The sequence below is a fragment of the Reichenbachiella carrageenanivorans genome, from assembly GCF_025639805.1.
Taxonomy (GTDB): Bacteria; Bacteroidota; Bacteroidia; order Cytophagales; family Cyclobacteriaceae; genus Reichenbachiella; species Reichenbachiella carrageenanivorans.
On sequence record NZ_CP106735.1, the window covers coordinates 1,908,089 to 1,965,759 of the forward strand.

The 57,671-nt window shown below is 43.2% G+C and carries 36 protein-coding genes and 1 pseudogene (2 of these 37 running past the window's edge); 22 read left to right on the top strand and 15 right to left on the bottom strand.

The features are described 5' to 3' along the window. From N7E81_RS07715 to N7E81_RS07735, 5 genes are all read left to right on the top strand, one after another. Positions 1-224 carry the final stretch of an alpha-galactosidase gene (locus N7E81_RS07715; protein WP_263052713.1) on the top strand. 1,366 nt of this gene lie to the left of the window's left edge, so only the last 224 of its 1,590 coding nucleotides appear in the window; its start codon lies off the left edge, out of view; it ends in the stop codon at positions 222-224. Continuing rightward, positions 224-3,157, top strand: a complete 2,934-nt coding sequence (locus N7E81_RS07720) for a DUF4838 domain-containing protein (protein WP_263052714.1) — start codon at positions 224-226, stop codon at positions 3,155-3,157. The genes N7E81_RS07715 and N7E81_RS07720 overlap by 1 nt, the downstream gene beginning before the upstream one ends. An 11-nt stretch (positions 3,158-3,168) precedes the next feature. After that, positions 3,169-4,389, top strand: a complete 1,221-nt coding sequence (locus N7E81_RS07725) for a glycoside hydrolase family 27 protein (protein WP_263052715.1) — start codon at positions 3,169-3,171, stop codon at positions 4,387-4,389. 19 nt (positions 4,390-4,408) lie between these two features. Further along, positions 4,409-4,867 carry a sugar-binding protein gene (locus N7E81_RS07730; protein ID WP_263052716.1) on the top strand — a complete coding sequence of 153 codons (459 nt, stop codon included), beginning with the start codon at positions 4,409-4,411 and terminating at the stop codon, positions 4,865-4,867. 95 nt (positions 4,868-4,962) lie between these two features. After that, the gene (locus N7E81_RS07735) at positions 4,963-5,112 is read left to right on the top strand and encodes a hypothetical protein (protein ID WP_263052717.1); all 150 of its coding nucleotides are present in this window, start codon (positions 4,963-4,965) and stop codon (positions 5,110-5,112) included. Between the two features lie 180 nt (positions 5,113-5,292). On the opposite strand, the gene N7E81_RS07740 is transcribed toward N7E81_RS07735, so the two are convergent. Together N7E81_RS07740 and N7E81_RS07745 are read right to left on the bottom strand one after the other, a co-directional pair. Then, positions 5,293-6,153 carry a sialate O-acetylesterase gene (locus N7E81_RS07740; protein ID WP_263052718.1) on the bottom strand — a complete coding sequence of 287 codons (861 nt, stop codon included), beginning with the start codon at positions 6,151-6,153 and terminating at the stop codon, positions 5,293-5,295. Positions 6,154-6,271: 118 nt separating this feature from the next. Beyond that, complete coding sequence (locus tag N7E81_RS07745) at positions 6,272-7,045, bottom strand: response regulator transcription factor (RefSeq protein ID WP_263052719.1); 774 nt, start codon at positions 7,043-7,045, stop codon at positions 6,272-6,274. 269 nt (positions 7,046-7,314) lie between these two features. Here N7E81_RS07745 and N7E81_RS07750 point away from each other — a divergent pair, with 269 nt between their 5' ends. Both N7E81_RS07750 and N7E81_RS07755 read left to right on the top strand, forming a co-directional pair. Next, entirely contained in the window at positions 7,315-9,693 is a 2,379-nt protein-coding gene (locus N7E81_RS07750) for an RICIN domain-containing protein (RefSeq protein ID WP_263052720.1), read from the top strand. A 247-nt stretch (positions 9,694-9,940) separates the two neighbouring features. Further along, positions 9,941-12,343, top strand: a complete 2,403-nt coding sequence (locus tag N7E81_RS07755; RefSeq protein ID WP_263052721.1) for a right-handed parallel beta-helix repeat-containing protein — start codon at positions 9,941-9,943, stop codon at positions 12,341-12,343. Positions 12,344-12,606: 263 nt separating this feature from the next. Here N7E81_RS07755 and N7E81_RS07760 read toward each other — a convergent pair whose 3' ends face one another. From N7E81_RS07760 to N7E81_RS07770, 3 genes are all read right to left on the bottom strand, one after another. Beyond that, the gene (locus tag N7E81_RS07760) at positions 12,607-15,783 is read right to left on the bottom strand and encodes a T9SS type A sorting domain-containing protein (RefSeq protein ID WP_263052722.1); all 3,177 of its coding nucleotides are present in this window, start codon (positions 15,781-15,783) and stop codon (positions 12,607-12,609) included. A 336-nt stretch (positions 15,784-16,119) separates the two neighbouring features. After that, positions 16,120-18,357, bottom strand: a complete 2,238-nt coding sequence (locus tag N7E81_RS07765) for a fatty acid desaturase (RefSeq protein ID WP_263052723.1) — start codon at positions 18,355-18,357, stop codon at positions 16,120-16,122. Then, on the bottom strand, positions 18,354-19,175 hold the full coding sequence (locus tag N7E81_RS07770) for a sugar phosphate isomerase/epimerase family protein (RefSeq protein ID WP_263052724.1): 822 nt from the start codon (positions 19,173-19,175) through the stop codon (positions 18,354-18,356). Before N7E81_RS07770 ends, N7E81_RS07765 begins: the two co-directional genes overlap by 4 nt. A gap of 143 nt (positions 19,176-19,318) precedes the next feature. Between N7E81_RS07770 and N7E81_RS07775 the strand changes: the two genes are divergently transcribed. Then, positions 19,319-21,643 carry a GH92 family glycosyl hydrolase gene (locus N7E81_RS07775; protein WP_263052725.1) on the top strand — a complete coding sequence of 775 codons (2,325 nt, stop codon included), beginning with the start codon at positions 19,319-19,321 and terminating at the stop codon, positions 21,641-21,643. Positions 21,644-21,717: 74 nt separating this feature from the next. On the opposite strand, the gene N7E81_RS07780 is transcribed toward N7E81_RS07775, so the two are convergent. Both N7E81_RS07780 and N7E81_RS07785 read right to left on the bottom strand, forming a co-directional pair. After that, positions 21,718-23,178 (bottom strand): sulfatase, encoded by a 1,461-nt coding sequence (locus N7E81_RS07780; protein WP_263052726.1) that lies wholly within the window; start codon positions 23,176-23,178, stop codon positions 21,718-21,720. A gap of 2 nt (positions 23,179-23,180) precedes the next feature. Continuing rightward, positions 23,181-26,066 (bottom strand): choice-of-anchor D domain-containing protein, encoded by a 2,886-nt coding sequence (locus tag N7E81_RS07785; protein ID WP_263052727.1) that lies wholly within the window; start codon positions 26,064-26,066, stop codon positions 23,181-23,183. 642 nt (positions 26,067-26,708) lie between these two features. Here N7E81_RS07785 and N7E81_RS07790 point away from each other — a divergent pair. The 4 genes from N7E81_RS07790 (at position 26,709) to N7E81_RS07805 (ending at position 36,930) form a co-directional block, all read left to right on the top strand. After that, positions 26,709-29,900 carry a SusC/RagA family TonB-linked outer membrane protein gene (locus tag N7E81_RS07790; RefSeq protein WP_263052728.1) on the top strand — a complete coding sequence of 1,064 codons (3,192 nt, stop codon included), beginning with the start codon at positions 26,709-26,711 and terminating at the stop codon, positions 29,898-29,900. Between the two features lie 12 nt (positions 29,901-29,912). Next, the gene (locus tag N7E81_RS07795) at positions 29,913-31,490 is read left to right on the top strand and encodes a RagB/SusD family nutrient uptake outer membrane protein (RefSeq protein ID WP_263052729.1); all 1,578 of its coding nucleotides are present in this window, start codon (positions 29,913-29,915) and stop codon (positions 31,488-31,490) included. Positions 31,491-31,539: 49 nt separating this feature from the next. Beyond that, positions 31,540-33,591, top strand: a complete 2,052-nt coding sequence (locus N7E81_RS07800; RefSeq protein WP_263052730.1) for an IPT/TIG domain-containing protein — start codon at positions 31,540-31,542, stop codon at positions 33,589-33,591. A 231-nt stretch (positions 33,592-33,822) separates the two neighbouring features. Then, on the top strand, positions 33,823-36,930 hold the full coding sequence (locus tag N7E81_RS07805; protein WP_263052731.1) for a VPS10 domain-containing protein: 3,108 nt from the start codon (positions 33,823-33,825) through the stop codon (positions 36,928-36,930). 213 nt (positions 36,931-37,143) lie between these two features. On the opposite strand, the gene N7E81_RS07810 is transcribed toward N7E81_RS07805, so the two are convergent. Both N7E81_RS07810 and N7E81_RS07815 read right to left on the bottom strand, forming a co-directional pair. After that, positions 37,144-37,365, bottom strand: a complete 222-nt coding sequence (locus N7E81_RS07810; RefSeq protein WP_263052732.1) for a hypothetical protein — start codon at positions 37,363-37,365, stop codon at positions 37,144-37,146. A 43-nt stretch (positions 37,366-37,408) separates the two neighbouring features. Next, on the bottom strand, positions 37,409-39,580 hold the full coding sequence (locus N7E81_RS07815; RefSeq protein ID WP_263052733.1) for an Ig-like domain-containing protein: 2,172 nt from the start codon (positions 39,578-39,580) through the stop codon (positions 37,409-37,411). Positions 39,581-39,981: 401 nt separating this feature from the next. On the opposite strand from N7E81_RS07815, the gene N7E81_RS07820 reads away from it, so the two are divergent. From N7E81_RS07820 to N7E81_RS07840, 5 genes are all read left to right on the top strand, one after another. Then, the gene (locus N7E81_RS07820) at positions 39,982-41,553 is read left to right on the top strand and encodes an arylsulfatase (protein ID WP_263052734.1); all 1,572 of its coding nucleotides are present in this window, start codon (positions 39,982-39,984) and stop codon (positions 41,551-41,553) included. A gap of 39 nt (positions 41,554-41,592) precedes the next feature. Continuing rightward, on the top strand, positions 41,593-43,716 hold the full coding sequence (locus N7E81_RS07825; protein ID WP_263052735.1) for a bifunctional aldolase/short-chain dehydrogenase: 2,124 nt from the start codon (positions 41,593-41,595) through the stop codon (positions 43,714-43,716). A gap of 149 nt (positions 43,717-43,865) precedes the next feature. After that, complete coding sequence (locus N7E81_RS07830) at positions 43,866-45,143, top strand: sugar isomerase (protein WP_263052736.1); 1,278 nt, start codon at positions 43,866-43,868, stop codon at positions 45,141-45,143. Continuing rightward, positions 45,144-46,541 carry an FGGY family carbohydrate kinase gene (locus tag N7E81_RS07835; protein ID WP_263052737.1) on the top strand — a complete coding sequence of 466 codons (1,398 nt, stop codon included), beginning with the start codon at positions 45,144-45,146 and terminating at the stop codon, positions 46,539-46,541. Positions 46,542-46,582: 41 nt separating this feature from the next. Further along, positions 46,583-47,731 (top strand): alpha-hydroxy acid oxidase, encoded by a 1,149-nt coding sequence (locus tag N7E81_RS07840; protein ID WP_263052738.1) that lies wholly within the window; start codon positions 46,583-46,585, stop codon positions 47,729-47,731. Between the two features lie 46 nt (positions 47,732-47,777). On the opposite strand, the gene N7E81_RS07845 is transcribed toward N7E81_RS07840, so the two are convergent. From N7E81_RS07845 to N7E81_RS07860, 3 genes and pseudogenes are all read right to left on the bottom strand, one after another. Further along, entirely contained in the window at positions 47,778-48,803 is a 1,026-nt protein-coding gene (locus tag N7E81_RS07845) for an L-rhamnose/proton symporter RhaT (protein WP_263052739.1), read from the bottom strand. Between the two features lie 3 nt (positions 48,804-48,806). Then, a pseudogene (locus N7E81_RS19495) lies at positions 48,807-49,615 on the bottom strand (phytanoyl-CoA dioxygenase family protein). A 2-nt stretch (positions 49,616-49,617) separates the two neighbouring features. Next, the gene (locus N7E81_RS07860; protein WP_263052741.1) at positions 49,618-50,436 is read right to left on the bottom strand and encodes a hypothetical protein; all 819 of its coding nucleotides are present in this window, start codon (positions 50,434-50,436) and stop codon (positions 49,618-49,620) included. Between the two features lie 112 nt (positions 50,437-50,548). Between N7E81_RS07860 and N7E81_RS07865 the strand changes: the two genes are divergently transcribed. Continuing rightward, on the top strand, positions 50,549-51,421 hold the full coding sequence (locus N7E81_RS07865) for an AraC family transcriptional regulator (RefSeq protein ID WP_263052742.1): 873 nt from the start codon (positions 50,549-50,551) through the stop codon (positions 51,419-51,421). Between the two features lie 4 nt (positions 51,422-51,425). Here N7E81_RS07865 and lpcA read toward each other — a convergent pair whose 3' ends face one another. From lpcA to N7E81_RS07880, 3 genes are read right to left on the bottom strand one after another with little or no spacing between them, the layout of a single operon-like run. After that, positions 51,426-52,016, bottom strand: coding sequence for a D-sedoheptulose 7-phosphate isomerase (gene lpcA, locus N7E81_RS07870; RefSeq protein ID WP_263052743.1), 591 nt, complete (start codon positions 52,014-52,016; stop codon positions 51,426-51,428). Between the two features lie 6 nt (positions 52,017-52,022). Beyond that, a complete protein-coding gene (locus N7E81_RS07875; protein ID WP_263052744.1) occupies positions 52,023-52,946 on the bottom strand; it encodes an ROK family protein in 924 nt (307 codons plus the stop codon). A gap of 4 nt (positions 52,947-52,950) precedes the next feature. Then, positions 52,951-53,907 carry a glycoside hydrolase family 43 protein gene (locus N7E81_RS07880; RefSeq protein ID WP_263052745.1) on the bottom strand — a complete coding sequence of 319 codons (957 nt, stop codon included), beginning with the start codon at positions 53,905-53,907 and terminating at the stop codon, positions 52,951-52,953. Positions 53,908-54,067: 160 nt separating this feature from the next. Between N7E81_RS07880 and N7E81_RS07885 the strand changes: the two genes are divergently transcribed. The 4 genes from N7E81_RS07885 to N7E81_RS07900 all read left to right on the top strand — a co-directional run. Further along, complete coding sequence (locus N7E81_RS07885) at positions 54,068-54,985, top strand: carboxylesterase family protein (protein ID WP_263052746.1); 918 nt, start codon at positions 54,068-54,070, stop codon at positions 54,983-54,985. Positions 54,986-55,077: 92 nt separating this feature from the next. After that, positions 55,078-56,586, top strand: a complete 1,509-nt coding sequence (locus N7E81_RS07890; RefSeq protein WP_263052747.1) for a sulfatase family protein — start codon at positions 55,078-55,080, stop codon at positions 56,584-56,586. Between the two features lie 4 nt (positions 56,587-56,590). Further along, on the top strand, positions 56,591-57,538 hold the full coding sequence (locus N7E81_RS07895) for a nucleoside hydrolase (protein WP_263052748.1): 948 nt from the start codon (positions 56,591-56,593) through the stop codon (positions 57,536-57,538). A 109-nt stretch (positions 57,539-57,647) separates the two neighbouring features. Then, on the top strand, positions 57,648-57,671 hold the 5' portion of the coding sequence (locus N7E81_RS07900) for a helix-turn-helix domain-containing protein (protein ID WP_263052749.1). 1,059 nt of this gene lie beyond the right edge of the window; 24 of the gene's 1,083 nt are visible here — the first part of the coding sequence; its start codon is at positions 57,648-57,650; its stop codon lies off the right edge, out of view.

Sequence of the window (57,671 nt, forward strand, 5' to 3'; positions counted from 1 at the left end):
TGCCCAATGACGGTAACTACATGGTAGAATTGGAGCTGATAGGTCAAGTAGAGGTGGCTATCGAGGTTGTAGTTAATGAAGGTGATGCACAAATATTAAAAACAAAAAAGCCTCCTGCTATGCAGGTCTACTTGAAGAAAGGTTACAATAAAATTAGGATCAATAACAAAGAGGAGGTATTGCCTCCAATAGATAAGATTAACATTTTAAAACAACAGGTTTAATGAAACGAATATTACTTTTTATCCATTTATGTACGCTGGGCTTAGCGTCTTGTTATGCTTCAGATTCATTGACTGTCGTGTCTGATGCTGCATCGGCCTATGCTATTTTGATAGATAGCAATGACCCAGAGTCTGTATCTGAGGCAGCCAAAGAGCTTCAGCGACTTGTCGAAAAATCGTCTGGAGTGTTGCTGCCAATTACAAACGAACCAACAGAAGGGAAGATGATCATTATAGGCAGTGCTGCACAAGCCTATGGAGTGGATGCTTCAGGGTTGGCACACGATAACTTTTATATGAAAGTCACGGAGGAGCATATCATCCTGTCAGGAAAAGATGGGGATATCACCAATGGTTATCGTAAGATTCCAGCCAACTCACACTATCAATTTTATAACCTAGAAAAATTTAGAGAGTCTCTCAGTGCAGGTAGTTATTATGCAACCATAGAATTTTTACGTGAGTATATAGGAGTTAGATGGTACATGCCAACTGAACTTGGTGAAGAGGTGCCACAGCTGGCTACAATAAAATGCCCAGCAGAACTAGATACATTGATTAAACCATTCTTTAAACAACGTAGAATGGATTTTACAGAATGGAATAACAATGATGTAAAAAAAGCGATAAGTGGTCATGCCTATAATAAAATTGAGAATATTGATGCCAGCCTAAAGTGGGGGCGTCATCTGCGACATACACATCCAGTCGTAATGGAAAATGGGCATGGCTGGCGACATTGGATCCCAGCCAATGTAATATCCAACGCAACAATTGCCAAGGATGCTGAAATCCCTAGCGGAGGATATGGACCGCTATATCCAGAATACTTTGCTCTGGTCAGTGAAAATCGACAAACCGAGTATCGAAGTGCTGCCCAGCATGGCGGACAATTGAGTGTGGCTTATGAGCCAATGATAGAGCAGTATGCCAACAATATCATTAAGTATCGAGAAAAAAATGCCAATGTATGGCAATACAGTTTGGCACAGAATGACGGCGGCACACATTGCGAATGTGAGCTATGTACAGCTTGGGATCCCATACCACAAGACATGAAAAAACCAACAGACGAACTGTTTCTGACGGATCGGTTTTTGAAATTTCAAAAGCAAGTGTCGGACCTTGTAACGGCTAAGTATCCCGATACACATTTTATGATGACGGCCTATCACGAAACTGGCCGTGCGCCTATCAGAGAATCCGTGCCTGATAACTTCTTTGTACAGGGCTTCTACAATTATTTTCCCAATAGGTATTATTTGGACAACAAAAAACAAGCATTTCAAGAAGCTGTAGAAGGCTGGGGCGCACTTACAGAGAACTATCGTTTTAGCAGTTTTTATTTTGCTTATGGTAATCACTCTTTGCCTTGGTCTACTAAAGAGGCTCAAATTTGGTTGATTAAAACGTTGGCTGACAATGGGGTTCAATACTTCGAAAATATATACGGTAGTCAATTTCCTATGATTGGTCAGTTGGGCCCTGATCAATGGCTAGTGAGTCAGCTGGTTTGGAATCCCGAACAAGACCCTGAGCTACTACTCCAGGACTGGTATGAAGGGGGGTTTACGCCTGAAATTGGCGCATTGATTCGTGACTATTATGAAACCATCGAGGAAGAGATGGCTATAGAATCTAAAAAATACACGGATTTTTGGAATGGACGAACTAAGAATCAACTCAAGATCGACGTCGATGTATTGACCCGTGTCCGTAGTAAGTGTGACCTGTTGATCAAGCAAGCAAAGGAATTGGCGAAAGCCCAGCCCGAACGTATTCAATGGCGAGTAAAACAGGTAAGCGATACTTGGGATTTTACTGTACTGACATTGGACGCCCAGAATGCCTCTAAATTGGCTCGGTCAAATCCTACGGATCAAAACTACAGTATTGCTTATACCTTAGGGCTACAGCGAGACGCCATGATTTATGACCCATCCAAGAGTTTTTCTATATCTCCGCAGGCTGTAGAGGTATCTGAGTCGAAGGCTAGCGTTGGGATCATAATAGAAGAGGTAGATTTTGAACAAAAAACGTTAAGCCTCCCCTTGGTAGAAACTATACCAGATTGGGATGCAGGGTCACTGGGTGCATGGATGAGTCAAGGTGCGTCTATTGGTGCAGGAGATCATCAATTCAAGGATAATAAGAGCACGGAACCGATAGAGCCTGCGGTGAGTACGACTGGTAGTGTTTTTTATGATGAGGATGGGATATATGTGATCATATCAGCCAAAGAACCCAATATGGCAGACCTAGTAGTATCGGCTGATCCATCCAAGCCTTGGCAAGGAGACGATATCGAAGTGTTTTTTACTCCGTCTGGTGGTACGGATGAATATTTCCAATTTGTCGTTGGACCAGAGAATGATGGTGTGGCTATTTCGCTCTTAGGAGACACAGGGCATGATGAAACGTATGCACCAGAATGGAAACATAAAACGTATAAAGACGATCAGTCATGGGCTGCTCAGCTATACATACCTTGGAAAGATCTCGGAGGAAAACCTGATAAAGGAGATCAGTGGAAGGCTAATTTTTATAGAACTAGACAAACAGGAGGTGGTACTCCGTCTTATATGGCGTGGTCGCCCACAGGTAGTGGATTTGCCAACCCATCAATGTTTGGCAACATTACATTTTCGGGAAGTTCTGTCACCTTAGATATTGCCTCAAGAGATACGGTTTCTGTTACGGTATATCCTAATCCCTCCCGAAAAATAATCAAGTTCGAGGGGAGCGACTATTTCGAATCGAAGCTAGATTCTGTGTCAATATTTGCAGGGGATGGAGCGGTTATGTTTTCTGCTAAAATCAAAGAAATGAGACGAATAGATGTTTCAGAATTGAAGACTGGAATATATGTAGTTGTTTTCGAACTATCCGATGGACAACGAATTAACAGGAAGGTATTAATTGAAAATAATTAACAAAATATTTTATGAATAGGATTATCATATTAGCAATCACTTTATTGGGGTTGAACCCAATATATGCGCAGCAAGAAAAAATATTGGCACCGACCCCTCCAATGGGTTTCATTTCTTGGAATTTATTCGAAGGCAATATTAGTGAGGATATAGTAAAGTCTCTGGCTGATGCGATGGTTGAAAATGGGTTGAAAGATGCAGGGTATGAATACATCATATTGGATGACCTGTGGCATGGCGAACGTGATGAGAATGGAAACATCCAGCCAGACCCAAAAAAATTTCCGAATGGGATCAAAGTAGTTGCAGACTATGTGCATTCCAAAGGATTGAAGTTTGGTATATATACTGATATAGCGGAGAAAACGTGTGCAGGTATGGAAGGCAGTTTAGGGTTTGAAACACAAGATGCCCAAACGTATGCTGCATGGGGTGTAGATTATATCAAATGTGATTATTGCTACGCACCAAAGGATGTGTGGACGGCAGTGGAGAGATACACGAAATTTATCGAAGCCGTGAGAGCCACAGATAGAGACATTGTATTTGCTCTATGCGAATGGGGACAGCGGTCGCCATGGTTGTGGGGTGAGCGTGTAGGTGCGCAGTTGTGGCGTACGACTTGGGACCTGAGGGATACATGGGAGCATGGTCGATACGGCCAAGGGTATAATGGTATCATGGAAGCACTCGATCGTCAAGTTGGTTTGGAGCAATACGCAGGTCCAGGGCATTGGAATGATCCTGACATGTTGGTGATTGGACTAAAGGGCACGGGGTCTTCATCGTCTGCGAGAGGAGCTGCTGGATGTACATCAGTCGAATACGAAGCGCAGATGGGATTGTGGTCTTTGCTAGCGGCACCGCTATTGATGACGTGTGATATTCGAGATATGGATGCAGATACTAAACGCATATTGACGAATAAGGAAGTGATCGCAATTAATCAGGATGTTTTGGGTAAGCAAGCTTCTCGTGTACTGAAGAATGAACAAAAGGAGATCTTTGTTAAACCTTTGGCCGATGGGTCATGGGCGGTGGGGCTGCTCAATCGTAATGGTAACAAGACCACCGAAATCACTTTGGATCTCAGTAAGCAACTGAAAATAAATGGGGAAAAAGTGCGTGTCCGAGACTTATGGTTGCACAAGGATCTTGGAGAGTTTGATGGTACAGTAGCCTTAGACGTAGCACCTCATCAATGTCGTATGTTGAGAATAGAGGTGTTGTGATGCGATGAGTCGGTCATCTTTGAAAAAATTATCTATTGGGCTGATAGTGATGGTAGTACATGCCATCACTATCAAAGCTCAAAATATCGGATCCAACATGGATGCATTGGCGAATAAGGCTTATATGGTTAGGTGTGCTGGCGATTCGGTGAAGCTAGCTCGCGCGGAAATATTGGACGACTTTAATTTTCCATGGAGAGAAGAAACTCCTCCTCCTACGAGGTTTAGAGCGGTATATGATGAGATTTATTTTTATTTTCAATATGACGTAGTTGACCCCAAAATATGTCTTTCTCGTACCTTGGGGGATGAAAGAGACGTTATCAAATCGGATCGTGTAGAAATCTTTTTCATTGCCAACAATGACATGTATCCTTATTATTGCCTCGAGTTGGATGCTGGTGGTTTGTTGCTCGATTATGAGGTGTCCTTCCCAAACTATATAAGAACGAATGGCAATGGCCTAGAGAAGGGCTGACGTATGAGGTATACAGTACCAACGAGGGGTATCAGGTCGATGGTCGCATACTATTGACTACGCTCCGCGAATTGGGGATTTTAGAGGGTGGTCAGATGCTAGTAGGCCTTTATCGTGCTGAAATCTTAGCCATCGTAGAAGACCGTCCTGAGTATCGTTGGATATCATGGGTCGACCCCAAATCGCCAACCATAGATTTTCATGTACCGACCACTTTTGGGAAGTTCATATTTGCCCCCAATTAATGGAGACTAAAAGTAGCAAGAAGAGATTGATTATTTTTCTCTGTTAATCAAAGTAGGATTAAATAATGGATTTGCGTTTAATGACCCCTAATTTCTTAGGTGTTGATGTCTTTTTGCATTTAACACCCTAATGGCTCTGCTTCATAGTATTTCATTTATGGAACTTGGATAGGTATCCTTTTATTGGGCATACCTTTTAAGGTAATACTCAGCAAACTGTGTACCGATGCGCTTCATAGAGGAAGTGTTGTAGTGCCCGCGTGGGGGGGCATATTTGGGGTAAAAATCAGGAGATGTGGCATCGGTGCTCTGTGGGATCAAACTAACGTTTGAGACGTTTTTGGCTACACGGTACATACCATCGACCACTTTTCCTTTTCCCACCTGAAACATGATGAATGGTAGATCAGGACGATTGGTTTTCCTTCTAAAAGCATGGATCAAATTCGTTAAATTTTCTTCATACGCTGCGGGAGGGACTTCTCCTATTTTATCGACGTTGCTATCGGCTTCTCCTTGTACCCAAAGAACCCCTTCAATTTGATAATTTGAATATTCAGGCATGGTGAGGATTTTATCCAAATAAGCTTCTGTATCCCAATAGAGTTTTGGTCTATTCTGTTCATTCATTACTATTGCTTTTTCCTTTGTCCAGTTGGGGTTCCAGCAGCCATACAATGATGTGCCGCCGACCGACCGTTTGATAAAAAGAAATTGCTCGTTTGGTCTAGCTTCAGCCAAATTGATTCCAAAGAAAAGTTCAGGGCCAAAGTAATGCTGAAGTTTAAATTTCTTCAGGATAAAGTCAGAAGATTTGGCTGCATATAGCGGGGCTATGGAATCATGATTATAGGCTAGCATAATTTGCGACTGGGCTTTTAGCCAGCGCAAGCTGTCTTCTGAAGTTAGTTCAGCTGGGTTTCCACGTCCGTCCATGTTTGATTGACCTGCTAAGATGAAAACTTTGATAGGTAGAGCCGTTTGGCACAGACTTATCATACAGATGAGTGAAAGGGAAAGTGTGAAAATGAATCTAATCATAAAATTAATATGTTTCTACAAAGCTATGAAAGAGCTCTTGTCTCTCTTGGCTGAAATTAGATAATTATAGTCACTCAAATGGTTCAATGTAGCCCATTGCTAGACCAAATAATGCCACCTATGAAACAAAACGGGATTGACTTGGAGGGTGTCCAAACCGGTTTCTAAAGCAAGTACCGAAGTAATTTGGCGAGTTGAACCCAACGGCATAAGCTACCTGCGCGACTGTCGGTTTTTTATCTGAATTCAACATTTCTTTGGCCTTTTTCATACGATATTCTTGGATTAGTTCTTTGGCTGGTTGATGAAAATACGCCCTGACTTTTCGATACAACTGTGTCTGACTACAGCCCATTTGTGTTGCCATTGATTTGACGGAAAATTCGGGATCATGGAAGTTTGATGTTATGCACTGCATGATTCTAGTTTCAAATTCATCTGTAGTGCTCTTGCCAGTTTGGGGCATCGTGTCAAGTGTAGGCTTTATTAATCGTGATTGGTTTTGAATTAACCCTTTGAGTCGGATTTTAATTAAGTCTATATCAAATGGTTTTTTGATATACACATTAGCACCATTTTTTATCGCTTGATATTCACTTTCTCGATCAGACTTTACAGTCAATATCATGACGGGTATATGGGCTAGCTCCTGCTCCCCCCTTATTTTTTTGCATAGCTCAATACCATCCATGTGGGGCATGAGCAAGTCACTGATGACCACATTTGGTTTATGTTTAATTATTTGTTGATATCCGTTAATCCCATTTGACGCCTCTAGTATTTGATAGTCATTTTCTAATTGCCATTTGATAAATTGTCTGATTTCCAAATGATCATCAATGATCAATACAGAATGCCGTTGATGAGATAAGTTTCGTTTGCTTGGTTTCATTTTAGGCGGATGGCTTTGAATACTTCTGTTTTTAATCGCTTAAAACCCTTAATAGCACATTTAGGTCATACTAATATGAATCGAATTTCAGCTAATGAGGCGTTAATAATTGTCCAAATATGAGATGAAATATGTTCTAAGGTTTCAATGATCTATTTCAATAACAACTATGGTGGATAATTAGAGACGATTTTATTTCATGGTGAATAGCTTAGTTATAACTGTACGAATAAGTAAGCGTACGGAATTTTTTAACTAAAATTTTTATTATGAACAAAACAATTACACTTGACGGTAAGATGAATTTTCAATTTTATTTGTCTTTTATGGCTATAAGCCTATTTGTACTGATAAGTACTAGCGTATTTGCTAGTACAGTCACAGTACAGTGGGACGCAAACGATGCGTCTGTTAATATTAAAAATGCCATCGCAGCGGCTGGAGTTGGCGGAAAGGTGATCGTACCTTATACAGGTTCTATCTGGTATGTCACCCCTGAGACATCAGGTACACAAAATGTAGCGATTTCTTTGGATGTCCAGGGGATCGAATTTGTGCTGGAAGAAGGTGTCATCATCAAGGCCAAGCATGGAGGCAATCATTTTCTGAATGTACAATCCAAATTAATTCAAATTTCGGCAGATGGTGTGACTATTCGAGGAGAAGGCAATGGTGCCACACTTGAAATGCGTAGAGAAGATTATCAAGTGTCACCTTATGTGATTTCACAGTTTAGACATGCGATCAAAATTAAATCTGTACAAAACATAACCATCAAAAACATCACGATCAAAAAATCTGGAGGTGATGGGATTGCTTGTGGGAAGCCAAAAATAGATGCTGGAGTTCCTGAAAACATATTGGTTGAAGACGTACATGTGATCGACCCTACGAGATTGGGCATGTCCATTACCAGTGGAGATGGTGTAACGGTTAGAAATAGCATATTCGAAGGGGCCGAAGGAGAAAATCCAGAGGCAGGAATAGATATAGAGCCGAATCACCATGATCCTGATCAAAAATTAAAGAATATTTTGATTGAAGGAGTCACTGTTAAAAATAATGCTGGAAATGGCTTTCAATTGGGACTGTTCAATTTCTTTGATGAATTAGGAAAGACGGTAGAAGATGTGAGCATCACGATCCGAAATAGTCATTCGTTGAATAACGGAACGCATGGGTTTCATACATCAGGGGTCAAACCACAAGAAGCTGGGAACGGTGTAGGTGGAACCGTTAAATTTCAGAATGTCATATTTGAGGGCAGCGAAGAGCATGGCATCCGTGTATCTGGATATAAAGTAGGAGATGCACCCACCATCAGTTTCGAAGGTATAACCATTAAAGATTGCGCGACCAAAGGAGTCAACTTTTCACCTATTTATTTTAAAGGACAAATGGCGGATAAAAAATTGGGAGGAATTACATTCAAATCCTATAACAATCAGCCTTGTAAGTTGATAGATAAGAATTATAACCGCCCTAATGTCAATGCAGAATCTGGAGCCAAAACAGCGAATAAAGGCTTCAAAGATATCACAGGTACAATTCACGTAGACTCTAATTCTTCCACATTCTTGGATTTGGGTGATCCTTCCATTTGGGAAAATGTAACGGTCAACCGTGTAAATTTTGACTCAGGCTCTGGTGGTTGTTCAGTATTGCCAGATACAACTGTCTTGACAGCAAGCGTAACGTCTTGTAATACCGTGAGTTTGTCGTGGGATGTAGCCACTTGTGCTGATGATTATGTGGTCAGGCGTTGGACCGACCCAGCAGTGAAAGTGACTTTGGCTACAGTTACAGGCACATCATTTGTCGACAATACTGCAGTAGAAAACACCGCATATACTTATCTGGTGAGAGCTTCTAATAGTATTGGACAGACAAACTCTAATACCCCTGTGGTGTCGACTGGATCATGCTCCTCTGGCGGAGGATATGAAGGGACATATTATCACCTTAAAAATGTCGTTACAGGTCAACATGTGAAAGTTCCTAATTGTAGTCCAGATTTTAGCGGTACGCAAGTGATCAATACTGCACCAAATACAAATGTGAGTGATTGTGCTACTTTCTATTTTCAAGATGCTGGGTTGGGATACTATTATATGATCAACGAAAGTACAAGTGGCAGATTTAAACCTGAAAATAATAGCACCTTAGCAGATGCTAATATTGTTCAGGTCGGTAGTGGTACTACTAGCACTTTGGTGCAATGGGAAATAGTGGATGCTGGAAGCGGTGAGGTGAGAATCAAGAACAGAAGCACAGGTATGTACCTGAAACCTGATGGGTGTGATACTACCTCTGGAACCATCATAACTCAAGTGTCTGACATCTCAGGTAACTGTACCAAGTGGGAGCTTGTAGATGCAGGCAGCAGCAGTAGGAGAGCAAACTCATCTAAGGCACTTGTTGCTCAGGATCAAATCAGGATATATCCAAACCCAACCACCAACATCCTCAATGTGAAACTGGGGGATAGAAATGTAAGTCAAATGGCTATAATGGATGTCACAGGCAAAACCATCGCTTTGTTTGGAACCCAGCAGCAAATAGACGTTTCATCACTTCAAAGAGGTCTTTATACACTTCGCGTGTCTGATCAGGAAGGAGAGTCTATCATTAGATTTATCAAGCACTAAGGCGTGTAAAACGTTTAAAAACCAAAGAATAAAAAAGCCATGATTTTACTCATGGCTTTTTTATTACCCATTTAATTGAATGGACGAAAATTGAAGATACTTTAGTCTCATGTGAAGAAAAAATGGAAGATTATTAGGTCATGTTTTGACAAAAATAGCTCCTTGATTATCAGTCTTTTAAGGCTTATTTGTTGGAAATAATGTGAGTAAAATTGTTCGCTAATCAAAATTTTAAAACAAGTAAAACATGAGAAAAACAACTACACGATCGAAATTCACTCAATTTTTCACCTGTATGTGCCTGATTTGGTGTTTGGCAGCCCACCAGTCTAGGGCAGATACAATCACTGTGTCATGGACGGATGATATCGATGCGACGCAGGAAATACAAGATGCCATCATCGCCGCAGGAGAAAATGGCACAGTGATTATTCCATATATAGGAAAAGATTATCTAGTGTCAGATATAGGCACTAGTAAAGCGGCTTCGAATAAATCAGCACTGGTTTTGGATAAGGCGGGTTTGACACTGAAATTAGAACAAGGAGTCGTATTACGCGCCAAGCATGGAGGCAATCATTATATGAGTGATCAAGGCAAGTTGATATCAATAAAAGCCAACGGCGTCACGGTCGAAGGAGAAGGTTCAGGAGCAAGTTTGATTATGAACAGAGCTGGCTATCAGGTATCGCCTTATGTGATTTCCCAATTTCGTCATGCCATTAAGGTACATCCATACAATAATATTTTGGTCAAAAATTTGTCCATTGAAAAAGCAGGAGGTGATGGCATTGCGATTGGAAAAAGCAAGAACGACATGACCTCTCCTTCAAATGTAACCATTGATAATGTGCATGTGATAGACCCTACTAGACTGGGTATATCTATTACTAGTGGTGATGGTATTACAGTCAGAAACAGTGTTTTCGAAGGAGCTAAAGGAGAAAATCCAGAATCAGGGATCGACATAGAGCCTAATCATGATGACGCCAGTCAGGTGTTAAAGGATATTTTGGTTGAGAATTGCGAATTCAATAATAACAACGCAAACGGCATCAAGTTTACTGTTTTCAATTACTATGATTACAATGGAATTCAGGTACAAGATTTGAACATTATTTTTCGAAATTGTAAGTCTTTAAATAATGAGCAAATGGGTATCAAGTTGGGAGCAGTCAAGTTGCCCCATATCAATGATGGCCCAAAAGGTACTATGGTATTTCAAAATATAGAAGTAGACGGATCAGGACAGCATGGCTTGTACATGGGTACATTCAATGTAGACAAAGCTCCTTCGTTAAGTTTTGAAGGATGTACGTTTAAAAATGTAGGGCAAGATGGTACTGGAAACTTCCCTATTTGGATACAAGGGCAGTCGCCTACAGTACCTGCTGGCAATATGATATTCAAAAGCTACAATAATATTGACTGTCAAATTGTTGATAAAGATTTTAATCGACCAATCGTGTCGGCACAAGTGAAGACACATGAGTTTAAGGACATCACAGGAATAATTAAAGCGGATGTATTGACAACCAATTACTTTGATATGGGTGATGGAACCAACTGGGACAATATGACTTTGTCTATTGTGCCATTTAACGCTGGAGGAGGCAGCTGCTCAGGTTTGCCAGATGAGCCAGGAACTTTATCAGCGGTCGTTGACAATTGCAACCAAGTGAGTCTGTCATGGGGAGCAGCTAATTGTGCAGATTCATACGTAGTGCGTAGGTGGATAGACCCTGCGACCAAAGTAACTATTGGTACTGTGACTGGCACTTCTTTTACTGACAACACGGTAGCAGCGAATGAAACCTATACATATCTCGTACGCGCCACTAATAATAGTGGGCAAACCAATTCAAATACCCCAGTTATTAGTACGGGCTCATGCGGCTCCTCTGGTGGGGGTATCACGGGTAAATATTATTACTTGGTGAATAAAGATTCGGGATTGAAAATGCGCATACCAAACTGTTCAAGTGATTATTCAGGGGCGGTAGCTTTGAATTTGGGCCCTGTAGAAAACACTTCTGATTGTGTGCAATTTCAATTTATTGAAAGTAATCCAGGGTATTACTATATTCAGAATAAGGGAACGAATGGTAGGTATCAGCCAGCTGGAGGGTCTACACTTACTAACGGAACGGTCAATATAGTACAGGTTTCCAATTCAGAAATAAACCAATTGGTACAATGGGAAGTGTTAGAAGATGGTAATGGTTATTACCGTTTTCAAAATCGGTCTACAGGTGAAATATTTAAACCTCAGGCATGTGGATCAATCACTGGTACAGCCATGGTACAGGTTAGCAATGCTCAAAATGTAGATTGTACCAAGTGGAGTCTAGTTGAAGCTGGTACGGCCAACCGACAGATGAATGATAATGTGAGTATAGAGAATACAGAATTGAATCTAAGCCCTACTTCAGGCTTAATATACCCAAATCCTACATCGGGTATGCTATACTTAGATACGAAAGAATTTGTTGTTCGGTCATTGTCTATCTCTAACCTGTCCGGACAAGTACAGTATAGCGGCAGTGGAACTGATCGCTTGAATGTTTCTTCGTTGGTTCCAGGAGTTTATCTTTTGACTATGATTAAGGAAGACAATCATGCGGTAATTAGTAGGTTTATCAAACAGTAGTTTAGATATAAGTTGAAATGTTTTAGTAATTAGTTTCCCACGTGCCGTGAGTGACGAGTCTACTTGAAAGAAAGGTGAAAGGAGATAGAGACTTGTTCGATGCTGAGGCTATTCCGCTATTTAAGAGGGATCGTAGTGTCTCTGATACGGTGGTGATTGTCGTTGAGGTAGCAAATCAGGGCAATTTGCTTTGTCTCACAACAACTAAAAAAAGCAGGTGAGTAGCCTGCTTTTTTTAGTTGTTGTGAAATAAAAAACCTGATTTATTGAATGATCAATTTCTGTATCTCTATTCTCTTGTTGGTTATTGTTCTTATCAAATAAGTGCCCGGATTCAGACCTGTGATAGATAAACTTCCTGAAGAGTTTAGTCGATTGACCAGTTTACCATCTATGGTAAGGATGAGTATCTCGCTTGATCCAGCAGTATCTATAGTGAAAGAACCAACTGATGGGTTAGGGTAAATCTTCAGCGCTTTGTGTGTTGTGGGGTTTACTTCTGTGATGACTAATACTTCACTGAAAGTAGCACTAATACTTTGTGCAGCGGTTACGTTTTCAAAAGTATAACTAGCTATAGCCCCTACAGATTCGTTATTGACCAAGACATCATTTATTTCATATCCTTCGTCTGCAGTGATGGTAAAAGTTTGACTACCGTTGTGGTCTACACTGACTATGCCTTCTGGTGAAATAGAGCCATTCTCGCCTGCCTGAGCAGCGATGTCATAAGTCATTTTTGCAAAAGTGACTGAGATGCTGTGTGTCGTTGTCACAGATTCGAAAGTGAAGCTTGTAACAGCACCCTCTGAGTTTCCATCTACCATTACATCAGCCACTTCGTATCCTTCGTCGGCCGTGATGGTATAGGCTTGGCTACCATTGTAGTCGACCGTAGTTATGCCCTCTGGGGAGATGCTTCCGTTGTCTCCAGCAGTAGCAGTGATGTCAAACGTCTGGATCACAAAACTGGCAGAGATGGTATGTGCTGTCAGCAGGTCTGTAAAAGTGTAGCTAGCTACTGCACCTACAGATGCATCGTCTACCAATACATCTGCTACTTCGTAGCCAAGGTCAGGGGTGAGGTCGAATCTCACATCCGTATTTTCATAAAACAAATGAGTACCCTCTGGCGAGATGCTTCCATTTTCTCCTGCAGACGACACGATTTCGTGCTTAGGGATCAGCTCGAAGCTGACAGCTACAGTATGTGTTTCCTTTACGTTAGTGAATGAATAAGTATCCACGGCACCTACAGATGAGCCATCTACCAATACGTCTAGTACGCGGTAGGTGTCATCTGGAGTGAACGTAAAGGTCTGCGTAGTGCCGTAGTCTACAGCTACTGCGCCAGATGGAGCTACTGCGCCATTGGCACCAGCTGATGCCGTGATGTCGTAGGTGATGATAGAAAAGCTAGCCGCGATCGTTTGTACAGCGGTTACATGCTCGAATGCATAGTTTTCTACTGCGCCTACAGACGCATCGTTTACTAATACATCTGCTATTTCGTACCCTTCATTAGGGATGATCTCAAATCCCTGACTTGATCCAGTATAGATCTCTACATTGCCAGCAGGGGAAATAGCACCCCCTGTACTGGCAGTAGCTGTGATTCTCTTGAAGTCCATGAGCCATTTGACCATGCCTATATATAGGGTGGCCAGATCATTGTTCATAACTAGGTTCACATCTACTACGCTAAAGTAGCCTCTGCGAGCAGCGGTAGTGAGGAATGTTCCATCAATTGGATCCACATATCCATTGACTCCAGCTTCTAGCGCCACCACTGGGTATCTAGTACCCCCTCCATTGTACACGGTGATGAGATTTGCACTTGTTACATCTGTTCCTTGGTCTACAGGTTTGCTCTGAGACTCACCAGCCAAGGTCAATGTGCCAGTCAATCCATTGCTGATAATGTCTGCAGCTTCTGATACTGGGTTTACTTTGTCTATGCTTGTTATGTTATTACTTCTCGCTTTTTCAGCAAAACCATATTTAGCGACAGCAGGGCTCTGTAACAAGACAGGGATGGGCAAATTGGCGATGTTAGATTGAGTATTGGAGTTTGGCGTGTTATATCCTACTATGATGAGGTCCTTGCCTGTGCTGAGCGTGGCAGCGTCAGCAGCCAAGTCGTCAAATAAGATCGTTTCTACCTCAAAGCCTTCGTCGGTCAATGTTTCCACATATTTCTGATCATAGAGTGTATAATCCTCTGGTGACTCGTAAGCATAAAGTATACTTCCTCCTCCCAATGAAGTGTTGGGTTGGAATATCGCTTGAATGGTATGGTCGGCACCAATGGTTGTAAAGGTGTAATTTTCATTTTCCGTTACGGGATTGCCATCCACCAATATTTCTTTTACTTCATATCCAGCATCAGGTATGAAGCTGTAAGTTTCATCAAATCCTGCACTAGTGATAAGTGCTCCGCTTGGAGAGATACTGCCTTGGCCTTCGGCACTGGCTGTGATCGTGTAGGTGACTGCACCTACAAAACGTACGGCAATCGTATGATCGGCCATCACGCCGGTGAAGGTATAGTCGGCAATGACACCTTGAGAAACGCCATCTACCACTACGTCCTGAACGGTATAGTCAGGGTCAGGGCTGAAAGTGAAGGTTTTGTCTTTTCCGCCAGGGATAGCGATGTCGCCTATATTGCCGATCGTGCCGCCAGATGTACTACTAGCTGTAATGGTATGGATATCCATGAGCCAGTTCACTAGGCCAATATAGATTTTGCCCAAGTCATCATTCATAGCTATGCTAGAATTGACCACCCCGAAATACCCTCTTCGGTTAGGCGAGGTACCAGCGTCTTGATCATAAGTGGCTCCAGTTTCTAAAGCAGCTACTGCCAATCTATTGGTATTGTTGTCGTAGCTATAGATTGGGATCAAGTCTGCACTTTGTGTGTCCAGAGACAGGTCTAAGCCCTTGAGACTTGAAGTCGCAGCAAAACTAACGATGTCGGTTTCGATTGCATTGGAGACCGATTCAGAAACAGCTGATGGCGATGTGGTATAGGCTAACCCAGAGCCAGAATTACTGTTTCTTATACGGCTACCAAACCCATATCTGGATACTACATCCGCCTGAACCAATACTGGAATGTCTAGTGCAGCAACTTCGTCTTGAGTTGTATTGTTGGCAGTCCCTTGTCCCACAATGATCAGGTCGAAGCCCATTGCGTTTGTTGCTACATCAGCGGAAAAATTGCTATATAGCATGGTGGTAACGGTATACCCTTCTGCTTCTAGTTTTGTCACATATGCTTCGTCGTAATTTTCATATTCTGAAAGTGTTTCACCTGTTGGTATATCATCAGAGTTATATGCATAAAGAATGTTCACATCGGATGCAAAACTCAGCGTATGCAGCATGAGCGACATACAAAGTGTGAGGCTTATTTTGAGTAATATTTTAATCATAGTATCTATTGTTTTGTTATCAGCGAAGCGCAAGCCATTTGCTGCACTTTTAGAAACATAAAGAACACGATCATTGCTTTAAAAGCCTCAGCGCTGATCCTTGAATAACTAGCATATTTAAAAGGCGGAGTAATTTTATCTCGAAATGGCTGTTTAGAGCCGTATGCGTGGATTTGTAGGTGTCGTGAAACTAGCAGTGAAAAAAGAGGATTTATAAATTGAAAGTATAGGTTTTATGAAAAACGCTAAAAAAGGTAGGTTTCAAATACCTGTGTCTCGGAATGCCATATCATGGAGCACCTCGGTTTACTCTTCAGGCCATGATTTTTGCTTCAGCTAAAATTCATCAAATAAAATTTGGCTTTTAGCGACGCCAAGTTCTGCTAGCATGAGCTGGGTGGCGGCGATCATCGGAGGAGGTCCACAGAGATAAAACTCGATTGAGCCAATGTTCTTATGGTTTTTGAGTTTTTTCTGCACGGTTTCGTGTACATAGCCTTTGGCGCCTACCCAGCCTTCTGTATCTTCTGAGATTACCAGTTCAAAGTTGAAATTTTCATGATTATCGACCATTTGTTCAAAGTAATCCAGGTAGAAAGCATCTTGCAGTGATCGCGTCCCATACCAATAGCTAACTTTTCGGTTGGTTTTCAGCGTTTCGAACAAATAGGAAATGTGAGATCGGAGTGGAGCCATGCCAGCACCTCCACCGATATAGATCATTTCTGATTGTGTATCCCTGATATGAAAATCGCCGTGAGAACCTTGAATATTTACTAAATCCCCCGTTTTCAACTGAAATATATAAGATGAACCAATACCTGGTAAATGACTGCTTCCAATGGGAGGGAGTGCCAGTCTTACATTAAATTTCAATTCAGTACCTGTAGTAGGATTCGTCGCCAGCGAATAGTTTCGATGCGAGCAGATCTCATTTTTGATTTTGATGCCAAACAAGCTAATGGGGTAGGCCGCTATGACTGAAGCACTCAGGTCAGCGGGAGTCAACTGCCACTCTCCTGTGGGTATCTCTAAGTGTATAAAATCTCCGGGTGCGTAGCTGATGGTTTGCCCATTGGCAGGAGCCAACACCAATTCTTTGATATAGGTGCTCACATTCTCGTTGCTCACTACGGTGTAGGCCAGGCTGGTCTTCTTGGTCAGTGCTTTAGTCAGGTCTATATAGAGTTCGTGTTGATCCACTTTCATAGGAAAAGTCTTGAGCGCCAAGCACACAGGAGGGCGAGTAGGTGATCCGTCTTTGATCAAAAACCTACCGTTGTGTTTGGGGCATTCGACCTCTTCGCCGATCACCAGCCCGTCGGCCAGATGCGTGCTGCCGTGGGTGCATATCCCCTCGGAGGCATAAAATTGACCCGTTTTGGTGTGATAGATCGCAAAGGTTTGCTGCTCAAAATCGAGCCGTCTTACTTCTCCGATACCGATTTCGGCGGTTAGCCCTAGCTTGACCCAGCCAGTCTCATTCATATCGAATGAGCTTCTTTGATAATCGACCTGATGACCCATCCCGTCGCTCGGAGCAGGGATGTCACGTACTACAAAATAGGCAGGGTCTTTCACTTGTTTGAATAATGTAGGGATAATCTCCTTGTAGGCCGAGATTATGCTAGGATAAGGTGGCGGGCAGTCCTTTTTGATCAACTCATGCAATTTGGGTAAGGCGTGATAGGGCACCAAAGGGTACATGTGATGCTCGAGGTGATAGTTCATATTCCAGTAGAAAAATCGATTGATTTTATTCATAAGAATCGTGCGACAATTCAACCGGTGATCCAGTACATTTTCAGCTAATCCTGCGTGCTGTGTAAGGCCATAAAAGACAGCCAACCAAGTACCCAGAAAAGTAGGTAAAATGATCAGCATGAATGGAATAGGTGTTTTTAGATAAAAGCTCAAAGCAATCGAAACACTATAAATGAGTATATAAATACGAGCCCTGAGAAAGACACCTTGATGTGCCGATTTGGGCAGGTAGGTGGCTGTAGTCGGATCGATTTTGCCCAAGGCATGCTTGACTATTTTTTTAAATTCAGCAGGGGCACTTTTCAATGCAAAAAACTGAAGACAGATCCCCAAGATATCAGGTGGACGAGGAACGGCGATTTCAGGATCTCTACCTCTGATGATGGTGTCGCTGTGATGGCGAGTGTGGCTCCATCTCCAAGGCACGGATTGGCGGTTGACCATAAATGAGGCAATCTCATAGAGCACGTTGTTCATCCAGTCGGATTTGAAAGCTGTACCATGGCTGGATTCGTGCCATCGGGAGTCCGATGAGCCGGCATACAATGCACAGTATATGAGATACGGTATTATCGCATACCAATAGGGCCACCAAACGGCAAATAGCGTAGCGCTGCCGAGAATCAGTCCAAACCAAATCAGTGTATCAATGACGGCAGGAAGGTCTTTTCTTTCGAGCAATTGTCGCATGTCTGCCCTAGACACTGGGCAGTGGTACCAAGTGGCTTCAGCCAATCCATTGGCTACTGCTTTTTGTGCCTCGGGGCCAAGTAGACTATAGTCTCTTTCGGTCATGATTTTAGTACTCATTCTTGATTATATCTTTGATCTAAAAGGTTTTTCATAAACACATTGACTTCCCACTGGCTAGTCAGTGGCTGCTTGGTATGTGGTACTATAGGCATGTATGGAAAGGGGCCAAACTCTGTGGTGATTGTAAAATGTGAAAGGTCTTCTTTTCTTGCTCGATCTATGATACGATCCCACCACCCTAAGAAAGTTTGAAGTTCTACATTCCATTCATTTGCTCTGGGATCAGGTACTTGAGGCCCTTGTGTGTACCCAACCCTTGAATGGATGTGCTCACTTCGAGCTATGGCTAGGTCGATGGCTTCCGCTTGATCGTCCAGCAGGGTTTCTGCCACGCAGCACCAATGGCTAAAATCTGCCGTTAGTCGGATGTCTTTATTTGCTTTCAGGAAATGAGAAGTCACATGAGCGGCATAATTGAACCGACTACGATGTGTCTCATGTATGATTTTGATGCCTGTTTGCTGGCTCAATTCTGCTGCAGCTTCAATCAATTCCATGTTTTGATCAAAAGAGAAGAAGTCTCGCCCAGTATGTGAATTGATAAACAAAGGATTATGAATAGCCATAGCCATTAATCGTTCTAGGTATAAGGCTTTGTGTACTTCGAAATCTACCTGGTCGGTTTCCCAATGTTGACCGATCCATTCCATACCCATGTCCATGACTTGGGCAATCTGACTGGCATTGGTGTTCTGATCAGTAGTCGAGAAAGGCAACTCTACGCCATCGTATCCGGCCTTTTTAGCTTTCGCCAAAAACGTATCAAAGTTTCCCGAGTCCATACCCCATTGTGGGCAAAAGAATAATGTCTGCATACAATTCAATATTGAGTCCAAATATGAGTAAGTGCAGATTTGCAATTCTTTGCTTTTTCAAAACAAGAGTTATTCTAGATTTAAAGCTGTTTTATCCAGATAGCAATGATTTACTTTTCATTTTCGAATGTCATCGCGTTGTTATGAATAAAATAGAAATGGTTAGAAATATGAATATCAAAAAGTTGAATCTGTATTTGTTGGTTTTGTTGAGTTTGTTTTCAGCCTGTCAATCCAAGAAAACCACTCCGCTGCTGGAGGTTGCAGATTATGTAAATCCATTTATAGGCACTACTGCTACTGGCAATACGTTTCCTGGTGCTGTGTTGCCATCAGGTATGGCAGCGGTGAGCCCGCACAATATCTACGACAAGGCGCTGAGTGAGAGTACACAGACAGGGATATATGTCTATGGAGAACCTTATATATATGGTTTTGGTCAGACACACTTGAGTGGTGTAGGTTGTCATATGATGGGTAATGTGATTTTAAATCCATCGACAGGAGATTTACAGGTAAAACCAATAGAGAATAGATCGGCCTATGAAAATGAAATAGCCAATCCTGGGTATTATAGCGTAGATCTGACCGACACTAAGATCAAAGCTGAACTCAGTGCAACGATGCGTGTGGGGCTAAATAAATTTTCTTTTCCAAAAGGACAAGCACACGTTACCTTGGATATGTCTCACCCAGTGAATACCATCAATGGCGGGCAGATAAAAATTGTATCACCGACCGAATTAGAAGGCTATGAAATAGACGGAGGCTTTTGCGGAAGCAAGATCAGGCATAAAGTATTTTATGTGGCACAGTTTAGCCAGGCAGCTGCTGCTGTTGGTTATTATGTGAATGGTAAAAAAGTATCGGAAGAGCATCTGACAGAAGTAGAAGGAGATAATGTAGGGGCATACCTGACCTATGATTTTGAAGCACCTACCGAACTCGTTGTAAAAGTGGGTATTTCTTATGTCAGTATCGAAAACGCAAGAAAGAATATTGAAGCAGAAGTCCCCGATTTTGATTTTGAAAAAGTAAGAACGGCAGCCGCGACAGCTTGGGATAGTAAATTGAATCGCATTAGCCTAGAAGGAGGTTCTGAAGAAGAAAAGGAAGTGTTTTACTCTGCCTTGTATCACACTTTGATCTTACCATTCGAGATCAATGATGCCAACGGCGATTATCCAGCCTATCAATCGACTGATACCAAAATCCTTCCTTTCGTAGGGAGAGAGGATACTGTAGGTATCAATCAGCCTACAAAGGTGCTGAATAGCAAAGAACCGAGATATTCTGCCATGTCATTGTGGGATACTTATCGAACTACTCATCCTTTGTTTGCCTTAGTATATCCAGATATGCAGACCAAGATGGTAAAGTCTATGCTAGGTATGTATCAGGAAAGTGGTCGACTACCGATGTGGCCTTTGATCGATCAGGAATGTGGATGTATGGTAGGAGATCCTGCTACATTGGTCATTGCGGATACGTACATGAAAGGGTTGAGAAATTACGATGTGGATTTGGCTTATGAAGCCATGACTGCTAATGCCAATTATCCTGAAGAGGGAGGAAATGGACTTCGTGCAGGAGGTACAGAGTATGCCCGAGATGGTTATATCCCTGAAGACAAGAAAATCGACCTCCGAGTATGGGGCACAGTGTCTACGGCATTAGAGTATGCTCATGCTGATGCTGGATTGGCTAACGTAGCGAAAGATTTAGGGAAAATGGGCGATTATGAAAAGTATAGGAATAGAAGTCTTGCTTATCAAAATTATTGGAATAAAGAGACGGGCTTTTTGCAAGCTAAGAATAGTGACGGTAGTTGGCTTACACCTTTTGATCCATTGTCCACAGCAGGAGAGATAGAAGGTTTTGATCACTTGGGTGGTTTGGGCTACGTAGAGGGCAATGCTTGGCAGTATTTGTTTTTTGTGCCGCATGACCCAGAGGGTTTACAACAATTGATGGGAGGAGAAATAAAATACTTGGACAAATTACAAGCGTGTTTCGATAGAGATTTGTTTGTCTTGTGGAACGAACCAGACATGAGTTACCCTTATTTTTTCAACCATGTGAAAGGGGAAGAGTGGAGAACACAAAAGTATGTGCAAGAAAGCCTAAAAAAGCATTTCAATACGTCTGCTGCCGGATTGCCTGGCAATGATGATGCAGGTACGCTGTCCTGCTGGGCGGTATTTAGTATGATGGGATTGTATCCAGATTGCCCTGGTACACCGAGGTATCAATTGACTACACCGACTTTCGATAAAGTCATGATCAAATTGGATACTAATTATTACAAAGGCAAATCAATTGTCTTGCAAAAGACGGCATTATCAGATTCAGACTCATTCGAAAAAATCAAAAGCATCTTGTTGAATGGTAAACCAAATACTACCTATGAGGTATCGCATGATGATTTAACGGCAGGAGCCAAACTAGAATTTGTTATAGCCGAATGATAGTGTGCTAGCAGGTATAGGTAAAAAAGAGGCTGCTTCATATGAAACAGCCTCTTTTGCATTTGGTCATTATCTTATCGACCTGCATCTGGATGATCACCCCATTCTGCTCTACGTTCTTCATCGAAATTGGGATTATCCTGTGGCATATCTGCACCGATAGAAGTCAGGTGATCATCTAACAGCCCAATGAGCTTGTTTGTGATTCCTTTTTCTGTTTCACTCAAATCATTCCTTTCCGCTAGGTCATTTTTCAAATGATACAATTCATAAGTGATTTCATCATTATACCTTTTGATTAGTTTGTAATCTCCACATCGCACCGCACTTGCTGGTCGGTCGTGATGATACACTGGATAATGCCAGTATTCGGTACGGTCGTCAAATAGGGCTGGGTTGTCGAAGATCGGCACGATGCTTTTTCCATCGAGAGTTAAATCGTCCGAATCATAATTGGCCAATTCTAAAAAAGTAGGATAAAAATCTATACCATTGACGAGGGCATGGTTTTCAGAAGAATCCGCTACATGGCCAGGCCATTTGACGATCAGTGGCACACGTATGCCTCCTTCATAGAGGTTGCCTTTTTCACCTCTTAGTGGTGCATTGGATGTTACGGGTTGGTTTCTGGTATATTTGAGATACTCAGGCCGATAGGGAGTGTACAGACCGCCATTGTCACTATAAAATACAATCATGGTATTGTCGTTTAGTCCGAGTGCATCCAGCTTGTCCATCAAGCGTCCGACATTGTTGTCTAATGATTTCATCATGGCAGCATACCAAGGATTGTTCACTTCTTCCGTTTTTTCTTTCGTAAGAAAAGGTGTTAAGAGCGAGTCAGGTACATCTAGCGGCAAGTGTACTGCAAAGTGAGACACCACTAGCATAAAAGTAGAATCCTTATTCTTATCTATAAAATCTATAGCAAAGTCTGTCAGTACATCGGTCAGGTATGCCGAGTCTGCCAGTTGAGGCTGTGGAGGCGTCAGGCGTTTATCCAGATTGTAGTAGGTGCCTCCTTTTGTGAAGCGAACTACTTCGTCGAATCCTTGGTTTTCTACTGCATATTGGTCGTCGTATCCTAGGTGCCATTTGCCAAAGTATCCGGTATGATAGCCTGCCTTTTGCAAAGACTCACCCATTGTCTCTATCTCTAAGGGTAAGTACTGTGTCCTATTGATCACGGCTAGTTTGGATTCATAGGGTCTCCAGTGTCCAGGGATCCAGTCTGTAAGCCCTACTCTGGCAGGATACTGGCCAGAGAATACGCCCGCACGAGCAGGAGAGCAGACAGGTGCTGGTGCATAAGCATCGGTAAATTTCATTCCCTGTTGGGCCAAGCGATCGATGTTGGGCGTTTCATGGTAAGTATTGCCATAGCACCCTAGATCGGCCCAGCCTAAATCATCCGCATAGATAAATACTATATTTGGGTGATCTGCTTTTCCTTCTTCTGCTTGTTTAGTCGCGCAAGCTGAAAAAAAAAGGCTGCATGCTACAGCCCCTTTTAATACTATGTTGTTTATGCTCATTTTTATCTTTTAATGATTTTAATCAATTGTTGAGTAGAATCTTGAGTTTTGATCAAATAGAGTCCATTAGGAAGTTGCGTGTTCAATTGAGTCAAGTATTCGCTCAATTGTGCAGGTGTTCCTGAAGAAGATCCCATTTGCTGGCCTCTAATTGAATAGACTGATACGCTCATTTTTGAGCTTTTGCTATTTAAGGTGATGGTGCTGCCACTTTGCCATAGCGAGGGGTAAATTGCTAAGTCAGACTGCAAGTTAGTTACGCTCAATACGGGATTGACTTTGCTTCCTTTTAGGTTAAAAACGAAGTCAGAATCTTCCGTGATTGCAAAGGTCAGTACAGCATCAAAATCGCTACCAGACTGGGGTTCATATGTGATTTTGAAACTTGATACTTTGTTTGGTTCTAGGTCTCGCTTCAAGAGCGTATCGTCATAAGAAAAGGCACCATTTGCATCGGTAAGCATGAAGTCACCAATCTCTAGATCCTGAGTGCCTATGTTTGTGATGATGACCGTTTTGGTCATTGAGGTCTCTTCCGCACCCAATTCTCCAAAATCATAGTTCGATGCCGTAAGATAGTTTTCGCTCTCGATGGTGAGCTGGGCCGTAGCTACGCTTTGTTCTACGGTGCCTGTAAGGTCTACTTCAAATACACCTGCTGTTCGGCTATCTGACGATAGGATGAGGGTACCTGTTTTTGATCCTACTTCGAGTGTCTTTAAGTTGATGGAGAACGGCACACTGGCTCCAGGGTTGATCGTAGAAGGCATGGTACCAGATGAAAATCCATCGGCCGTGAGTTTGGTATTGCTATCAAACGTGAGGATAGTAGTTCCTGTGTTTGTGATAAGGAGCGTCTTGGTCACAGAGGACCAACCAGTGTATGTAGTTCCAAAGTCTAATGCCTCAGGCGAGGTAAGCACGTTGCCATCCATACTCACTTCCATTTGCGGATAATAATCCTTTGCTGCTATCGAAAGATTGAAGGTATATGGATTTTTTGTATTCGTGTTATTGATAATTTGAATCTGAGCTGATTTGGAACCCGCAGACTTGGCCGTAAATGTAACCGTAAAGGTTTGATCTGCTCCTTTTTCTAGTGGGGTAGTCAATGAGGTTTGTACTACTGAAAACTCATCTTCTGCATCGTTGAGCAATGTCACGATAGGAGAGCCAGACAGGTTGACATCAGCGTCTCCAGTGTTTTTTAGCGTGAAAGTTTTAGTGACAGTAGAGGAAACATTGATATCTATTTCAGGAAGGGTCACAATAGATTGATTTTTGACTTCTTCTGTATCCATAAAAACGGCCATCCGTGGCACGTTTGGATCTGCAGGTGTGCTGAAATAAGCGATACCATACTTAGGAATCGTCAGGGAGGCACCAAGTGTCGTTTCGGTAGTGCTTGGATCGCTTGTTCTACTGAGATTGTTGCTAGACGAGAGTATGACTTTTTCTCCCTGTGCTGCAGTGAGCCCAGAGGTAGTGATTGTTTGTGAGCTACCCGAGCGGTTCACAATCATGTATCTTGTGCTTCCTTCTTCATTTTGTGAAAATTGCCATCCTTCTATGGCATTTACATCTGAACCCGTTCCTATTTTGACATTGCTGCCAAAGATGAGTCGCTCGGCTTGGCTACAGTTGTTAGATGCCATACCTAGCATAGCGTAGGCACGGCCAAAGGCAGTAATACTACCATTGTTGCCTAAATCTCCAAACTGATGAAAGTTGATTAGTCCTAAGTTGCCCATGTCCATCCACATACCCGCTTGGTGCAAAGAGGCTAGACCCAGCCCCCAACTTTTTTCACCATCTTCTGTTTTATTAGAACTGGCGTCGAATTCGGTCATCCAATAGTCGAAGCCCTTAGGCATGTCGCTTCTGGTGCTGTCAAACTCCCAATGTTCATCGATGCTTTTGAGAGCATCGCCAAACTCATCTTCAGTATCTGTAAGGCTGTAAGCTCCTGTACCACCATAAATGTGGAAAGAAAGCGACTGTACCAGGCTTTTGTCAATTTTGGAAATCACCACTTCATTCCATTTGTTTCTTCTCGTAGGGCTATCACTATTTGCATCGCTACCGATCGCACAGAGATTTACGCCAGGAAATCGAGCCGCTAGCTTGGCCGACCAGTCGTTTACCGCATCGGCATAGTGTTCGCCACTCCCAGGGAAGGCACCAGTGATACCATTGATCGCTCCTGCACTATAAGGCTCTATGGCTGCTCCTCCTGTACTTCCAGTGCCTGCGTAGCTTTTATCAAAGAAGTACTCATTGCCATATTCTATATATTTCACAGGAATACCCTCAGCTTCTGCGCGCTCTAGCATGTCGAGTGCGTTTGCATATCTGTCGTCCATCATGGCCCACCAGTCATCAGAGAGTGGAGTTTCGTCTACGGAGCGGTCCCACAGCAGGGAGTAGTAGTCTGCTCCAGGTGTGATCAAGTTCAGTACAAACATCACTTCCGTATCTCCGTTAGAGTCCTCTATGAGTTTATTTAGGTCACTCAAAGGGTTGGGTTGATTCGTGAAAGTGACGACCCAGTTGATTACGTTTTTTTTCTGAATAAACTGACTAGGTGTATTGGTCGATAGACTAATGTCATCCTGCTGTGCGTCAAACATACGATCCTTTTTGTGATCCCAATAAGAGCTCACCGTTCCTCCAGGGTAGCGGATTAGTCCAGCTTCACTTTTTTCCCAGGTTTCTCTTCTTCCACTACTCGTCCAAGGATTTGGGATGTTGGCCGTGTTGCTGTTGTATCCAGCCATTTTGGGATAGATAGGTTGTGCAGCTTTCGTCCCGTCGATAGTGACGTTCTGAGCCCAAGCCGTATAGATCCCACTATATAGTATAGCTGTAAGTAGTAATAATTTTTTCATCTGTTATAGTTTCTTTGTTCCACTTTAGATGCAAAAGGAGAATCCTAATGCATAATGCTGAATAGCAATTTATGTAGGTGAAAAAAGTTCTGAAATAATTTCATAGTACAGTTACTAGCGATTTTCAAATGAGGACAAGATTAAGATATAGCAAGGCCTATGCGATATCGCTCGGTATATGACCAATGTCAAGCGTGAGATTTTGTTTTTTTGGATGTCGCTAAAAACAGGTAAGCATATCTTCTTGTTTGTTCTGATTTCAAGTATAGTGGAGTGCCACAGTGGCTACTCTCATATAGATCAATCCAGTGGGGGAGGCATGGTCTTTTTTAACCAAAAGGGGCTGTTTTGTATAGCCTGATAGAGGGTTATGGATATACTGTTTGTGCTTTTATATTAAAAAGTAAGAGGGCCTACTATATATATTCTGAAAAGAGCTAAGCACATTCGATTTTGAGTGAAATACTCAAGGGAATGACCACTATTGCCTGTTTTTTCCCTTCTCATTTTTCTTTGGTTTTTCAAATTGGAAGCGATTAGTCTTTCTAATGCGCTTTTATTGTTTAGTGATCTTCTGCTTGATGTCCAATCCTGCGAAGCTCATGAGAGTTGCACGAATATGAATACATACTAAAAGTACTTATGAAAAAAAATTTTACTAGAAAATGGAAAGTTGCCTTACTCGCAGGGATATTGCTGAGTTGGGGAAGTGCCATGGCACAGACTACCGTGATTACCGGAACGGTGACTGGCCCTCCTGGAAATGAACCCATACCAGGAGTGAATGTAATCGCACAGGGAACAACCTCTGGATCGATTACAGATATAGACGGTAATTATAAGATCAATGTGAGCGATGAGGTTACAGCTTTGATTTTTTCGTTCATAGGGTATGAAACCAAAGAGGTAAGTATAGGAGGTCGAACCTCTATCGACGTTGTTTTAGACGAAGACATAGAGACTTTGGAAGAAGTGGTGATTGTAGGCTATGGTACAGAATCGAAAAAGATGGCTACTGGTAGTTACACCAAAGTAGATGCCAAAGGACTCAGCCAAAAAGTAAGCAGTTCATTTCAAGAAGGGCTTCAAGGAATGGCCGCAGGTATGGATGTGACAGGAGCTAGTGGTGCCGTAGGTGGAGCCATCAATATCCGGATCAGAGGTACGGGTTCTTTTTCTAGTAATGCCAATCCGTTGTACGTGATAGACGGGATACCATATACTTCTTATCCTACAGATGGACTGGGCAATTTCGGAACAGTATTTAATCCGCTAACCAACATCAACCCACAGGACATTGCATCTATGACGGTATTGAAAGATGCTGAAGCCACTTCGATCTACGGCTCTAGAGGAGCCAATGGGGTCATTATCGTAACTACCAAAACAGGACAAAAGGGCAAGGCGAAGTTTGAGGTCAGTTATTCGCAAGGAATCTCCGAAGCAGCTAATGTACTTGATCACTTGGGTACTGAGCAGTGGATAGATTACCTAGAAGAGTCTTGGGACAATGCAGGTACACCTGTTGCCAACAGAAAACTACCCTATACCACAGATGCTGCAGACGGATGGTACACAGATGAAGTAGCTAGGTCTATAGACGACGACAAATTTGACAGGGTGTACAGACAAGGCATGCAGCGCAATGCTTCTCTGGCCGTGTCGGGAGGGAATGATAAGGTAACTTATCGTATCAATGGTGCCTATAGCAAAGCCGAAGGTATACTAGAAAGAAATGATAATGAAAGGGTGTCGTTCGCAGGAAACTTGGACGTGCAATTGACACCTAAAATGAAGGCTGGAATCAACATGTCGGTTTCAAATACTAAAAACTCACAGTTTCCGACTAACATCTATTTTCTGAATGCGGAAGGCCATACTGGCGGTGTGTTCCAATATTTTAGCAACCCGACAGGACTGAATTTTATAAGAAATTCCTTGCCTATGTATCCGATCTATAATCCTGATGGTACCTTCTTTCAAGGTACTGGACTTAGTAATGTAGGCCCAGCTTTAGATCCTGATTATTTCAAACATGAATCTTATTCTTTCAATTCTATGGTATCGGGTTCTTATCAGTATAAGATCACGCCCGACCTTACATTTGATGCCACTTTTGGTTTGAATTATATTGGTTACCGCAGAGACGTATTTTTTAGCCCATTTGTAACTACCCCTTCCGAAATTGGATGTGATGATTGTAAGGGGTATGCCGAAAGAATGATGCAACACCGTTTTTACCTCAATAGCAATGCGACGTTGAAGTACAACAAGGCCATCAATCTCAATGTCTTCGAAACGTTGGTAGGGGTGGAAACCTTTAGTGAAAACAACAACTATTTGGGATTGAAAGGGGTAGGTTTTCCTAAAACCAATTCGATCAGCAATGTAGGGTCTGCGCAAGAGCCTATCGAATGGAAATCAGAAGAATCTGGTGTTGTATTCTATTCGGCATTTGCCAGGTTTAAATATGCGTATGATCAGCGATATATCATCGGATTGAGTGCTCGTGCAGATGGATCTTCTCGATTTGGTGCTGCCAATAGATGGGGCGTATTTCCAGCTGCATCTGTAGGATGGAATATCTCTCAGGAGTCCTTTATGGATGACGCCAGTTTTATCGACTTTCTTAAAGTAAGAGCCAGCTACGGGGTAACAGGTAATGCAGAAATCGATCAAAGTGCAGCGTTCTACAACTGGAATTTTAATAGTGTGTCTTATGCAGGTGGACAGGGAGTTACGCCATTGAGATTACAAGGATCCACCGACAACATCGGATGGGAAAGAGCTTACACGCTCGACGTGGGTGTAGACTTCGAATTGTTCGACAAGAGATTGCGTGGAGAGGTTGGATATTTCAATCGTAGGAGTACCGATCTATTAGCCAAGTTGTCGTTGCCACCTACCTCTGGAGGAGGCAGTTTCATTGCCAACACAGGTTCTATACTCAACAAAGGTATTGAGATGTCATTGACTACCGACATTATTCGAAGAGCAGTGACTTGGTCTACTTCTATCAATGTGACTCATCAGAAAAATGAGGTCCTGAGCTTGGGTACTGATGTTGATCCTACCGTATTCCAAACAAATGCTAGAGTTGGTATCCCAGTCGTTGGAGGATCGGTCTCAGGCTATGAGCTAGTTAAGTGGCTTGGTGTAGATCCTCAGACAGGCTATGAAATGTTTGAAGACCCAGAAACTGGACAAGCCTATCAATTTGCCGATCCCGAAAGACCTACTCAGGGCGAAATGCAAAACTTGGTTCAAACCATAGATGGCAAAGATGGTGTGCCAGACTGGTATGGTAGTATTACCAACAACATTGGGTTCAAGGGTTTCAACCTTTCGTTCCAATTCTACTTCAAACAAGGACTCTATCTTTATGACGATGAGCTCACTCAGATGGCCTACATGGGCAAAGGCAATCAGTTGACCAATGTGCCGCAATTTATGTACGATGAGCGCTGGCAGCAACCAGGTGATCAAACGGATGTTCCAAGAATGATCTATGATCATCCTTTGGCAGGCAATCCAGCTAGAGGCAACCGATCTACTCGTTTCTTATACGATGGTTCATTCGTTCGCTTGAGAAACGTGACCGTGTCTTACAACTTCCCCTCAGCACTTTGCCAGCGATTGGGTATGACTAGTGTAAGAATATTCGCTACGGGTACCAACCTACTCACCTTTACCAAGTACCCAGGCTGGGATCCTGAGTCGCTCAACTCAGTGGGTAGCTTTAGCCCATCAGCAGCCAATATTGAGCCTGGACTCATCAAAGGCAATCCGCCACAGGCCAAGGTTTATAAATTAGGAGTCCACTTTACATTTTAATGATTAGTAGAGATGAATAGATATATCAATAAAATATATACATGTATAGCCACTACGATGATGGTGGTCATAGGTGCAGGATGTACTTCTTTCGAAGACGTGAATCCGACCAACGAATTTCCTGGTAATGAAGTAGGAGAATCGACCTACAACATAGAATTGGTACTCAACGAAGGCTATTTGGCTTGGAGTCAAAGTTTCTGCTCACAGCATTTGCCTGTGGCCAACTTGCTGGCAGATTATACCGAAGCAATTACAGGAGAACAGTCTCTGGGTGGGAGTTATGAAAATTTGTACGAGTTTGATAGGGGAGTATTCCATAATGACGGACAATGGAGTAGTGCTTACAAAGCGATCAATCAAGCCAATATGGTTTTGGATTTCACGGAAAATACGGATCCAATAGACGAATTGTATCTCTTGCAAAGAGATAGGTTTAGAGGTGAGGCATGGTTCATTAGAGCATACGCCTACTTTTTGCTGATTAGGTACTATGGAGAGCAATACAATACGGCAGGTTTGTCCAAGCCAGGCGTCGTACTCCGAACAACCCCAGCCACTGGATTTGACGCAGGAGGTAGAGCCTCTGTAGGAGAGGTGTACAGTCAGATATTGAGTGACTTGGACTCTGCTGAGAAGTACTTACCACTCACATTTACTACACCAGACAATGACTATGAGCAGTTCCCAGTCTTTCAGTTCAGAGCCAAGAGGTTTGATGCTTTAAGCCTAAAAGCAAAGGTTCAGTTTCAAATGAATGAAATGAATCAGTGCCTATTGACCTTGCAGAAGGTGATAGGTTTTCTACCTGGATCTATTGTCATCACTCCTAAAGTGGCACCAGCAGATGTGATGAGTATATTGGCGGACTCAGTAGCTAACTTTTACTTCACACAGTATGATGTCAATGCTAAGCTACGTCAGGTTTCAGCCAACTTTACGGTGTCTGGAGACAAAGGACTTATGGTGAACATAGATGGTATAACTAATGAGAAACAGTCTGTTATTTTCCTTACTGATCAGTTTATTGATTTATATCTCGATGCCAATGGCGTGGTGAAAGGTGGTGATGGCTATCGAATGAACAATTTTGTATTTAAGATAGATATAGAAGACCTTGAAGGTGTTGTGGTTGATTCGAGCAGATACATTTTTAATAAGTTCGTGCTCGATGCTGAATCAAACACCAGCTGGCCTACTTTGAGATTGGAAGAGTTACTGTTGATGCGTGCAGAAGCATGGGCATTGACTAACCAAGCATCCGCTGCGGTCAAGGATTTAAACTATCTCAAATCCTTGCGTAAGGCTACACCTGTGTCACTTTCTCTTTCGAGAGTAGAGCTGTTGGATGCGATCGCTCAGGATCGTATGCTAGAGCTTGTTGGCGAAGGCGAACGGTTTTTCAACTGGAAGCGCATGGGGGCATATAATGAGCTGATAGAGTCGGTTTACTCACCCGAGGTCTACAGCAGTTATGATCGTTTGCGTACGCAAAATATTGTATGGAACCATCCTGGCACGCTTCTCAGAATACCCCAAACGGAAATCACTCGAAATACGGATTTGACTGATGCAGATCAGAATCCTTAAGGCAACAATAACAACAACAAATTTCTATTTGACTAAAAAATTAATGATAATGAAAAACAAGATATTTAATAATATACGCATCACAGGCTTCATAGGAGCCTTGATGCTGATTGGTTTGATGCCCTTGGCATCTCAAGCACAAACTACGATTACAAAGTTTCATCCTATAGCAGGGTTTATTGGAGATACAATTGTGATTACGGGAACAGGGTTGAACAGTACGGAAAAAGTACATGTAGGACAGTTAGAAGCTACTTTCAAAAAAGTGAATGATACCATGTTGAAATTTGCGATCCCAGTTGGGGCTGTGAATAATGATACGCTTACGATTTTTGATGGAACCAGTACTATCAAACCTCAAATTATTAAAGAGGGGGTGCCAGAATACGTGGATAAGCGAATTTTTATCCCTGAGGCTGTGAATAGTTTTGAACAGATCGTGTTTTTTGAGCCTGTGATGGATCCTTTTATGGGGGGCTCGCCTGGAGGAGGACCAATAGGTGACCACGAGACTAACAATCGGTTTGTCAATGACGATCTTACTTTTTCAGGTACAGGTAGTTTGCCTTGGGCTACAAAGCCTGAAGATCCAAATTACAACAAAACATCTGGTGCGTTTGGTATTGGGCTGAGTGATGGTGACTATTTTCAGATCGACGGGATCAATACAGTAGGCCTAGAGAATGTTAGACTGTCATTTGCGCTGGCTGCTTGGTACGCCGAAATACAAGGTGGTGTAAACATCTCCTACAGTGAAGATAATGGTGCCAATTGGGTAAGCATGGGAGGTGTCTCTGAGTGGAATTTGAACAAGTGGGTTTTTAAAAGAATAGCGAAGACATTGCCATCTGTCTCTACCCTCAGTTTGAAATTTGAGTTTAATCAGCCAGCAGCGGGTGGTGATATAATTTTCGACGACATTAGAGTGACAGGTTTCCCTGCTGGTGTGGCTGTTGTTTCTGAGTATATTCCAAACAAAGCCAAGCCTGGCAAAGAACTTTTGATCAAAGGGTCTTCTTTGGGAGACATCAAAACGGTAAGGTTTATAGCTGAAGACGATAGCAATATCGAGGTAACAGACCTAAACGTAGCAGATGGTGGAGAATCTATTACCCTCACCGTGCCACAAGGAGTAAAGACTGCTGCACTTACCTTGATCAACTCTAAAGGAGTAGAATTTCCAACTGATGATCTTACGATCTTAGATGCATCGCCAAAAGTGACTAAGTTCAACCCTAGTGCTGCACCTATCGGTGGTTTGATCAAACTCGAAGGAGAAGACCTGTACAACATCACCTCTATTGCCTTTGGAAATGTAGATGCGCCAGTATATTTCTTAATAGATGATACTCGAGTAGACGTGTATGTGCCAGCAGGAGCTGTGACGAGTGCGGTGAAAGTAGAGAGTCTGCAAGGCTCATTCGATAGTGGCAATATAATACTAGATGAAAATGACACAGAGATTCAACTGGGAGACTTCTCAGTAGATAACTCGGTGCCGTTGCTCACTTTCACACTATCCGAAACCGAAGCGGAAGAAGGACAAACAGTAAGCTTAGTTGCTAAGTTGACTACAGCGGCTACACAGGCTGTAAAATTGGATCTTTCATTTGGTGGTAGTGTGTCAGACGATGACTATAAGGTAAGTACAGAGACTGCTGTTATCGTGGCAGGGTCTGTAGAGTCTGATCCGATCACGATCACGATCGTCAATGAAGGTGATAACTTTGAAGATGAAGAAACCTTAGAGATCACGATGATTGGCTCAGCAGGTCCTGCAGTACCTGGCGCACCAAGGACACAATCTATTACGATCAAACAGGCAGCTGTCTTGAGCGTAAAAGACGAGCTGAAGGAAAGCGAAATAGTTGTTTATCAAAACATGGAAGGGTTGAATGTGTTGTTGAAAAACGAAGTGGCATTCAAAGACGCAACAGCTGTTATTTATGACTTGAATGGTAGCCGCATGTATTTGAAGCATTTCAATCAAATCAATGGGAAATTGCTAGTTCCTGAAGTGAACCAATATAAGCCTGGTGTCTACGTTTTGATGCTAGCCAACTACGAAGGTCAACTGGTTAGAAAGTTTATTGTTAAGTAATAAAGAAGCTTTAGGAGGCTGTTTTTAAAACCAATTTTGAAACTCGTCAAACTTGCCCATCGCAGATGGGTATAAATACACGAAAAACCAGCTGGCTTTTGTGTAGGGTAGTCCAACAGTTTTAATAGGGTTTTGAAACAGCCTCTTTTTTTAAATTATTTGAAGAAAATTAATACCATGCAGCATACGATCAGAAATTTAATATGCTTCCTTTCCTTCTTATTCTATATAATGAGTCTATACAGCACTCAAGCGCAGGTCTCGCAGTTGGGGCTAGGTTTTGGTGGTTCGCTGATGGACTATCATATCGATCAGAACGAGACGATTTGGGTAGGAGTAGATGTATCAGGACTCTATAAGAGCGACGACCGTGGTGCCTCTTGGCAGCGGATGAACAATCAGATCGTAAGCGAACACATTTCTGAAATATTCGTCCACCCAGACGATGCCAATTTAATAATTCTAGGAACTAGAGGAGCTCTGCTACGAAGTACCGACCGAGGAGAAACCTGGACAGACATCCGGGCGGGATTTCCAGCGCACAAATCATCTGGAGCGCCCTCATTAGCCATAGTGTCTATTGTGGTAGACCCACATAACGCAGATATACTCTATGCCGCCCAAGGAGACAGAAGAGAAGCCGCCAAAGGCTCGATGGCCAATTCCGAATCTTTATATGGCAGAGGGGCCATTTATAAAAGTACCGACAGAGGACTCACTTGGGTCAACTTAAGATCATCCTATGGCAACAACATCCCTGGTAGCGCCAACATATTTGCACTAGCGGCCTCTAATCAAGTAGAGGGCGTACTCTTCGCAGCTTCCAGCAGAGGCCTGTTTAAAAGCACTGATGGAGGAAAAAAATTTAGTTATGTATATGGCTTGCCACACGATCGTGTGACGAGTGTAGCCATAGCACCAGGCAACAACAACAAGGTCTACGTGACCCTAGACTACGAAGATGCCAACGGATACGGTGTCTACAAGTCTACTGATTTTGGTAGCACTTGGGCTGCCGCCAACAACGGGATTCCTCAAGCCTATGAAGGGGGAAACCTACAACCTTATCATTTGATCATCGACTGGAGCGACAACGACGTGGTCTATATGGCTTCGGCCGAAGCGGGTTGTATATTCAAGACGATAAATGGAGGAGCGAGCTGGACGAACGCTTACCGAGGCAGAGTTGAGGATCAAGGATGGAGCTCGTATGGTACCAAATACCTCAAAGTCTATGGGTTTGCGATGTCGCCTGTAGACAATAAATTTTTGATAGCAGGGGAGCACTGGTCGCACAAGACCTCGGATGGCGCTGATTCGTGGTACAATGTCTATAGCACCAATTCGTCACCGTATCAAAACAATGGTGCTGATTTTACGGTATCGGACTATGTGGTGCCATCGCCTATTACACAAAATCTGGTGCTCATGGGGCAATACGACAATGGCCTATACCGCAGTACCAATGCGGGCACTACTTGGGAGAATAAATCCAGCGAAATGCGAAAAAATGGTGTCAGTACTTACCTGACTGCCGTGACAGACATTGCCTATGCGGTCAATGGAGACATCTACGTGGCCATCGATATGAGCTATTATGTAGCGAATGGAGGAGGGTTTGTGATTAAGAAAAGCACCAACGGTGGAGTGAGTTGGTCTACAGTTCTAAATGCGAAAAAAGGGTCGGGGTCAGAATTTTACAACTGGGGCATCTATCATGGCTTGGAGACGCACCCTACCGATGGCGATATCGTGTATGTGACTTCTTACGACCCGGGTGGGCACATGACCATCAAGTCCGAGGATGCAGGCGCCACATGGAACAAGATTGGTCAGCAGCCAGACAACAGGTTGATCCGACAATTGGAGATAGATGAGAGTGACCCAGATATCATGTATGCCGTTGCTGGAACAGCCAATGAAAAAGAAGGCCGACTCTATAAGTCTATAGATGCGGGTATCAACTGGACAACTGTCATGAGCAGTGGTGATTATAGAGACTATAGAGACCTCGCGATAGACCCCAAGGATAACGAGACCCTCTATCTAGCCGCTACACCCAATGGTGGAGTAGGTGGCGTGTACAAAAGTACCGACGGCGGTGCTACATGGACGACACTCGTTACGGCGAGCGTTGGTACCAAGAGTGACAGACTCAATGCTGAAATCCAAGCCAACGGAAACTTCTTTGGAGCCACATCTGTATCGGTTCACCCAGACGATTCAGACATCTTATTGGCCACTTTCGGAGCGGCTACTGGTCAGTGGTTTGGCGACTATCGACCAGGGTATGGACTGGCCATTTCTAAAGACGCTGGTGTGAGTTGGGATTTGGTGGGGCGAAACATCATCAAATATGGTCGTCTGTATCATATCGAGTTCGACCCCTTGGATCACAATGTGATCTATACAGGCTCAGGAGGCTCGGGAGGATTCAAGATCCATCTGGATGAGCTCATAGATACCGACAATGCTTTGGGAGCGTTGATCGATCAGCTGAGGTTGGACGAGACGGCAGTAGACATCGCCTATTTAACAGGCTTAGGCATCACAGGGCTACAAGCGAGTAAGGTCTCCAATTATCAAACAGATTTGCTGGATCAGGTGGATGAGATCTATATGATGAGTCAAGTACAGTTTATAGTCAATGAAGCTAATCTAGCAGATGTGACAGCGCTGGAACAACTACAGCAATACCTAGCAGATGATCAAGCACAGTTGATCACCGAAGAATTATTAGTAGCCTCAGGAATTACTAACGTGTACTCAGAGTTGTTTTTTGAATACCAGTGGGCGTTGGCAGTACTGGACGGCCAGGCCACACAAGACGATATACAGGCTAAGGTTAACGAAGCAAATCGTACTGGTAGCTTGGGGCTGATCAATATCTATTTGGAAAGAGAAGATATCTCTTTTGCAGATGCTTTTCTTCAGGAGTTAGCCTTGTCCAATGTTAGAGAGACGGCACTTTTAGATTATAAGGCAGCACTGGCCAAGGCAGATTTGCCGATTACCAACGCACAAATACAAATGTTGGTAGATCAAATCAATGAGGAATTAGGAGGGGAGGAGTCTGAAGTGACTGCGGTAGAAGAAATGATTCAGGTCAACATATATCCTAACCCAACGGCTGGAGAGCTGAGGGTCGAATGGAACGGAAAACATACGGTGGTTACACTAGAGGTGTCCGATTTGGCGGGAAAACCCATCATGATACTCAATGAGAAAAATCAAAATGCTATTAGTGTTTTCGATGTATCTCAACTACGTCCGGGTCTATATATAATTCGTATAGCCGACGGTTTTGCTACGCATACCTTGCGATTAGTGAAAAAGTAATCCACAACAACAATTTGGATGACTGAAAAAACCGCGCCAGCATTGGTAGCGGTTTTTTTGTGATTCTTTCTGCGCTCGTTCTGCCTAGCGTGGTGGTTATTTCCGCGCCTGCGCCCTGCCGTACCCATCATCACCCGACGTCAGATCGGGTGATCCCCAAGGCTAAGCGCTGTAGCAAGAGATTTAGCTTTTCTGTACTCTGTAGGAGGATTGTCAGGTAGCGTCTTCTTCTGTCATAGCTTTCGGACAATGGCGGTTTTCTTGTTTTTGCAACAAAAAGAACGTCACTTCGACGATAGGAGAAGTCCCTTGCGGATCCGCCAGTGGGGTGTCTCGCTTCGCTTCGACATGACGAGGTGTTTTTTTAGGATAGGCGGGATGATACGACCAACCAGAAGGAGAAGGGTACAAAAAAACCTGTGAAGCTTGCTTCACAGGTTTTGTATAGTCATGTGTATGGTACAGTTAGACTAAAGAATTAGTCAACTTGTACTTTCCTGACAGTGCTGCCCAAGTTGTTTTCGATTCTGACTAGGTACAACCCAGCATGACCGAATCTTTTTCTTGAGATTACTGCATTTTCATTCGTGTCAAATTTCTGAGAATAAACCACTTTTCCGTTCAGTTCCATCACAGTCACAGCCATCGGAGATTTACTGTCTGATAGAATAGTCAATGCTTCAGATCCTGTAAGCGGATTAGGGTATATCGATAAACCTTTGATTTGTGATCCACCTACAGCAGTCACGAGTTCGCCACCTTCAGCTGTCATTGTACATGACGCTGTTTTAGTTGCATCTTGGTTAGAGGTAGCAGTGATCGTAACTTCGCCATTGCCTACGAATGTGACTACGCCAGACTCATTTACTGTAGCGATAGTTTCGTCAGACGAAGACCAAGTAGCAGTCAAATCACCTGCGTCACTAGGTTCTACAAAGTATGATAGTGTCACCTTGTCACCAGCTTCTTTTTCATCTAAGCTACAGCCAGCTACAGATATTGTTTCTACTGCTTTTGGGTTAACTGTTACACTGCAAGTACCTTGCAGATCACTATAGTAAGTAGAAGTGGCTACTATATCAACCGTTCCTCCTATGACTCCAGTTACAAGTCCATTACCATTCACAGTAGCGATTGAGTTGTCCGAAGTACTCCATTGGGCGGTATTATAGGTTGCATATTCTGGACCTACTATTACGCCTAACTGAGCTTCATCTAAGATGTCGATGTTGCTGTCAGGACAATCTAAGATGTTTATACTCGTAGCCTTATAACAGTCACCAGACGTAGCGATTAGAGATACGTCATCTATCCATACGGTCTGCAAGACTTGACCAAGGAAAAAGTCTATAGAAACAGATCGTCTGTCTGCCAAAGAGTAGGTGAAATTAAACTCAAAATCTTGAGTCGTAGTAGTCAAATCAATTGATTCGTCTAATGACCCAGGCCATGGAGCTTGATTTGGTATTACTTTGACTTTAATACTTCTCTCAGCATCTGCTTTTGCTTTAAACTTGAGCGTGTAGTCGTATCCACTATACAATACAGACATTCTTTGCTTTAGCTGATGATCACTTTCATTTGCGGGATCGTTAACCCCAGTTACTTCTACTTTAAGTGCATTGCCCGTCATGCCTGCAGTCGTTTCTAGGGACATGGTACCTGCAGCAGCAGTTTCAGGTTTTCTGTAATACTCCCAATGGCTCGCATCAACATCAAATCCGCCGTCTAAAACGATTTCAGGATGTGTACATGTTTCTACATTTTCATTAAGAACGGTTACAGAACAAGTAGCGGTGAGGTTATTGAATGTAGTAGCTGTAATTGTTGCGTCTCCTGCTGCTACGATTACGAGTGCTCCATTTTCTACTTTTACTACCGTGTTGTCACTACTGGTCCAAGTAATGTCAGTTGCATCAGTATTTTCGGGCTCGAATGATACTTGCAAGTCGAGTGGAGCACCTAGGTATAAGTCTTCAGATGGACAGTTGCTAATAGATACCGCTGTTGGTGCGATACAATCGTTAGAAACCTCTCTTACTTCTGGAGAATGAAATATTAGAGATCCTACCGTAGTTCCGAACGAAACATCTATTCTAAATGATGCTGTTTCTTCGGTTGCCCAAGCCGGCATGCCGTTAAATATCTGATCATCTGTAGTGAATTGATAGCTATATTCATGCTCGGCGTCATCAGCAGCGGTGAAAGTGGCCTGCGAACCATTAGCTACAGGCCAATAGTTTCCAAAGAATTTTGCGATGTTCACTTTGAATTCACTTCCTGTTGGAGCTGTAGCCTGAATAGTGACTTCATAGAGGGTGTTTTTCTTGAGACCCGTAAATGATTGTCTTGCTAAAATATCGTCCAGTGCAGGAGTACCCGTATTCAAGACTGTTGTAGTCAAATTGCCAACGTATGCTTCCTCAGCTTCTAATGTACCAGTTGCTCCATTGTTTTGAGTTAATGCCCAAGGCCATATTCCTATGATGTTGGGGTCATTATTGTCTGGATAAAATCCAGCTTGTACCAAGTTTGGTTTCTCAGGGCAAGCAGGATCATCTGCCAGTGCAGCAAACGAGCCTAAAAAGACGAGGCAGGCTAAGGCCAGCTTGCCTACGTGTGTTGTTGTAATATTGTATTTGTAGTCCATACGATAAAAAGTTTAAAATTCTATTTTCATAAATGTATATCTTCCTTTTTGTCTTATTTATGATCCTTTTTGAGTTGTTCTTCTGATTTAGAAAACAGAAGATTTGCCGTTTGGCGAAGAGTTTTCTGGCACCTGTATATCGGATGGGATCCGAAGCTGGATGATATGTACCCAAGCAACAGGAGATTTAGAATACAAAGGTCTTATCCTTCGATTTGAGGCTGATTTTCAATGAATGTGTGAATTTTATGTAGGGATTTTTCAACTTTGGAATTATAAATCAGGAAGCAAGTGGTGTCCTAAAAGGTCATTTTTGTTTTCTTAAATGGCCTAAGAGGCGCTCGTTTCACTTGGCATTACTTTAAACCTGATTTATTAAAATGCGGATTACTAGAATTGGAATGTTAGTTTTTCTTGCTTGTATGGGCTGTGCCAAAACGCAGACTACTCAGCAGGAAAGGCCGAATGTGATTTTAATCTTGGCAGATGACATGGGCTATTCAGATTTGGGTAGCTACGGTTCAGAAATCAAAACTCCAGCCTTAGACCAATTGGCTAACAATGGTTTACGGATGACGCAGTTTTACAATGCGTCAAGATGTTGCCCGACCAGAGCTTCTCTACTCACAGGATTATATCCGCACCAAGCCAATATGGGGTTTATGCAAGAGGACTGTAAGGTACCAGGATATGGTGGCGTGATTACTAACAGTGCAGTGACCATTGCTCAGGCATTGAAAACCAATGGATACAATACAGCCATGTCTGGAAAATGGCATGTAGGTAATGACGAGGCCTACTGGCCAACTCAAAAAGGATTTGATAAGTTTTATGGCTTTCCTCATCATGGAGGTGCTTACTTTTTTCCATTCCCAGGAGATCAGGTTTTGATGTATGGCGACAGCGTGATCGAAAACCCAGGGTCTGACTACTACTCTACTGAAGCAATCAACGAATTTGGTGCTGAATTCGTGACCGACTTAGCCAAAGAAGAAGAGCCGTTTTTTCTTTACTTGGCTCATGTAGCACCACATTTTCCATTGCAGGCCAGAGACGAAGATATCGCCAAGTATAGAGGTACTTATAAAAAAGGATTCGAGGCGGTACGTCAGGCAAGGTTTGAGAAGATGAAAGCACAAGGAATTATTCCAGAGGATTATCCTATCTCTCAACCAGATGAAAAAGTGCCTGATTGGGATGAACTGTCTGAAGAAGAAAAGGATGATTATGATTTGAGGATGTCGATATACGCAGCGCAGATAGAAACAATGGATAGAGGGATTGGGGATCTGGTGAAGCAGCTTGAAACTATTGGCGAACTAGACAATACGGTCATTATTTTCCTGTCCGACAACGGTGGTACGAGAGAGGATTATTCGTGGGGCGACAGTACGATTCAGCTAGGAAAACAGGGTTCTTTTGGTTGCTACAAGTTGCCTTGGGCTAATGTGTCCAACACTCCTTATCGAATGTTTAAACATTGGGGAAATGAAGGGGGAATTCGAACACCATTTATTGTTCATTATCCCAATTTGATTAAGGAGCCTAGAATCGATAATCAACCAGCACATATTATCGATGTGATGACTACTATCCTTGAATTGACAGCCTCGAAATATCCTACCACATATAATGGGAATCAAATTCAAGCACTCGAAGGAAAATCATTATTACCGATCTTCAGCAAGAAAACTAGAGACGCACACGAAGGACTTTTCTGGGAGCATGAAGGGAATAAAGCCGCTCGAATAGGCGATTGGAAATGGGTGAGTGCCTATCCTGCTTATGTAGAAGAACTCTATGACTTGTCTACAGACCCTACAGAAAGTAAAAACTTGGCGGAAGCCAACCCCCATCAGCTAGCAGAGATGAAAACCAAATGGAAATTATGGGCAGACCGTGTGGGGGTGTTGCCGTGGGATTCAGTTTTGCGAGCCGAACCAAAACAGGCTCGATTACAAATCTATTATTAAGAAAAACTATCATAAAAACTAGAATAAAGAGTCAACAAAATGTCTAAAGTAACAACTTCATTTAAGTACGTCGATTATCTATGGGACGATGCCAAAGCCGCCGCCTTGGCTGGTGATGAGATTGCCTTATTTATCTATCGTTCAAACATCTTAGGAGCAGATTTGCGAATTACCAATTATGGTGGGGGTAATACGAGCGTCAAATTGAATCTCCCAGATCCATTGACCAAAGAAGAAACAGAAATTATGTATGTGAAAGGGTCTGGTGGAGATATCGGAACCTTGACCAAAGGTGGGTGTGCCGGCCTCTATGTGGATAAGCTTAGAGCTTTAAAAAACGTATATCGTGGTATCGAGCACGAAGATGAGATGGTAGGTCTATTCAATCACTGTATTTATGATTTGGATTCAAAAGCACCATCGATCGACACGCCATTACACGCCTTATTGCCTTATAAGCATATCGATCATTTGCATCCAGATGCAGCGATTGCCATTGCCGCATCAAAGGATGGCGAGGCGATCATGAAAGAAATATATGGGGATGACTTCGCTTGGATTCCTTGGCAAAAGCCTGGTTTTGATTTGTCTCTTCAGTTAGAAGAAGCCATTACCAAAAATCCTAACATGAAAGGGTTGTATCTCGGAGGACACGGGTTGTTTACTTGGGGCGATACTTCATATGAGTGCTATATCAACTCGCTAGAGTCGATCGAAAAAGCTTCTGCTTATTTGGAAGCTAACTATGGTAAAAAAGGTCCAGTATTCGGCGGCCAAAAAGTCGAGTCTTTGGCCGCTGATGCTCGACAGGCTCAAGCTTCTGCTATTGCTCCAATCTTAAGAGGACTTTGTTCTTCTAACCAGAGAATGGTAGGGCATTTCAGCGACGACGATAGAGTGTTGGAATTTGCCAATAGCAACGATTTAGAGCGATTGGCTCAATTGGGTACTAGCTGCCCAGATCACTTCCTCAGAACCAAAATCTGTCCCCTAGTATTGGAGCTGCCCAAAGATGCCGATGTATCCGATGCTGCTACAATAGTAGAAAAGATCAAAGGACAATGGGAAGCCTATAGAGCGTACTACAACAAGTACTACGAAGATTGTAAAAGAGACAATTCTCCGGCGATCAGAGACAACAATCCTGTAGTTATCATTTGGCCAGGTGTAGGTATGTTCTCGTTTGCAAAGAACAAACAGACCGCTAGAGTAGCAAACGAATTTTACATCAATGCGATCAATGTCATGAAAGGTGCTGAGGCAGTTTCAGAATACGTGGCTTTGCCTTTGCAAGAAGCATTCGATATAGAGTACTGGTTGTTAGAAGAAGCGAAGTTGCAGCGTATGCCTAAGGAGCAATCTTTGTCACGCAAGGTGGCTTTGATCTCTGGCTCAGGCGGAGGTATAGGCTTAGAAATCGCTAAAAAGTTCGTGGAGAATGGTGCTTGTGTCGTCATCACAGACATCGACGAAGAACGAGTAAAAGAAGCACATCAGTCATTCAAAAGAGATACTGCTACTTGGGCAGTTATGGATGTGACATCGATAGAATCGATCAAGGTAGCTTTCAAAAAGGCAGCTTTGGAATTCGGAGGGGTAGATATTATCGTGAACAATGCAGGTATCGCAACCTCTAAGTCCCTAGAAGCCACTACTGAGAAGGATTGGGATTTGTTGTACGATATCTTGGTGAAAGGAACATTTGCAGCTTCTCAAGCTGGTGTGGAGATCATCAGAGCACAAAACTTAGGTGGTGGAGATTTGGGTGGAGACATCGTGAATATAGTTTCGAAAAATGCGATTGTAGCAGGGCCTAACAACTTGGGTTATGGTTCGGCTAAGGCCGCTCAAGCACACATGACCAGACTATTGGCTGCGGAGCTCGGTGGAGACAAAATCAGAGTGAACACAGTGAACCCTGATGCGGTGATCAAAGGTAGTAACATCTGGGCAGGTGGATGGGCAGAAGGTAGAGCCAAAGCCTACGGTATCACAGTAGAAGAACTACCAGCTTTTTATGCCAAGCGTACCTTACTCAATGCGATCTTGGAAGGAGAGGATATGGCAAAAGCAGCCTTGACATTCGTAGATGGATCATTATCGAAGAGCACGGGCAACATTCTCAATGTAGATGGTGGCGTGGCAGCGGCTTTTGTTAGATAAATTTTAGTGATTGGAGGGTGTCTCTACTTACTCCTGATTTTCAAATCAAGTCATGAGCAGAAAAGGAATCAGTTATAATTGATTCAAATGAGCATGACAGCAACAACAACACAAGGGAATAATTAGGACACCCTCTTTTAAATACAGCAATGAGATTAGATAAAAACAGAATAGCGGAACTCAATAAGGCACATTTGCCACAGCATAAAGAAGATGCAGGGCGCCTCATAGAAAAATTATACAACAAAGGTATAGATGCGGATAGTGTCATTAATAAACTCATAAAATTTCAAATCGCTATTCCTAGTTGGGCGCTAGGTACAGGTGGTACTAGGTTTGGTCGATTTTCAGGGCCTGGCGAACCTACTTCGCTGGAGTCCAAAATAGAAGATGTAGGCTTGTTGCATGCATTGAATCAATCCAGTGGAGCCATCAGTTTGCATATTCCATGGGATGTGCCTTCTGACGTAGATGCCATTTGCTCTTTGGCTAAAGAAATGGATGTGAAATTCGATGCAGTAAACTCTAATACCTTTCAAGATCAGAAGGGACAGGCATTGTCTTACAAATATGGGTCATTGATGCATGTCAATAAAGAAGTGAGAGATCAGGCGATCGCTCATAACATTGAGGTGATCAATCATGGAACCAATCTAGGCGCTAAAGCACTTACCGTTTGGTTGGCAGATGGAACTTGTTTTCCTGGGCAGGCCAACTTTAGAAAATCATTTGAAAATACATTGGATTCACTCAAGCAAATTTATGCTGAATTGCCAGCCGATTGGAATCTATTGGTAGAATATAAACCATACGAGCCTAATTTCTACTCTATGGCTATTCCTGACTGGGGGACTTCTCATATGATGGCGCAAGAGCTAGGAGACAAAGCTTTGAGCTTGGTAGACCTTGGCCACCATTTACCCAATACCAATATCGAACAGATAGTGGCCATATTGATGATGAGAAGCAAACTTGGAGGATTTCACTTCAACGATAGCAAGTATGGAGACGACGACGTCACGTCTGGTTCACTCAAGCCTTACCAGTTGTTTTTGATTTTTAATGAACTGGTCGATGGGATGGATAACACGGACAACCCTGATTTGTCTTGGATGATAGATGCGAGTCACAACCTTAAAGATCCTATGGAAGATTTACTGCAGGCAGTAGAGGCTATTATGATTGCATATGCCCAAGCACTCATCGTGGATAGAAAAGCACTGGCAGATGCTCAAGAGGCTAATGATATTGCTAGGGCACAAGAAATATTACAAGACGCTTATCGCACAGATGTAAGAGTTATCGTAGCAGAGGCTCGTATCAAAGGAGGAGCGGCATGGAGTCCATTGGAAACCTACCGTCAACTGGATATCAGAAAGGCACTCGTAGATGAGCGAGGCAAGTACACTCTCGCGACTGGTTTATAAATGAAAACGAGGGTAACTGCGATATTCGACATTGGAAAGACGAACAAGAAATTTTTTCTTTTCGATGAAAATTACCGTGAAATACACAACAACTATATACGATTTGACGAACTCACAGATCAGGAAGGCTTTCAGATGGAAAGCTTGTCTGATCTGGTCAAATGGATAAAAAAATGCATCAATGACTTACTCCTAGAGGATCAATATGAGATTCTGGGAGTAAACTTTTCTACTTATGGGGCTTCTTTGGTTCACCTAGATCAAGATGGAAACCAAGTAGGAGATTTTTATAGTTATCTCAAGCCTTTTGATACGTACCTTCGAGCAGCTTTCTTGAAAGATTATGGAAGTGAAAAAGAATTATGTAAGACTACAGCAAGCCCTTTTTTGGGTATGCTAAACTCCGCACTTCAGCTGTATTACATCAAAAACAAAAAACCAGAGATTTTCAATAAGATTCAAAAAAGCTTACACTTCCCACAGTACCTGAGCTATATATTTACTCAGAAAATGACAGCTGATTATACCAGTATGGGTTGTCACACCATGTTTTGGGATTACGATAGCCACCAATACCATCAATGGTTGAAGGAGGAAGGGATGTCGGATTTTTTGGTGCCTGTACTGCCATCGGATAGTGTGTCGATGATAAACTACCGTGGTGCGCAATTTAAAGTAGGAACGGGTGTACATGATAGCTCTGCAGCTTTGTTGCCTTATATAAAAGGCATTGCCGATTCTTTTGTTTTGATTTCTACAGGAACCTGGAGCATTTGTATGAATTATTTCAATCAGGCTGAGTTGACTATAGACGAAATAGAGAAAGATTGCCTCAATTTTATGAGTACTGATGGTAAAAATGTACGGGCGGCAAGATTATTTTTAGGAAACGAACTCCGACAGCAAGCCATGAAAATGGGTGAGGCATTTGGGGTAGAATATCACATCTATAAATCCATCGCATACCATTCTAACTTTAAGTCGAAGCGTACCAACGCCAAGCAATTGCTGTTTGCATTGGGTGGATTAGGTGTAGAAAGGTTCGGCTATAGTTGTCCAGAATCTACCGACTATTCCTTATTCGAGAGCTTTGAAGAGGCTTATCACGAATTGCTTGATGAGCTCACAGATTTACAGGTCGAATCGCTCCAATTGGCCATAGGCCAGTCAAGCATTAGTCAGATTTATATCGATGGAGGCTTTGGAGCCAATGAGCTTTTTACACAGATGCTAGCCAATAAGCTGCAAGCGTTCGAATTATACTCCACCTCCTTTTCGCTTGGAAGTGCACTCGGCGCAGCCATGCTTGTCAATGATAATTATCTTCCAGATAACTTTATGAAAGAAAACTATAGTATCAAACGTCATTTGCCAACAGCAACGTTGGTTAATCAATAATCGATTTTTTTAAAATATTTCAGTTACACTCTTCAGCAGTCATGAAGCAAAAATTTAATACCAACTACCCTTCGATCGACGATTTGCGCAAGCGTGCACAGCAAAAGATACCTCGTTTTGCCTTCGAATATTTGGATGGTGGGTGCAATGAAGATGTGAATCTAGATAAAAACACCAGAGAAATCCGAGAGGTGGAATTGTTGCCTTATTACTTGAGCAAACACACGAAATCAGAAATGAAAACGGAGTTGTTTGGACATACCTACGATGCACCATTTGGTATTGCACCAGTAGGGTTGCAAGGCTTGATGTGGCCCAATGCACCAGAGATCTTGGCGAAGGCAGCTTTCAAGCACAACATTCCTTTTGTCCTTAGCACCGTGTCTACGAGCAGTATCGAGCGCATCGCAGAGATTACAGAGGGTCGCAACTGGTTTCAACTTTATCACCCAGCCGAAAACAGCCTGAGAGATGATATACTAGATAGAGCCGAGGCAGCTGGCAATGATGTATTGGTACTGCTATGCGATGTGCCTACTTTTGGTATCCGCCCGCGAGACATCCGAAATGGATTGGCTATGCCTCCCAAAATGTCTGTAAAAAACATGATTCAAATCATGGGTCGACCTGAGTGGGCACTTAAGACCCTTTATCATGGTCAGCCGAGTTTTGAGACTTTAAAACCCTACATGCCTAAAGGACTGGATTTGAAACAATTGGGTTTATTTATGAACCAAACGTTTAATGGTAGGCTCAATGAGGAGAAAATAGCACCTATTCGTGATCGCTGGAAAGGGAAAATTGTACTCAAAGGAGTGGCTAGCGAAGCCGACACAGAAAAGGCCATCAAGCTGGGGTTGGATGGCATCATAGTATCCAATCACGGGGGGCGTCAGCTTGATGCTGGTCAGTCCACTATTACACCGCTAAAAAGCATCGTTGAGAAGTACAAAGGACAGATTAAAATCATGATGGACAGTGGTTTGCGCTCTGGTCCAGATGTGGCACGTACCCTGGCAGCAGGAGCAGAATTTACTTTTATGGGCAGGTCGTTTATGTACGGCGTAGCTGCGCTGGGTACTCAAGGTGGCGATCACACGATCGGCTTGATCAAGACCGAGTTGCAGCAAGTGATGGAGCAGGTTTGCTGTGAAGAGACCAAGGATTTCCCAAATCACTTAATCAAATAATTTCATTTGGCCTGCAGCTATGTGCAAACCAAATGAAATTCATGTATCAACTGCTACCCCAAGCGATAAGAATAGTAGAAGCAGCCAAAATCAATAAGCCAAAAATCAGCGTCTGTACGGTAGAGCTTTTCACACCTTTCCATTCTTTGAAATATAGTCCCCAAAGATTGCCGAAAAGGATGATGAATGACATGTGAACGGTCCAGCTGGCGAAGTGAAAACGTTCTTCTAAAAACGATGAACCCATACCATAAAACATAAACTGCAGATACCAGATAGATCCACCCAGCGAAGCCAGAAGGTAGTTTTTTCTCTGCTGCCCGTCATTTTTAAGGTAATCTCCTGCCGTCTTCTTTTTGTAATTGTTGTACACACATAGGATAAAGTTGCTCGAAAGCCCGCCTAGTAGGAGGACTGTGAGTACAGCATTGTTTTGCCAAAGCGTAGGCGTGCCTTGCGCCATGGCGGCATCGGCGATGGGTTTGCCAGCTGCGAGACCGTAAGCGAAGCACGCACCGATAGGTCCTGACAGAAATGTGATGAGGATGCCTTTTCCAGTATTAAATTTCTCGCTGGATGAGTCGTCCTGCTGGCGAGCCAGGTCTCGCTGGTGTCCGGCATAGCCTGCCAGTGCAATACCAATCAGACAAACCATTACGCCACCGAAGGTAATCTGTCCAGCAGTAGTGTGTAGCAGCTCACCAAATTGGCCCGAAACCAGGGGAGGAATGAGCGTCCCAAACGCAGCACCACTTCCTAGAGATACCGTCATACCCAGCGAAACACCCAGATACCGCATGGTCAGGTTGAAAATAGGGCCGCCGGCACCCCATACAAATCCGAAGAAAAATGTCCAGCCAATGGCTGATGAGGGTGAGGATAATAAGGTGTGCATCAAATCTGTGACCGTAATACTCGCCATGAGCCACGGCACAATCAGCCAAGCGAAAAAGCCCATGACTAGCCAGCTACTTTCCCAAGCCCAGGTTTCTATCTTTTTTATAGGAGTGTAGAAGCTCCCTGCGCACAAGCCACCTACGGCGTGCAAGCATATGCCAATGATCGCTCCCATGATTTAAGCTTTGACTAGTGAATACAATAATGGGTTTTGAACCTCATCATTTAGCAAATCTCCAGGTCTTAGCTTGGCGAACTGTTCGTCTGTCAGTACATTTTTATTGCCGTTGAATACGGCTCCGTCAGGCATAAAGGCGCAAGTCATGGCTCGTCTGGCATACGGGGTGAGGTTGGCATTGGCGCCATGTATCGTTAGGCCGTTGTGAAAAGAGCAGCTGCCGGCTTTCATTGGTGCGGGGACTGCCTCCAGTGTTTTGAGATGTGGGTATTTTACAAAAATCTCGTCCATATCTGCCGAAAACCCTGCGGGCTCGTAGTTGGTCATTCGATGCGATCCTTTAAGGAAATGAAGGCAGCCATTGTGCGGTGTGGCATCGTCGAGCGCCACCCATATGGTGATGGCTTCCGGATGATGGAACGACCAATAAGGATTGTCCGTGTGCAAGGTGCTGGGGTTGCCCAGGGTTGTTTGATCAGCGCCTGGTCATGCCATATTCTGATGCCATCCACCTGAGCCAGTTCACAAGCCATACGGCCGATGCGCTCGTCTACCATGAGCTCCTTCATTTTCGGATGGTCTTGCCAGAGATTGATCAGCTGATCAAAGACCTTGTTTACGAATGTGCGATCTGCTCCTTCTTCTACTTCTTTGCGATCGGGCAGCGCTTGCCCGTTGCGATTTTGTGCGGCCTCATCTACGGCCTCGCGCCATCGAGCGAGCTCTTCGGTGTTTAAGAAATCTTCGATTACGATAAAGCCATCAGATTGATAGCTGTCGATTTGTTGTTTTGTTAGTTGTGTGTTCATTTTTATTGAAACCAATGATTAAGTTTTTGTTTGAGATATAGGGCATCCTGCCAGCGATCTGCCAGGTCGTCTATGGGAGATCCTGCCTGCCAAACTCCAGGGTCATAGCCTATTTTATGGCTCAGCAATTCGATGACGATAGGGATGATTGGCGCTTCTGATTGAGTAAGTGTTTCTTGCCAGAGCGCTTGGTAATGTGCCCAGGTTTGTGCTGAAATTTGATTCATCGGAGGCTGAATACAACCGTCGGAAGCTACCCGGCCGTGCAGCATATGGGTACGCTTGAATATTGGACTTAAATAGCTGATTTTTTGATCAAAATACTGGCCGAGTAGGAGACCGTTGTACCAATGACTAAAATCTCCAGTCCATTGGATATAGGGGTGTCTTTTTGCTAATGCTATGCAAGATCTGATGTCTTGTGTACAAGTGCCGCGATGTGTTTCTAGATATATAGCGGTGTGGTGAAGTTCGGTAAACTCATAAATCATCTCTATCCATCGATCTATTTCATTTTCGGGCTCTAGGCCGTGTCCGAGGTGTACCGAAATGGAAGCTACGCCCAAGTCGACAGACTTGCGGAGTGCATCTAGACCCGCTGCCGGATGCAAAAAAGATACGCCGCTGGCGTATTGCAGTCCTAGAGTTTCAAACAGTCTGGTGTCGATTTCTTCATGAATGCCCGCTACTCCTTCAAATCCTTGCTCCTTTATGTACATCAATCGCTGCTCCCAGGGCAGAAGGGCCAGATTACAAGATTTTTTAAGATCTTTCAAATTGCCCAAACTGATCCAATAACTGAGTGATGTGCGCTTGTTCAATGATGTAGGATTGTATAATATGATTTATAATTGATATTTCAATTACAATTATATATCCTTATTCAGATTGTATTATTGTATAATTTGTATCTAGTATTATACAAAATGATCTATGGATATTTTAATAAGAAATTTCCCTGAAACACCTAATTCCAAGAAGTGGGGACTGTCAGTTTTTAGCTTTGGTGAATTGACTGTTCCGCCGATGGAACATTATCCGCTCAGGTCCCATTTCAAAGACACCCATCATTTCTGGGCGCGCGGTCGTAGGTTAGATCACTTGTTTTTGGTGTATGTGAGCGCAGGGAGTGGAGAGGCGCAATTTGGGTCGGAGGAATTGATCACGATAGAAGCGGGTACAGTCATGGTATTGTACCCGGGTATCTGGCACCGCTATCGCCCCATGCCGAGGCAAGGTTGGACGGAGCATTGGCTGGGAGTGAAGGGTAGCTACGTGGACATGCTGCTGGCCAACTATAAGTTTTTCGGTGCTCGTCCATCTATCAAACTGGCTGATGACTCTAAATATCCCGAATTACTGGATCAGCTGAGAGCATTGCTTTTAGAAGAATCTATCGGCTACCAGGTGAAAGCATCTGGATTGCTCATTGCGCTGCTGGGAGAGGTATATCTCCAGGGCAATGAAGAGGGCAGCCATGGTTCTAGGATGGAAGAAATTATCAAAATGGCCAGAGTCAAAATTCAAGAGCTGGCCCCTCATGATCCATTGGACGTGAGCCAGTTGGCTCAATCTTTGGAAGTAAGCTACTCTTGGTTTAGAAAAATGTTTAAACAATACACGGGCTATGCACCGGCCCAATATCGCATTCATATCAATATTAGGCGAGCTTCAGAATTGCTCATCAAGACTCAATTGACGGTAAAAGAAATAGCCTTTCAATCGGGCTTCGAATCTGAAGCTTACTTCTGTCGACAGTTCAAACAAAAGCAGGGCATGAGCCCATCAGAATTTAGAACCAGATGAGAGGCTACTGCTGCTCTGCCATGAGCTGCTCCACGATCAATATGATACTATGGATGCACTTGATGTGTATTTCCTGTATTCTGTCGGCAAAGCCTTCGTGAGGCACTAGGATTTTCACATCGGCTAAAGCGGCTAAGTCTCGTCCGGTTTTACCGGATAGCAAGATCGTTTTCATGCCTTTTTGTTTGGCGGCTTCGAAGGCCCTTACCACAGATTTGGAAGTGCCGCTGGTACTAAGGCCGACTACCACATCTCCACTTTTGCCCATCCCTTCTATAAACCTGGAAAAGATATACTCATAACCAAAATCATTGCCTACACAGGAGATATGACTGGGATCGGAGATGGCCATGGCAGCGTAGGCGGGCCTGTTTTCACGGTATCTGCCGGACAGTTCTTCTGCAAAGTGCATGGCATCACAATGTGACCCGCCATTGCCACAAGAGAGTACTTTTCCACCCGCAAGCAGCGCAGAGGCTATGGTCTGCGCTGCGGCTTCTATTTGCGCAAAATTGTTCTCGTCTGAAACGAAGACATTGAGTACTTGCTGTGCTTGAGAGAACTCGGCTTTGATGAGTGCTTTATGGGGGCTCATAGTTATTTAGGTTTTAGTAGGGTAGACTAGCATAGCAGCGCCAAATACACCTGCGCTATCACCTAGTTTGGGTTTTAGAATTTTTGTATCTAATCGATCATTAAACACATATTTTTTCACTTGCTCAATTCCCTCGGTATAGAGCAAATCAATATTGCCTACACCTCCTCCTAATACAATAGCTTCTGGGTCGATCAGGTTGATGATCTGTGCGATGGCTTTACCAAAGTATTGAAGCAATCTTTTGATTGTTGCAGTTGCTAGTGGATCGGTTCCGGCAAGATGAAGAGCGAGGATGTCTTTGAGTTTTTTGAAACCGCCACTTTGTTCGGCATAGTATTTTTCAAGGGCAGTACCAGATATGATGGTTTCTACACATCCTTTTTGACCACAGAAGCATTCATAGCCCGCATTGTCCAAAAAATTGTGCCCCCATTCACCGCATATGCCTTGTCTCCCTGATATGACCTGCCCATCGACTACCAATCCACCACCCACGCCAGTGCCTAAGATGACCCCAAATACGATCTTTGGATCTTGTATCTGATTTGGTACAATACCTAAAGTGGCTTCAGCCAATGCAAAGCAGTTGGCATCATTAGCCATTTGAATTGGCACATTCAGTGCTTTTTCCAAATCTTTTTTCAAGGGCTTGCCATTGAGGCAGGTGGTATTGCTATTTTTAATTTTTTGAGTCGTTGGATCCAGTGTACCTGGTGTGCCAATACCCAAAGTTTCGATTTTATAATTGTTTGTAGATTCAAGATTTTCTATCAACTGTTTGATCTGATCAATGATATGATCGTAGCCTTTTTCTTTTTCAGTTGGGACTCTTTGTCGATCAAGAACCTGGTATGTATTAGCATTAATTTGTAGAAGTACACCTTCAATTTTAGTGCCTCCTAAATCTATACCGCAAATGGCTTTCATATTTTTAATTTATGGTTGTAGGCTGGGTAGTTGGTTCATTTGCTTTCAACGTATCATTTTCCCAGTACAAGGGATCAAGTCTGGTCGTTCGTGATGTATATGCGGTATCCCAAGCGTGATAGACCAACCACGGGTTTTTCTTATGGTCATAAAACACGGAATTGTGGCCTGGCCCATATACTATATCATTAGATACCATCAAGGGTTTTTCTATTAGACTAAACGGGCCAGTGGGTGATGGTGCCTTGGCCAAACGGATGTGGTAAGTATTGTTTTTCCAGGCCCCGACGCTATAGGTCATCCAGTATTCGTCGTTGTGAGGCACTATAAATGCGCCTTCTTGCCAACCAAAGTGATCCATCAGTCGAATGGGTTCGCCATCGGTGGTATATGGGTCTTTCATTTTGTGCACATAGATTTGGCCTTGTTGCAGTCCTTTGCTGTTGAGCTGCTCCACGGTGAAGTACATGTACATCTGACCATCCTTGTCGATAAATGGGTGGCCGTCGATAGAGCCATGCTGTATCACTACACCATGATCGGTATATGGCCCTTCAATGTTTTTGGCTGTGGCCAGCCCTACACGATTATATTGATTGCGGGGAGAGTCTTTTGGAGAAGCGGTATAGTATAAATAATAGACATCTTCTATTTTAATGATTTCAGGTGCCCAGAAGTTTTTAAAATTCCAGTCGGTTGTGTCTCCTTGAGTGACAGCTCCTCGTACAAATTCCCATTCGGATAGATTCTTAGATTTGTAGAGGGGTAAAAAATCACCATCCTCGGCCTTGTGAGAGGTGATTAGGTAATAATATCCATTGTCATACAAGACATACGGGTCGGCCGAATACGTTTCGATGATCGGGTTTTGATAGGTAAGTGTGACATCAGACTTTTGTTGTTGGTTGTTGCACGCTACCAAAGCACACCAAACAACCAGAGGGAGTATAAGTTTTTTCATTGTTATTATTTAAAAACAGAAAATTATCCCTTGCTGTCAGCATTGTCATTTTTTCGATGCCTTTGTTACTTCGGTTTTATTAATCAGCACATATCGTTAGTTCTAATTCGGCCAAGTGTACTAAGTTTAAAGTTTTAAAAACCTCAATTATCAAATGCTCATGTCGAGATTAACTATTGTAGCGTTAGCCGTATTATTCACCCTAAGCGGTGGGTGTCAGGCACCAAATGATGACCATGCCGAAGCGCAACTAGTCAGAGTGCCCTACCAAAGTACCTTCGATCAAAGTGATCGCGAATACTTTGTATATCTACCTAAAGGCTATCACGAAGATGACACCACGAAGTGGCCCGTCATGCTCTTTTTACATGGCAATGGAGAGCGAGGAAACGGAAAAAACGAGCTGGATTATACCTTGGCACATGGTCCTATATATGAGGCTTGGGTACAAAAGAGAGATCTGCCTTTTATCATCATTGGTCCACAGCTACACATGCACGGAAGAGACTCTGTGATCGGCTATTTGAAAAATAGGAGTCCAGAAAACTACCTCAAAAGACTGGCAACTGGTGTGCCTGAGCGTGAAGCAGACTTTGCCACTACCGTACACATGAGCGGACGGCCGGCGGATGAAAACTATCCTTATGAATCCTATGGGCCAGTTGTAGGATGGGAAACCGTAGAACAAGATTTAATTGATATGCTGGATCAGACTTTGAAAAATTACAAGACAGACAAAAGTCGAGTCTATCTGAGTGGGTTGAGCTATGGCGGCTTTGGTACCTGGTATTTGGGGAGCAAGCACCCCGATCGATTTGCAGCGATCAACCCGATCGTAGGCTGGGGACACAAGGAATTGATGAAGCCCCTGGCGGAGCATCGCATGCCCATCTGGTGCTATGCCGGTGGCCGCGATCTGGTGATACAAAAGCAGTATTTTTATCCCGGACTTAATGAGCTCGAGCGGCTTGGGCACATGGCGAGATTTACCATCGAGGCAGACATGGGTCACGATGTTTGGAAGAGAGTATATGCCGGCCAGGATATCTATGATTGGCTACTGTCGCACCGAAAGTAGCACACTCCGAATATTCTATTATCTCTTTCGATTTTCTAAATCGAAGCATCACGGTATAAAAAATGGCTACTTTCAAGTTTTAATAAAATTATATGAAATATCAGTTTTTATACCTGCTATGCTTTTTGGCATCTTGTACCTCTATCACTTCCTCACCTCCATCATCGAAGCCCAATGTCATTGTGATATTGGCTGACGATCTGGGTTATGGGGATATTTCCAGTCATCAGACGGAGGGGCAGATTTATACCCCGGTGCTCGATAGTTTGGCTCGATCAGGCTATTCGTTTACCAACGCACATACCAACTCTTCGGTCTGCACACCCTCACGCTATGCGTTGCTTACGGGCAGATATTCTTGGAGATCAAAGTTGAAAAGCGGTGTGCTCTTTGGCTACGACCTGCCATTGATCGAGGACGACAGGCATACCTTGGGAAAATTGTTTCAAAACAATGGCTACCGCACCGCACATGTGGGCAAGTGGCATTTGGGATTGCCATGGCAATTGAACCCGCAGTCAGATTATAAGGAACGCACGGCCGATAGTATTTATCATCAGTTGCTAGCAAAACCAGCCGATGTATTGGTGGAGCAACCACTAGGCCAGGCAGGATGGCAAAAGCAGATTGGTTTTGATCAGTTTTATGGAATCAGCGCATCGCTGGATATTCCTCCTTATGGCATGATAGATCAAGGGCAATTTACCCTGCCGCTCAGCGATTCGCTCGAAGCATCTGAGCATGTGGCATCCTATGATAAGGACTTTTGGCGGGCCGGTATAGCTACGCCAGGATTCGAGCCTAAACAAGTCTTTCGCTCGATCGTGGACGCAGCCAAGGCTTTTATTTCCAAAGATGAAAAACCATTTTTTATGTACATGGCTCTGACAGCGCCTCATACACCCTGGCTTCCAGAAGAGCAGTTTAGAGGAACATCTAATGCCGGAAAATATGGTGACTTTCTTTCTATGGTGGACTGGTCTGTAGGCGAGGTGCTGGGACAGCTCAAAGCAGCTGGCGAATTGGATAACACCATCGTCATCTTCACCTCAGACAATGGGGCAGCCTTGCACGGGATCGAAGCGTATGGAGGCAACGGACATCTCCCTAATGGGATACTACGAGGACAAAAAGGAGACTTGTACGAAGGTGGGCACCGCGTGCCACTCATCGTGTCTTGGCCAGATCACATTATCTCGGGGACTTCAGGCGATTTGGTACTGTTGTCAGATATTATGGCCACGCTGACCGATGTAGTAGGAGATGAATTGCCTAGCGAAGTAGAAGATAGCCATAGTTTCTATCCTTTGTTGGTTGGTGCTGAATTTGAGCCACGAACCGAGGCGGTTTATCATTCGCAAATTGGATCATTTGCTATCCAGTCGGGTCCATGGAAATACATAGACATTATAGGTTCTGGAGGTTTTTCAAAGCCTAGATTGGTGGAGCCACAAGAAGGCCAGCCGTCGGGTCAATTATATAATTTGGAAAAAGACCCTGCGGAGCAAGTGGATAGATATTTGAGTCATCCAGAAATAGTAAACGATTTAAAAGCTCGCTTAGATGAGTACAGAAAATCCACACAAATATTGAATAACTAGCCAAATGAGAAAGTTCCTGTTTTTACCATTGATATGCTTGCTATTGGGTGCTCAAGCACAAAACAAAAAATACATCCTGGATGCTGATACCGGCAATGAAATGGATGATTTCTATGCGATCGTGCGAGCACTTCTGGATCCAGATATGAACATCATTGCGCTCAACTCAGCGCACTACAATACCACCCATATGTTTATGGACAGTGTGTGGAACGAAAATCCAGTGACGGACTTCAACACAGTCGGGATATCACAAGCCTATAATGAAGAATTGTTGACTAAAATGGGCAGGCTTGATTTGCCGCACCCATTAGGTTGCAATCGTTCGATTGGCTACGCATGGGGTTATTATCCTTCTGCGCCAGTGCCGCCATCACCTGCGGTAGATATGATAGTGGCAGAAGCCAAAAAAGCTTCACCTGATAATAAGCTTGGAGTAATTTGTATTGGTGCTTCTACCAATTTGGCCGCTGCTATTGAAACTGACCCCTCCATTGCTAAAAACATAGACGCCTATTTGCTGGGCGCAAGATATGAACCGTCTACACAGGTATGGAACAAAAGTGAATTCAACATCAGAAATGACTTGAGCGCATTCGACGTCCTGCTCAACAATCAAGACCTTGAGCTCACTGTTATGTCCATCACCACGGCCAGACCATACACTTTTTTGAAAACGCCTACGCTGAAAAGGCTGTACGCCTATGATGACCCAGTCACCGATTTGCTCGGAGATATTTGGACTAAAATCAATGCCGCAGAAAGCCGCGTGATGTGGGATTTGGCTTTAATTATAGCGATTCAAAAGCCAGAATTAGCAACTTTAGAAAAGTGTCCAGCACCACCAGAGAATAAAAGAAAATTTGTGAATGTGTACACCCAAATAGACGTAGAAGCTATGCGAGCTGATTTTTGGAAATACCTTGATGATGAATTTGGCAAAGCCAAATAAACCATTTAGTAACATATACAGCAGTAATAGAGAAAGGTTGAAATAGAGTAGGGTTAGGGAAAATTACAGCGTACTAAGACCAGTACTGATACAATAAAACTAACCAACCATGCTTGAAATAATAAGTCAGAGC

What these genes read in the sequence shown, in the direction of transcription:
- N7E81_RS07720 (WP_263052714.1), top strand. Translation starts at nt 224, where the DNA reads ATGAAACGAATATTACTTTTTATCCATTTATGTACGCTGGGCTTAGCG.
- N7E81_RS07725 (WP_263052715.1), top strand. Translation starts at nt 3,169, where the DNA reads ATGAATAGGATTATCATATTAGCAATCACTTTATTGGGGTTGAACCCA.
- N7E81_RS07735 (WP_263052717.1), top strand. Translation starts at nt 4,963, where the DNA reads ATGCTAGTAGGCCTTTATCGTGCTGAAATCTTAGCCATCGTAGAAGAC.
- N7E81_RS07740 (WP_263052718.1), bottom strand. Translation starts at nt 6,153, where the DNA reads ATGATTAGATTCATTTTCACACTTTCCCTTTCACTCATCTGTATGATA.
- N7E81_RS07745 (WP_263052719.1), bottom strand. Translation starts at nt 7,045, where the DNA reads ATGAAACCAAGCAAACGAAACTTATCTCATCAACGGCATTCTGTATTG.
- N7E81_RS07750 (WP_263052720.1), top strand. Translation starts at nt 7,315, where the DNA reads ATGAACAAAACAATTACACTTGACGGTAAGATGAATTTTCAATTTTAT.
- N7E81_RS07755 (WP_263052721.1), top strand. Translation starts at nt 9,941, where the DNA reads ATGAGAAAAACAACTACACGATCGAAATTCACTCAATTTTTCACCTGT.
- N7E81_RS07760 (WP_263052722.1), bottom strand. Translation starts at nt 15,783, where the DNA reads ATGATTAAAATATTACTCAAAATAAGCCTCACACTTTGTATGTCGCTC.
- N7E81_RS07765 (WP_263052723.1), bottom strand. Translation starts at nt 18,357, where the DNA reads ATGAGTACTAAAATCATGACCGAAAGAGACTATAGTCTACTTGGCCCC.
- N7E81_RS07770 (WP_263052724.1), bottom strand. Translation starts at nt 19,175, where the DNA reads ATGCAGACATTATTCTTTTGCCCACAATGGGGTATGGACTCGGGAAAC.
- N7E81_RS07775 (WP_263052725.1), top strand. Translation starts at nt 19,319, where the DNA reads ATGAATAAAATAGAAATGGTTAGAAATATGAATATCAAAAAGTTGAAT.
- N7E81_RS07780 (WP_263052726.1), bottom strand. Translation starts at nt 23,178, where the DNA reads ATGAGCATAAACAACATAGTATTAAAAGGGGCTGTAGCATGCAGCCTT.
- N7E81_RS07785 (WP_263052727.1), bottom strand. Translation starts at nt 26,066, where the DNA reads ATGAAAAAATTATTACTACTTACAGCTATACTATATAGTGGGATCTAT.
- N7E81_RS07790 (WP_263052728.1), top strand. Translation starts at nt 26,709, where the DNA reads ATGAAAAAAAATTTTACTAGAAAATGGAAAGTTGCCTTACTCGCAGGG.
- N7E81_RS07795 (WP_263052729.1), top strand. Translation starts at nt 29,913, where the DNA reads ATGAATAGATATATCAATAAAATATATACATGTATAGCCACTACGATG.
- N7E81_RS07800 (WP_263052730.1), top strand. Translation starts at nt 31,540, where the DNA reads ATGAAAAACAAGATATTTAATAATATACGCATCACAGGCTTCATAGGA.
- N7E81_RS07805 (WP_263052731.1), top strand. Translation starts at nt 33,823, where the DNA reads ATGAGTCTATACAGCACTCAAGCGCAGGTCTCGCAGTTGGGGCTAGGT.
- N7E81_RS07815 (WP_263052733.1), bottom strand. Translation starts at nt 39,580, where the DNA reads ATGGACTACAAATACAATATTACAACAACACACGTAGGCAAGCTGGCC.
- N7E81_RS07820 (WP_263052734.1), top strand. Translation starts at nt 39,982, where the DNA reads ATGTTAGTTTTTCTTGCTTGTATGGGCTGTGCCAAAACGCAGACTACT.
- N7E81_RS07825 (WP_263052735.1), top strand. Translation starts at nt 41,593, where the DNA reads ATGTCTAAAGTAACAACTTCATTTAAGTACGTCGATTATCTATGGGAC.
- N7E81_RS07830 (WP_263052736.1), top strand. Translation starts at nt 43,866, where the DNA reads ATGAGATTAGATAAAAACAGAATAGCGGAACTCAATAAGGCACATTTG.
- N7E81_RS07835 (WP_263052737.1), top strand. Translation starts at nt 45,144, where the DNA reads ATGAAAACGAGGGTAACTGCGATATTCGACATTGGAAAGACGAACAAG.
- N7E81_RS07840 (WP_263052738.1), top strand. Translation starts at nt 46,583, where the DNA reads ATGAAGCAAAAATTTAATACCAACTACCCTTCGATCGACGATTTGCGC.
- N7E81_RS07845 (WP_263052739.1), bottom strand. Translation starts at nt 48,803, where the DNA reads ATGGGAGCGATCATTGGCATATGCTTGCACGCCGTAGGTGGCTTGTGC.
- N7E81_RS07865 (WP_263052742.1), top strand. Translation starts at nt 50,549, where the DNA reads ATGGATATTTTAATAAGAAATTTCCCTGAAACACCTAATTCCAAGAAG.
- lpcA (WP_263052743.1), bottom strand. Translation starts at nt 52,016, where the DNA reads ATGAGCCCCCATAAAGCACTCATCAAAGCCGAGTTCTCTCAAGCACAG.
- N7E81_RS07875 (WP_263052744.1), bottom strand. Translation starts at nt 52,946, where the DNA reads ATGAAAGCCATTTGCGGTATAGATTTAGGAGGCACTAAAATTGAAGGT.
- N7E81_RS07880 (WP_263052745.1), bottom strand. Translation starts at nt 53,907, where the DNA reads ATGAAAAAACTTATACTCCCTCTGGTTGTTTGGTGTGCTTTGGTAGCG.
- N7E81_RS07885 (WP_263052746.1), top strand. Translation starts at nt 54,068, where the DNA reads ATGTCGAGATTAACTATTGTAGCGTTAGCCGTATTATTCACCCTAAGC.
- N7E81_RS07890 (WP_263052747.1), top strand. Translation starts at nt 55,078, where the DNA reads ATGAAATATCAGTTTTTATACCTGCTATGCTTTTTGGCATCTTGTACC.
- N7E81_RS07895 (WP_263052748.1), top strand. Translation starts at nt 56,591, where the DNA reads ATGAGAAAGTTCCTGTTTTTACCATTGATATGCTTGCTATTGGGTGCT.